General features: G+C 60.8%; 53 protein-coding genes, 4 tRNA genes and 1 other RNA gene (2 of these 58 running past the window's edge). 19 read left to right on the top strand and 39 right to left on the bottom strand.

All coding sequences use genetic code 11. The annotated features are described in order from the left end of the window. The 4 genes from AC0V6X_RS06565 to AC0V6X_RS06580 form a co-directional block, all read right to left on the bottom strand. Window positions 1–242 carry the 5' portion of a PilZ domain-containing protein gene (locus tag AC0V6X_RS06565; protein ID WP_486183783.1) on the bottom strand. The gene continues 109 nt to the left of window position 1, outside the view, so the window shows 242 of its 351 coding nt (coding positions 1–242); its start codon is at window positions 240–242; its stop codon lies beyond the left edge, outside the window. A gap of 63 nt (window positions 243–305) precedes the next feature. After that, a complete protein-coding gene (locus AC0V6X_RS06570) occupies window positions 306–1910 on the bottom strand; it encodes a Y-family DNA polymerase (protein WP_486183784.1) in 1605 nt (534 codons plus the stop codon). Next, on the bottom strand, window positions 1852–2640 hold the full coding sequence (locus AC0V6X_RS06575) for an ImuA family protein (protein WP_486183785.1): 789 nt from the start codon (window positions 2638–2640) through the stop codon (window positions 1852–1854). Before AC0V6X_RS06575 ends, AC0V6X_RS06570 begins: the two co-directional genes overlap by 59 nt. Window positions 2641–2836: 196 nt before the next feature. After that, window positions 2837–4300 carry a sodium-dependent transporter gene (locus tag AC0V6X_RS06580; protein WP_486183786.1) on the bottom strand — a complete coding sequence of 488 codons (1464 nt, stop codon included), beginning with the start codon at window positions 4298–4300 and terminating at the stop codon, window positions 2837–2839. 135 nt (window positions 4301–4435) lie between these two features. Here AC0V6X_RS06580 and panB point away from each other — a divergent pair, with 135 nt between their 5' ends. Further along, on the top strand, window positions 4436–5308 hold the full coding sequence (gene panB, locus AC0V6X_RS06585) for a 3-methyl-2-oxobutanoate hydroxymethyltransferase (RefSeq protein WP_486183787.1): 873 nt from the start codon (window positions 4436–4438) through the stop codon (window positions 5306–5308). Here the strand turns inward: panB and AC0V6X_RS06590 are convergent. From AC0V6X_RS06590 to AC0V6X_RS06615, 6 genes are all read right to left on the bottom strand, one after another. Next, the gene (locus AC0V6X_RS06590) at window positions 5305–6279 is read right to left on the bottom strand and encodes a bile acid:sodium symporter family protein (protein ID WP_486183788.1); all 975 of its coding nucleotides are present in this window, start codon (window positions 6277–6279) and stop codon (window positions 5305–5307) included. The two genes, panB and AC0V6X_RS06590, sit on opposite strands and share 4 nt — an antisense overlap. A 40-nt stretch (window positions 6280–6319) precedes the next feature. Then, window positions 6320–7810 (bottom strand): tetratricopeptide repeat protein, encoded by a 1491-nt coding sequence (locus AC0V6X_RS06595; RefSeq protein WP_486183789.1) that lies wholly within the window; start codon window positions 7808–7810, stop codon window positions 6320–6322. Further along, a complete protein-coding gene (gene prsR, locus AC0V6X_RS06600; RefSeq protein WP_486183790.1) occupies window positions 7803–9167 on the bottom strand; it encodes a PEP-CTERM-box response regulator transcription factor in 1365 nt (454 codons plus the stop codon). Before prsR ends, AC0V6X_RS06595 begins: the two co-directional genes overlap by 8 nt. Continuing rightward, window positions 9167–11305: an XrtA/PEP-CTERM system histidine kinase PrsK gene (gene prsK, locus AC0V6X_RS06605; protein WP_486183791.1), complete on the bottom strand. Its 2139-nt coding sequence runs from the start codon at window positions 11303–11305 to the stop codon at window positions 9167–9169. Before prsK ends, prsR begins: the two co-directional genes overlap by 1 nt. Continuing rightward, window positions 11305–12690 carry a TIGR03013 family XrtA/PEP-CTERM system glycosyltransferase gene (locus AC0V6X_RS06610; protein WP_486183792.1) on the bottom strand — a complete coding sequence of 462 codons (1386 nt, stop codon included), beginning with the start codon at window positions 12688–12690 and terminating at the stop codon, window positions 11305–11307. Before AC0V6X_RS06610 ends, prsK begins: the two co-directional genes overlap by 1 nt. Before the next feature lie 153 nt (window positions 12691–12843). Further along, a complete protein-coding gene (locus AC0V6X_RS06615) occupies window positions 12844–14181 on the bottom strand; it encodes a helix-turn-helix domain-containing protein (RefSeq protein WP_486183793.1) in 1338 nt (445 codons plus the stop codon). Window positions 14182–14335: 154 nt separating this feature from the next. On the opposite strand from AC0V6X_RS06615, the gene AC0V6X_RS06620 reads away from it, so the two are divergent. Then, entirely contained in the window at window positions 14336–15934 is a 1599-nt protein-coding gene (locus tag AC0V6X_RS06620; protein WP_486183794.1) for an isocitrate lyase, read from the top strand. A 165-nt stretch (window positions 15935–16099) separates the two neighbouring features. Continuing rightward, window positions 16100–16285 (top strand): hypothetical protein, encoded by a 186-nt coding sequence (locus AC0V6X_RS06625; protein ID WP_486183795.1) that lies wholly within the window; start codon window positions 16100–16102, stop codon window positions 16283–16285. Between the two features lie 145 nt (window positions 16286–16430). Here AC0V6X_RS06625 and AC0V6X_RS06630 read toward each other — a convergent pair whose 3' ends face one another. The 6 genes from AC0V6X_RS06630 to efp all read right to left on the bottom strand — a co-directional run bounded on the left by AC0V6X_RS06630 (window position 16431) and on the right by efp (window position 21284). Beyond that, a complete protein-coding gene (locus AC0V6X_RS06630) occupies window positions 16431–16727 on the bottom strand; it encodes a hypothetical protein (protein WP_486183796.1) in 297 nt (98 codons plus the stop codon). Window positions 16728–16774: 47 nt separating this feature from the next. Continuing rightward, window positions 16775–18574, bottom strand: coding sequence for an SLC13 family permease (locus AC0V6X_RS06635; protein ID WP_486183797.1), 1800 nt, complete (start codon window positions 18572–18574; stop codon window positions 16775–16777). 66 nt (window positions 18575–18640) lie between these two features. Then, entirely contained in the window at window positions 18641–19429 is a 789-nt protein-coding gene (locus tag AC0V6X_RS06640) for a hypothetical protein (RefSeq protein ID WP_486183798.1), read from the bottom strand. Between the two features lie 206 nt (window positions 19430–19635). Further along, window positions 19636–19720 (bottom strand) — tRNA-Leu (locus tag AC0V6X_RS06645). A gap of 160 nt (window positions 19721–19880) precedes the next feature. Next, window positions 19881–20714 carry an inositol monophosphatase family protein gene (locus AC0V6X_RS06650; RefSeq protein ID WP_486183799.1) on the bottom strand — a complete coding sequence of 278 codons (834 nt, stop codon included), beginning with the start codon at window positions 20712–20714 and terminating at the stop codon, window positions 19881–19883. A 6-nt stretch (window positions 20715–20720) separates the two neighbouring features. Next, window positions 20721–21284, bottom strand: a complete 564-nt coding sequence (gene efp, locus AC0V6X_RS06655) for an elongation factor P (protein ID WP_486183800.1) — start codon at window positions 21282–21284, stop codon at window positions 20721–20723. 261 nt (window positions 21285–21545) lie between these two features. On the opposite strand from efp, the gene AC0V6X_RS06660 reads away from it, so the two are divergent. Beyond that, window positions 21546–21947, top strand: coding sequence for an elongation factor P (locus AC0V6X_RS06660; protein WP_486183801.1), 402 nt, complete (start codon window positions 21546–21548; stop codon window positions 21945–21947). Window positions 21948–21966: 19 nt separating this feature from the next. Here the strand turns inward: AC0V6X_RS06660 and AC0V6X_RS06665 are convergent, their stop codons facing one another. From AC0V6X_RS06665 to tkt, 9 genes are all read right to left on the bottom strand, one after another. After that, entirely contained in the window at window positions 21967–22584 is a 618-nt protein-coding gene (locus tag AC0V6X_RS06665; RefSeq protein ID WP_486183802.1) for a YdcF family protein, read from the bottom strand. Continuing rightward, window positions 22559–23203, bottom strand: a complete 645-nt coding sequence (gene thiE / locus AC0V6X_RS06670; protein WP_486183803.1) for a thiamine phosphate synthase — start codon at window positions 23201–23203, stop codon at window positions 22559–22561. Before thiE ends, AC0V6X_RS06665 begins: the two co-directional genes overlap by 26 nt. A gap of 4 nt (window positions 23204–23207) precedes the next feature. Continuing rightward, complete coding sequence (locus tag AC0V6X_RS06675) at window positions 23208–24098, bottom strand: fructose bisphosphate aldolase (RefSeq protein ID WP_486183804.1); 891 nt, start codon at window positions 24096–24098, stop codon at window positions 23208–23210. Window positions 24099–24204: 106 nt separating this feature from the next. Next, window positions 24205–24669 carry a PaaI family thioesterase gene (locus AC0V6X_RS06680; protein ID WP_486183805.1) on the bottom strand — a complete coding sequence of 155 codons (465 nt, stop codon included), beginning with the start codon at window positions 24667–24669 and terminating at the stop codon, window positions 24205–24207. Further along, window positions 24666–25319: a 2OG-Fe(II) oxygenase family protein gene (locus AC0V6X_RS06685; protein ID WP_486183806.1), complete on the bottom strand. Its 654-nt coding sequence runs from the start codon at window positions 25317–25319 to the stop codon at window positions 24666–24668. The genes AC0V6X_RS06680 and AC0V6X_RS06685 overlap by 4 nt, the downstream gene beginning before the upstream one ends. A 25-nt stretch (window positions 25320–25344) precedes the next feature. Next, complete coding sequence (locus AC0V6X_RS06690) at window positions 25345–25770, bottom strand: DUF4440 domain-containing protein (RefSeq protein WP_486183807.1); 426 nt, start codon at window positions 25768–25770, stop codon at window positions 25345–25347. After that, window positions 25771–26970: a phosphoglycerate kinase gene (locus AC0V6X_RS06695; protein WP_486183808.1), complete on the bottom strand. Its 1200-nt coding sequence runs from the start codon at window positions 26968–26970 to the stop codon at window positions 25771–25773. It lies immediately after the preceding gene. Window positions 26971–26981: 11 nt separating this feature from the next. After that, entirely contained in the window at window positions 26982–27989 is a 1008-nt protein-coding gene (gene gap / locus AC0V6X_RS06700; RefSeq protein WP_486183809.1) for a type I glyceraldehyde-3-phosphate dehydrogenase, read from the bottom strand. 15 nt (window positions 27990–28004) lie between these two features. Then, entirely contained in the window at window positions 28005–30002 is a 1998-nt protein-coding gene (gene tkt / locus AC0V6X_RS06705; protein ID WP_486183810.1) for a transketolase, read from the bottom strand. 271 nt (window positions 30003–30273) lie between these two features. Between tkt and AC0V6X_RS06710 the strand changes: the two genes are divergently transcribed. From AC0V6X_RS06710 to AC0V6X_RS06730, 5 genes are all read left to right on the top strand, one after another. Further along, a complete protein-coding gene (locus AC0V6X_RS06710) occupies window positions 30274–30519 on the top strand; it encodes a hypothetical protein (RefSeq protein ID WP_486183811.1) in 246 nt (81 codons plus the stop codon). Window positions 30520–30529: 10 nt separating this feature from the next. Continuing rightward, complete coding sequence (locus tag AC0V6X_RS06715) at window positions 30530–31105, top strand: cell division protein ZapA (RefSeq protein ID WP_486183812.1); 576 nt, start codon at window positions 30530–30532, stop codon at window positions 31103–31105. Between the two features lie 11 nt (window positions 31106–31116). Further along, window positions 31117–31283, top strand: a non-coding RNA gene (ssrS, locus tag AC0V6X_RS06720) — 6S RNA. 199 nt (window positions 31284–31482) lie between these two features. Continuing rightward, window positions 31483–32064 carry a 5-formyltetrahydrofolate cyclo-ligase gene (locus tag AC0V6X_RS06725; protein WP_486183813.1) on the top strand — a complete coding sequence of 194 codons (582 nt, stop codon included), beginning with the start codon at window positions 31483–31485 and terminating at the stop codon, window positions 32062–32064. Further along, on the top strand, window positions 32065–32301 hold the full coding sequence (locus AC0V6X_RS06730; protein ID WP_486183814.1) for a DUF2842 domain-containing protein: 237 nt from the start codon (window positions 32065–32067) through the stop codon (window positions 32299–32301). A 71-nt stretch (window positions 32302–32372) separates the two neighbouring features. On the opposite strand, the gene AC0V6X_RS06735 is transcribed toward AC0V6X_RS06730, so the two are convergent. The 5 genes from AC0V6X_RS06735 to thyA form a co-directional block, all read right to left on the bottom strand. Further along, window positions 32373–32449, bottom strand: a tRNA-Asp gene (locus AC0V6X_RS06735). A gap of 110 nt (window positions 32450–32559) precedes the next feature. Further along, window positions 32560–33870: a dihydrolipoamide acetyltransferase family protein gene (locus AC0V6X_RS06740; protein WP_486183815.1), complete on the bottom strand. Its 1311-nt coding sequence runs from the start codon at window positions 33868–33870 to the stop codon at window positions 32560–32562. 5 nt (window positions 33871–33875) lie between these two features. Then, on the bottom strand, window positions 33876–34937 hold the full coding sequence (locus tag AC0V6X_RS06745) for an alpha-ketoacid dehydrogenase subunit beta (protein WP_486183816.1): 1062 nt from the start codon (window positions 34935–34937) through the stop codon (window positions 33876–33878). Continuing rightward, window positions 34934–36241, bottom strand: a complete 1308-nt coding sequence (locus tag AC0V6X_RS06750; RefSeq protein ID WP_486183817.1) for a thiamine pyrophosphate-dependent enzyme — start codon at window positions 36239–36241, stop codon at window positions 34934–34936. Before AC0V6X_RS06750 ends, AC0V6X_RS06745 begins: the two co-directional genes overlap by 4 nt. A 72-nt stretch (window positions 36242–36313) precedes the next feature. Further along, on the bottom strand, window positions 36314–37249 hold the full coding sequence (gene thyA, locus AC0V6X_RS06755) for a thymidylate synthase (protein WP_486183818.1): 936 nt from the start codon (window positions 37247–37249) through the stop codon (window positions 36314–36316). Window positions 37250–37351: 102 nt separating this feature from the next. On the opposite strand from thyA, the gene AC0V6X_RS06760 reads away from it, so the two are divergent. Beyond that, window positions 37352–37428, top strand: a tRNA-Pro gene (locus tag AC0V6X_RS06760). Between the two features lie 5 nt (window positions 37429–37433). Here the strand turns inward: AC0V6X_RS06760 and AC0V6X_RS06765 are convergent. Next, window positions 37434–37901: a DUF3429 domain-containing protein gene (locus tag AC0V6X_RS06765; RefSeq protein WP_486183819.1), complete on the bottom strand. Its 468-nt coding sequence runs from the start codon at window positions 37899–37901 to the stop codon at window positions 37434–37436. A 100-nt stretch (window positions 37902–38001) separates the two neighbouring features. On the opposite strand from AC0V6X_RS06765, the gene AC0V6X_RS06770 reads away from it, so the two are divergent. Then, complete coding sequence (locus AC0V6X_RS06770) at window positions 38002–39423, top strand: ABC1 kinase family protein (RefSeq protein WP_486183820.1); 1422 nt, start codon at window positions 38002–38004, stop codon at window positions 39421–39423. A 48-nt stretch (window positions 39424–39471) separates the two neighbouring features. After that, window positions 39472–39957: a low molecular weight protein-tyrosine-phosphatase gene (locus AC0V6X_RS06775; RefSeq protein ID WP_486183821.1), complete on the top strand. Its 486-nt coding sequence runs from the start codon at window positions 39472–39474 to the stop codon at window positions 39955–39957. Between the two features lie 7 nt (window positions 39958–39964). Here the strand turns inward: AC0V6X_RS06775 and recG are convergent, their stop codons facing one another. Next, entirely contained in the window at window positions 39965–42040 is a 2076-nt protein-coding gene (gene recG / locus AC0V6X_RS06780; protein ID WP_486183822.1) for an ATP-dependent DNA helicase RecG, read from the bottom strand. Between the two features lie 57 nt (window positions 42041–42097). Between recG and AC0V6X_RS06785 the strand changes: the two genes are divergently transcribed. Next, complete coding sequence (locus AC0V6X_RS06785) at window positions 42098–42406, top strand: FAD assembly factor SdhE (protein ID WP_486183823.1); 309 nt, start codon at window positions 42098–42100, stop codon at window positions 42404–42406. A gap of 58 nt (window positions 42407–42464) precedes the next feature. Next, complete coding sequence (gene mfd / locus AC0V6X_RS06790; protein ID WP_486183824.1) at window positions 42465–45965, top strand: transcription-repair coupling factor; 3501 nt, start codon at window positions 42465–42467, stop codon at window positions 45963–45965. A 10-nt stretch (window positions 45966–45975) separates the two neighbouring features. Here mfd and AC0V6X_RS06795 read toward each other — a convergent pair whose 3' ends face one another. Then, the gene (locus tag AC0V6X_RS06795) at window positions 45976–46161 is read right to left on the bottom strand and encodes a Flp family type IVb pilin (protein ID WP_486183825.1); all 186 of its coding nucleotides are present in this window, start codon (window positions 46159–46161) and stop codon (window positions 45976–45978) included. Between the two features lie 93 nt (window positions 46162–46254). Further along, window positions 46255–47121: an EAL domain-containing protein gene (locus AC0V6X_RS06800; RefSeq protein ID WP_486183826.1), complete on the bottom strand. Its 867-nt coding sequence runs from the start codon at window positions 47119–47121 to the stop codon at window positions 46255–46257. A gap of 216 nt (window positions 47122–47337) precedes the next feature. On the opposite strand from AC0V6X_RS06800, the gene AC0V6X_RS06805 reads away from it, so the two are divergent. From AC0V6X_RS06805 to AC0V6X_RS06825, 5 genes are all read left to right on the top strand, one after another. Next, window positions 47338–48162 carry an NAD kinase gene (locus AC0V6X_RS06805; RefSeq protein ID WP_486185527.1) on the top strand — a complete coding sequence of 275 codons (825 nt, stop codon included), beginning with the start codon at window positions 47338–47340 and terminating at the stop codon, window positions 48160–48162. A 279-nt stretch (window positions 48163–48441) separates the two neighbouring features. After that, a tRNA-Asn gene (locus AC0V6X_RS06810) sits at window positions 48442–48516 on the top strand. A gap of 209 nt (window positions 48517–48725) precedes the next feature. Then, window positions 48726–48929: a hypothetical protein gene (locus AC0V6X_RS06815; RefSeq protein WP_486183827.1), complete on the top strand. Its 204-nt coding sequence runs from the start codon at window positions 48726–48728 to the stop codon at window positions 48927–48929. Window positions 48930–48938: 9 nt separating this feature from the next. Then, entirely contained in the window at window positions 48939–49406 is a 468-nt protein-coding gene (locus AC0V6X_RS06820; protein WP_486183828.1) for an SET domain-containing protein-lysine N-methyltransferase, read from the top strand. A gap of 119 nt (window positions 49407–49525) precedes the next feature. Further along, window positions 49526–49765, top strand: a complete 240-nt coding sequence (locus AC0V6X_RS06825) for a hypothetical protein (RefSeq protein WP_486183829.1) — start codon at window positions 49526–49528, stop codon at window positions 49763–49765. Window positions 49766–49866: 101 nt separating this feature from the next. Here the strand turns inward: AC0V6X_RS06825 and AC0V6X_RS06830 are convergent, their stop codons facing one another. From AC0V6X_RS06830 to AC0V6X_RS06850, 5 genes are all read right to left on the bottom strand, one after another. Then, window positions 49867–50919: a BLUF domain-containing protein gene (locus tag AC0V6X_RS06830; RefSeq protein WP_486183830.1), complete on the bottom strand. Its 1053-nt coding sequence runs from the start codon at window positions 50917–50919 to the stop codon at window positions 49867–49869. A 242-nt stretch (window positions 50920–51161) separates the two neighbouring features. After that, on the bottom strand, window positions 51162–51911 hold the full coding sequence (locus AC0V6X_RS06835; RefSeq protein ID WP_486185528.1) for a sulfite exporter TauE/SafE family protein: 750 nt from the start codon (window positions 51909–51911) through the stop codon (window positions 51162–51164). A gap of 37 nt (window positions 51912–51948) precedes the next feature. Then, window positions 51949–54762, bottom strand: coding sequence for a preprotein translocase subunit SecA (gene secA / locus AC0V6X_RS06840; RefSeq protein WP_486183831.1), 2814 nt, complete (start codon window positions 54760–54762; stop codon window positions 51949–51951). A 149-nt stretch (window positions 54763–54911) separates the two neighbouring features. Next, window positions 54912–55190 (bottom strand): hypothetical protein, encoded by a 279-nt coding sequence (locus AC0V6X_RS06845; protein ID WP_486183832.1) that lies wholly within the window; start codon window positions 55188–55190, stop codon window positions 54912–54914. 72 nt (window positions 55191–55262) lie between these two features. Then, window positions 55263–55859 carry the 3' portion of an energy transducer TonB gene (locus AC0V6X_RS06850; RefSeq protein ID WP_486183833.1) on the bottom strand. The gene runs 174 nt beyond the window's last position, so 597 of the gene's 771 nt are visible here — the last part of the coding sequence; its start codon lies off the right edge, out of view — the gene reads right to left on this strand; its stop codon occupies window positions 55263–55265.

Below are 55859 nucleotides of genomic sequence, written 5' to 3' on the forward strand. Positions count from 1 at the left end.
CCGGCATAGCGGCCTTCAACCCAGGCGACACGGCCAACCGGTGCGTGCACATTGGCGACCTTCATGGTCACGCGGTCGCCCACACTAGCAAAACCTTGCGATCCCCTGATTTTGCAGCCGCCTTCGGAAATGTCGATCATGTCGACGTAAACGGCGCGCGATTCCACGCGGCTCTTCACCATCAGGCGAAGAGGCCGGCGAGGTGCGTCACGCGACGTTGAGAAAGTTTGATGCAGTCCCATGCGGACTTCATCGCATATAATGGTAAACAAGAGTTAAGCGTGTTGCCGACTTTTTTCAGGCTTTTACGCCAGCAGGCCTTGCAAATACCAGTCGGGGACGCCGCCTCTGCCATCGTCCATGTGGCCGTGACGATAGATCCAATATCGCGCCCCGGCAGCATCCTCGATCCGATAATAATCGCGCAATCGCACCGTTGATCGCGCCCGCCACCATTCAGGAGCAATCCGCTCTGGCCCTTCAACCCGCACAACCTCATGAACACGGCCACGCCAGCGAAAGCGCTGCGGATAGCCATCAGGAGAGGCATAGAGCACAGAAATTCGCTCTGCTTTATCGAGAATTTTCAGTGGCCTTTGCGCAGGTCTTGCCAAATCCGTTGCGCCGCAATCGTTCGCCAAGGGGGGGCGCCACATCTGCGCGCGCTCTGGCAGGTGACTGGGATAAGGGACAGGGCGGCGCACCGCCCCAGGGCCAAGCCGGACACTCAAACGGTCGATGCAAGCGGCGAGCGAGGTTCCACTGCGCTCTGCAATGGCTTCAACATCGCCTTGGCTTGCTGCAAGCGGCTCCGCCCAGCTGGCGCGCAGACGGAGGGTCTCAATCCCAAAGCCTGCATCAATGCCTTCGAGTTTTTCAGCAAACAGCCGGGTGATATGCGCAGGATCACGCGTGGCGCTCGCCAGTTCGAGGGTCCGTACGAGAACCTCGCCATCGACCCGCCACAAGCCCAGCTCCAAGCGCCGCGCTCCCTCCCCGCTGCCTTCAAGCGAGCGGGCCATGTCCTCGGCGAGGTCTTCCAGCACCTGGTCGAGCAGCGAGCGGTGGCGTAAGGGCTCCATCAGGCGGCGCTGCACCAACGGCATTTTGGGCGGGACAATCGGGAGGAGCGGCTCCGGCACCCGCCCCAGCAACTGATCGAGACGGATGAGCGGGCTGGCGCTTGGTGATTTGCGGCCCCTGAAGCGGCGCTGGAGGGCATCGCGCCCAATATGCTCAGACTGGCCGGCATGTTCGGCGCGGGTCACGCTGCCGCTGGCGATATCGGCCAAGTCTCCCAGACGCTTGAGCCCAAGCCGCCGCAGCACGGTCAGCACATCATCGTCGAGCCGTAGGGCCGCCACAGGGAGTTCTGCCAAAGCACAGGCCGGGTTGTCGCGGGCGCCCAGAATCGACCCCGCTGCGCCATAGTGAGCAAGCGCCCACGCCGCTCCTGCCGTCGGGGCGATCCCGGCACGCACAGTGATCCCTCGCTTCGCAAAGGCTGCCTCCACATCGGAGAGCAGACGCCCCTCCCCGCCAAACAGATGCGCCGCAGCAGTGATGTCGACCAGCACGCCATCGGGCGGGTCGAGTGCACTCCACGGCCCCCAGCGCTGCGCCCAGACGGCCAGTTTCTCAAGGAAGGCGAGATCGCCCGCCGGATCAGCCGGAGCAGTTTGGATCTGCGGGCACAGGGTTCGCGCATCGGCCAACATCATGCCCGTGCGCGCGCCCGCTTCATGCCCTGCGCGGTTGACGGCGTGAATGCGCGGGCCGTGGGCGGTTTCGGTGATCAGGACCGTGGGCTCTGCGTCCGCGCCCTCCCCCTCGGCTACACGCTTGCCAGCATCACCCTCTAGCGACAGCCGCCAGCGATCGACCGACAGTCGGGCGCACCAGATCGCCAATATCCTGCGTGTTGGCCGGTTTTGGAGTGCGTTCCGAGAGCTTGCGGGCGAGCTTTCCTTTGTCATTCTCCAGAGTCCATTTTCCGGGGGCATAGCGCGCGGCGCGGAACAGCTCGGCCTGCCATGCAGGAGTGCCTGGAGCTTGGGCATTCCAGCGTGGCGGCGAGGATGGCGCAGGCTCCACCTCCCACCGCATCCTGGCCGAGGAGAGGTCGCGCTGCGCCTCTATCCGCACCAGCCACAAGGCGATGCCATGCTTCTCCGCCGCAAGGCTGAGCCGGCGCGACGCAGTGAAATCGAGCGCGCGCGGATTACCCGCAATCTCCCCGATCACGCAGGAGAAATCGCGACATTTGAGTCCTTCCTCAAGCGCGAATAGAGCATCTTCAGGCCGCTGCGCCTCGACATGGATGATCCGGTCTTGAAGGTCAGGCGGCAGGCCGTGAAGATAGGGACGCCCGGTGAGCTGCACCGCGCGGGCATCCTGCACCCACAGAACCTGTCGGCGATCCTCCACCTGCGCCAATGGGTCATCTTTGCCCGACGCTCTCACCCCCAACGCATCCTGGGCAAGCGCATCCTGAGCAAGTGCAAGCGCAAACCCTGCCCCGCTAGCGTCCTGCGCGCTCGCAAAAATCTCACTATGGAGGGGCTGATCAGCAAGGCCCGGCTGCCAGCGCCCTTCGCGCGCCTTGCACAAAGCGGCAATATCCTTGCCAGACAGGCGCATGGCAGCGCTCCCCCTCTTAGAAGGAGAGGGAGGACTACAGTCGCGCAAGTTCTGCGCGTTGGAGGGCGAGTTTGATCGGGTCATAGGAATACCAAAACGGCCGACGCGACTCACGTCGACCACTTGTTCCTATTATGTTCCATACATGAAGAGCGATTGCAATACGGCAATCGCCCCCAACCCAATCAGCGGGAAATCACCCCGCGCCCAGCGCCTTGAACACGCCAGCCGCTGTCTCAGGGAACAGCCCGCCCAGCACGATCACGGCAAGGAAGGTCGGGCACACAAAGCGGATCAGGACCAGCCACAGCATCGCAACGCCGCTCGACAGCCCATGCTCGCTATCCACAAGCTGCCGCTTCGCAAACCAGCCGAGGAACACACAGGTCAGGATCGCGCTGATGGGCGCGAGCAATTTACTGTAAGTCGTGTCGAGCACGTCAAACAAATCCAGCCCAACCACTTGTCCCGCATCATCCACCTTGGTGTAGAACGGGATCTCGCTAAGCAGTGGCACCGGCTGACCCAGGAACCACGCCGCCAGAGCGCCCAGCACAAAGGCACAGCCCGCCACCAGAGCCGCCGCACCCACACGCGGCATATTGAGCGCGTCCTTGATCCACGCGGTTGGCACTTCGAGCAGCGCAATCGAACTGGTCAGCGCGGCAAAGAACACCATGATGAAGAAGAACAGGCCAATAAAAGTCCCGCCCGGAATGTTCTGGAAGGCGAGCGGCAGGCTCTGGAACATCAGGCCCGGCCCTGCGCCTGCGCCCAGTCCGGCGCTGAAGACAATCGGGAAGATGCACAGGCCCGCAATCAGCGCGACCGCGGTATCCGCCCCGCCAATGATCCCGCTGGTGCTGCCCAGCTTCACATCGCGCCCGACATAGGCGCCGTAAGTGATCATTCCAGCCACACCCAGCGAGAGTGAGAAGAACGCCTGCCCCAGCGCTGCAATCATCACCTGCGGCGTCAGCTTGCTCGCATCAAATGTGAAGAGGTAAGCAACCGCCTCCCCAAACCCATCAGTGAACGCGCCATAGATCGTGATCGCCAGAAACAACGCGAAGAAGGCCGGCATCAGCCATGTCGCCACCCACTCAATCCCGCGCGACACACCGCGTGCAACAAAGAAGAAGGTGATCGCAAAGAAGCCCGCATGCAGCGCAACCATGAGCCCATTGTTGCCCAGCAGCTCGCCAAAGCGCCCCTGCACCACCTCAGCCTCTTGCCCTGCAAAGGAGGTTCCGCCGAAAATGTCTCCGACGAACATGCCGATGTAATACAGAACCCAGCCGCCCACGATGCAGTAGAAGCTGACGACCATGAACGCGCCGAGCACGCCAAACTTTGCAAAGATGTCCCAATGGGGGGAGAGATTGCTCTCCTTCGCCATCTTGCGCACGCTTTCGGGCGCATTGGCTTGGCCGTGGCGTCCGATAATGATCTCAGACAGCAGCACCGGCAGGCCCATCACCACGACGCACAGAATGTAGAACAGCACGAAGGCGCCGCCGCCATTGGCCCCAGCCTCTGCCGGGAACCGCCACATATTGCCAAGGCCCACGGCTGAGCCGATCGCTGCGAGAATAAATGCACTGCGCGAAGACCACCCATCTCTTAGGCCATCCCGTTGGCCCGAAGCTGCTGCTACCATTTTCTGAAAGTACCCTTATCTCGCGCCAGCACCGGCGCACCTGCGTGTTCTTGCTTAGTCTTCCTGCAATGTTTTGACGCCCTCGCCAAGGGGAGAAGCTTGGCCTTTACCCACACTGGCGCTAGATCGGCGATTATGTCGACCACATTCGAGCTCAATACGAGCACCAGCCGAGCCAATCCCACCCCTGCCCCGATGAAGCGGCTGACCGTGCCGCGCGTGCGGGCGCGCAAGAAAGATGGTGTGACCGAGAAGCCCTTGGTTATGCTGACGGCCTACACCGCGCGGCAGGCGCAATTGCTGGATGCCCATTGCGATCTTTTGCTGGTCGGAGATTCGCTGGGACAGGTGATTTATGGCCTCTCCAGCACGGTGCCGGTCAGCCTCGAGATGATGGCCAATCACGGCGCGGCGGTGGTGCGCGGCAGCTATCATTCGGTGGTGGTCGTGGACATGCCCTTTGGCTCTTACGAGAGTTCCAAGGAGCAGGCGTTTGAAAGCGCTGCCTACCTCCTCAAACAGACCGGCGCGGCGGCGGTGAAGCTGGAAGGCGGAGAGGCGATGGCGGAAACGGTCGAGTTTCTGAATTCGCGCGGCATTCCGGTAATGGGCCATGTTGGCCTGACCCCGCAGGCGGTCAATGTGCTGGGCGGCTATATGGCGCGCGGGCGCTCTGATGCGGAGTCCGACAAGATCCTCAGCGACGCGGTGGCCCTGGATAAGGCCGGGGCCTTCGCGATTGTGATCGAGGGCGTGGTTGAACCCATCGCCATCGAAGCGACCAAAGCCGTTTCCTGCCCCACTATCGGTATCGGGGCCTCAGCCCAGTGCGACGGGCAGGTTTTGGTGACCGAAGACATGCTCGGCATGTTTGAACGGGTGCCGCGTTTTGTGAAACGTTATGAGGACATCGCCAGCATCATTGAGAAGACCGTCTCGACCTATGCCGAGGAAGTTCGGACAAGGACCTTCCCAACCGAAGAGCAGACCTACCAGCCCAAGAGCTAGGCGCTTGCCTCACCCCTCTGCGCGAACATCGTCGCCATGGGCGCGGCGACAACCAACTGCAGCAAGTGATAGATCAGCAGCGGCGCGATGACGAAGCCGGCGACCTCTGCCGGAAACAGGATCGCGGCGAGTGGCGCTCCGATAGCGACGCTCTTCTGCACCCCTGCAAACAGAAACGCGATGCGGTCGCCGCGCGGGAGTTTCAGTGTTCCTCCCGTCAGCCAGCACCCAGCGATGGCGATGGCTAGGAAGATGCAGGAGATACCGATCACCGCGGCCCAGTCGCTCGCTCCGAACATGGCCGCGAGGCCCTGCTCGACGGCTCCAGAGAAGGCGACATAGACCGCCGTGCCGATCACCAAGCGGTCGATCCAGGCGACTTGTGATTTTCGCTCTTTCAGAAAGTCGATGGTCCAGCCCTGCACCGCCTGACCGATGATAAAGGGCAGGATCAGGATGAGGCCGATGCGCATAATCGTCTCGGTCCCAATGTCCGGAGCCTCCCCTCCCGCAAGCAACGCGAAGATGGGCGCGGTGATGAAAACCCCGGCGATATTGATCAGCGCGGCTCCCACCACGGACAGCGCGACATTGCCGTCTGCGAGGGACGTGTAGGATGTCGCCGATTGTACGGTTGAGGGGAGCGTGCCGAGATACAGGAAGCCGAGCGCGACCAAAGGCGGCAAAAGCGTGCCCGCAAGGCTCGCCATGCCCATGCCCAGCAGCGGCATCACTCCAAACACGAACAGCATGAGCGGGCCAAAGAAGCGCCAATTGGCAAGACCGCGCGCAATCTCGCCGCGCGCTATCCGCATTCCGTTGACGAGGAAAAGGACGAAGATCGCCGCGTTGGAGATCCACTGCGCTGTCCCCCGCGCCTCGCCAACCGCAGGCACGACAAAGGCGAGCGCGGTCGCGATTAGCAGCACCGCGATCATCGGATCGGCTAGGAGGGAAAGACGCTTGGCCATCTGCCCCGCGCCCCTGCCCGTTTGCGTGAAACTTGTCGAGTTAGCGGTTGACGAAAGGTCCGGGTTCCAGATCGCGGATCAGCGCATCAAACCGCGCCGCTTCATCCTCACGCCCAAGTCCCCGCGCAGCATCCGCGCGCAGCTTCAGGACTTCCAGATCATTGCCCGAACCAAGCGCAATCGCGGTGTCAAGCACCACCACCACGCGCAGCCAATCCTCGCGAACCGCGCTCCTCTGGGCGAGCAGCAAGAGCGCCTCGGTGTTCTGCGGGTCGCCAGCGATGGCGCGGGATAGCAAAACATCAGCGGTGATCGGGTCTCCGCTGACGTCAAAGGCATGGATCAGCTTGCGGGTTAGTGGCCAGGAGCGGCGCACTCTGGCGGCGACTTCATACAGCTCCAGCGCGGCCTCAGTCCGATCACTCGCCAGCGCGGTGTCTGCGGCCAGAGCGTGCAGGTCGCCAGAATGCGGCGCACGCTGGATCAACGTTGCCGCAAAGCTGCGCGCCGGGCTCAGATTGCCGGAGCCTACAAAATCGCGCAGCTCTGCCGTGGCGGCGGGCATGGTGCCAGACCCTTGCGTGGAGCCCTCCAGCACAAACAGCCCCTCAGGCCGATCGGCGAGCGCCCTTTCGATATAGGGTATCGCACGCTCGCGTTCTCCCATCCGTTCAAGACTGCGACCGACCAGCATGATGAGATAGGGCGAGGCCCCTTGCGCATTGGCGCGCGCGGAATAGCGCTCGACCAGGATCTGATCGCGGCCGCCCAGCCACAAAGCGCGCGCGAGCAATTCGTGGACGCGGACATTGCCCGGCTGGCGCTCAGCCAGGGTTTCCAGCATCTCAGCCGCACTATCGGGATTGCCTTGTTGCAGGTCGACAATTGCGTTGAGCATCATGGCCGCCGGCACGCCGCGCTCCACCAGCCCGCTGCGGTCAAGCAGCGATCCGGCCAGCACCGGGTCTTCCCCGCGCGCGGCGAGCACGGCTTGGAGATAGTGCACCTGCGGATAGTTCGGCGCGATCTCAGCTAGTTCGCGGACCACGACAAGCATGTCCTGATAGCGCCCCAAATCGCCCAGCGTCGCGGCGTAGTCGGACAGCACTTCGGGGTTTTCCGGGTCGGCCGCAGCCGCCGCTTCAAACCACACGAGCGATTCCGCCAGCCCGTTCGCATCGCGCACCAATTGCGCGCGCAGCAGCAAAGCGGGTCCATATTGTGGGTCGAGTTCCAGCGCGTAATCCGCCGCTTCAATCGCGATCAGATGCTCTCCGCCGCGAAAGCGCAGGCGCGCAATATCGACCCACAGGCCGGGATTTTCCGGCTCCAGCTCGCGCGCTTCATCGTAGAAACGCCCGGCCTCCGCCAGCCGGCCATCTTGCACAGCCACCCGTGCATCCTCGATCAGTTCAAGGAAGGTCTCCCCCCCGGTGATCTGCGACGACGAGGAGCCGCCCTGTCCCGAAGAGCACGATGCCAGCCCAGTGGAAGCCAAAGCGGCGGCAAGGAGGACGGTGAACTTACGCATGCAGATCATATTGTTTGAGCAGATCATACAGCGTCGGACGGCTGATGCCGAGCAGCTTTGCGGTGCTCGAAATATTGCCTTCACTACGCGCCAGAGCATGGCGGATGACGCGGCGGTCTGATTGTTCGCGCGCGGCTTTGAGGTTGAGGACATCGCTGTCCTCTTCTTCTGTCTCGCCAAAGTCCAGATCACCAGCGGCGACCAGCTTGCCATCGGCCATAATGACCGCGCGCTTCACGCGGTTTTCCAGCTCGCGGACATTGCCCGGCCAGTCATGCGCGTCGATCGCGGCAAGCGCATCGGGCGCAAAGCCGGTGACAGCAGGGTTCATCTCTTTGGCGAAGCGCTTCAGGAACGCCTTGGCCAGCAACACCGCGTCGCCATGCCGCTCCGCCAAGCCCGGAATGCGGACCACGATTTCAGCGAGGCGATAGAACAGGTCTTCGCGGAAGGTGCCTTCCGAAATCATCGATTCCAGGTTCTGGTGCGTTGCGCAGACGATCCGAGTATCCACCGCAATGGTCTTGCGCCCACCGATCCGCTCAATCGTGCGTTCCTGCAGAAAGCGCAGCAGCTTGACCTGCAATGGCAGCGGAATGTCGCCCACCTCGTCGAGGAAGAGCGTGCCGCCATTGGCGCTTTCGATCTTGCCCTCGGTCGTCTTGACCGCCCCGGTAAACGCGCCTTTCTCGTGACCGAAAAGCTCACTTTCGAGCAGGTTTTCCGGGATCGCAGCGCAGTTGATCGCAACGAAGGGCTTGTCGGCACGGTTGGACGCATCGTGCAGGCCCTGAGCAAGCAGCTCCTTGCCCGTTCCGCTCGCGCCCAGCAGCATGACAGAGACGCTGGTCGACGCCACACGCTCAATCGTGCGCGCCACTTTGACCATTTCCGGAGCGCCCGTGATCAGGCGGCCCAGCACCGTCTTGTCCTCGCTCGCATTGGCGACGAGGCGGCGATTTTCATCCTCAATCTCATGCAGGTTGAATGCGCGGCGCACGATCAGACCCAAAGCCTCAATGTCGACCGGCTTCTGGTAGAAATCGTAGGCCCCGTGCTCGATGGCCTTAAGAGCGCTTTCGCGTGCCCCGTGGCCGCTGGCGACGATTACCTTGGTGTCAGGTTTCAGCTCCATGATCGCGTCGAGCACCGCAAACCCTTCGGTTGTGCCATCGGGATCAGGCGGCAGGCCCAGGTCAAGCGTCACCACCGCTGGCGCTTCGCTGCGCAGGGCCGCGATTGCGCTGTCACGATCGCCAGCGATCACGACTTCGAAATCGTCATAGGCCCATTTGAGCTGGGCTTGCAGACCTTCGTCATCTTCGATCACGAGCAGAGTGGGTTTCTTGTCCGCCATTATGCGACCTCTTGGTTTTCTTGATTTAGTTTCTCTTGCGCGGCGTCTTGTTGGGCAATCAGGATTGCGGCCTCCGCCACGGGCAGGCGCGCGCAAAAGCGGGTGCCGATATTCTGACGCGATTCCACCGTCAGGCGTCCGCCCATCGCCTTTATCATCTCACGCGCTTCGAACGCGCCGATGCCAAAGCCGCCAGACTTGGAGGAAACGAAGGGCTTGAACAGGCCACTGCGCACGAATTCGGGGCTCATCCCCTCGCCGCTGTCGACGATTTCAATCACGCCATTGAGACCATCTGAGGCGACACTGAGGAACACCGGCTCCTTCTCATCGCTTGCATCAATCGCATTCTGGACAAGGTGGATCAGCGCCTGCTCCAAGGCCTCTGGATCAGCGCTGACCTTAACTGCGTCGGCGCGGGTCAGGACGATTTCGTGCACCGCTTTAAATCGCGCAAGGATGCTGCGCGCAATCTCTGCCAGATCAACTTCGCGCACGTCGCTGGTCTGCCCCGCCCCGTAGCGGCTGAGGCGTGAGAGCAGCGCGTTCAGCTTGTCCGAGGAATTGCGCAAAGTGACCAGCATGTCCTTGCGAAACTCCGGATTGTCCGCGTGCTTTTGCGCATTGCCGGACAGCAGCGAGAGCTGACTCGCCAAGTTCTTGATGTCGTGCATCACAAAGGCCATGCGCCGGTTGAACTCGTCAAAGCGGCTTGCATCCATCAAGGCTTGCTGGCCGTTCTGCTCAGCAAGATAGCTCGCCAGCTGCTGGCCAACCACACGCAGGAGGTCGAAATCCTCCCAATCAAGCCGGCGCTCAATCCGGGGCCGCGCGAGCACAATCGCGCCGACAAGCCGGTCAAAGTGGATCAGCGGCACCATCGCCCAGGCGTCTTCGGCTTCGAGCAGCCAAGCGGGCACATGTTTGAGCTCACCATGATGGTCGATTCCGGCGCGCGCTTCATCAAGGTCAAGGATATGTGTCTGCTGTTCAAGCAAGCCGGACAGCGCATATTTCGCCGCCTCCGCTGGAACTTCCAATGTCGCCCAGTTCCAGCGCGCGGTCAGTTCCAGCTGTGCCTCTTCATTGGGGACCAGCAGCATGCCCGCCGGGCTGTCGGTGATATCCGCCACTGCCTTCACAGCGCGTTCGTGGAAACTGGCATTAGCGGACGAACCCTGGCTCACTGTCCGAGTGAAACGCAGCCATTCCTCACGGTAGTCATAGCGGTGCTGGAACAGGTGCTTGGTTGCTGTCACACGCAGCCAGCGACGTGCGCGTTCGGATGGGAGCCACACGAATGCAGCGACCACGGCAGCGGCAAGGAAGGCCGCCTGGCTCGCCCGCGCAATGTCCCCACCCAGCAGAGCGAGACCGCGCGTCACCAGCACCATCACGACCAGATAGCTGCCGATGACCATCAGCGAGAGGGTCTGGAACGTCACCATGCGCGACGGGCGGAATTGCAATCCAGCGCTAGTGGAGTTTGCGCCGATAGCGAGCAAGCCGATCATACCGCCGCTGACAATGCCCCGCAGCGCCAGTAGGACGCTGGGATATTCGCCGCCAAGATAGGCGATAGTGAAAAGGTTCAGGTCATAGGCGAACACGCCCGCCAGCCCCACACCGCTCCACCGGATGATCTGGCGTGAGACTGATGCAGCGCCCGCATACAGGTTGTGAAGCAAGACCAGCGCCGCGATAGAGACCAGCATGCTGAGGCCTGCGGTCACCTCGAAGACCAACTGATCAATGCCTACGACATCGCGCGCTTGCACTTCTACAAACAGCACGACCGGCTGAAACAGTTGGATCAGCGCGAGCGCGATCAGTACCGGGCGAATAGGTTTGAGGCTTTCGTCCCGGCCGTCCGCTGCGAACAGCCGGAAAATCACCGCGATCAGCGCCAGATTGCGGGCAGTCTCTGCGAGCTCCACCGCGACATGGCCGGGCGCGAGCACGGCGGAAGCAATGCACCACACCGACATGAAGCCCGCCGCCGCCAGAACCGCGATACGATCAGGCCGCTCCCGGTCGCCATAGCGCGCCACCCACAGCCCAGCGCCCATGCTGAGCACCGCTCCGGTGAGGTAGCTAAGCAGCGCAAGCTGGCTCAAAAGAGTGCCAAATTCGATCATCACCGCGCCCCCTCAGGCCACAGGATAACGCGCACTGTCTGCAACAGGATCACCAGATCGAGAAACGGCGTGTAGTTCTTGGCGTAATAGAGATCGTATTCCAGCTTGCGCCGGCTGTCCTCGTTCGAAGCGCCATAGGGATAGTTGATCTGCGCCCAACCGGTGATGCCCGGTTTGACCATGTGGCGTTCGCCGTAAAAGGGGATTTCCTCTTGCAGACCATCGACGAATTGCGGGACTTCGGGGCGCGGTCCTACAAAGCTCATCTCGCCTTTCAACACGCTCCATGTCTGGGGCAGCTCGTCGATCCGGACCTTGCGGATGAAGCGCCCGACGCGGGTGATGCGCGGATCGTTTTCCTCCGCCCACTTCGCCCCGTCCTTCTCGGCATCAGTGCGCATCGAACGCAGTTTGATGAGGTGGAATGTCTCGCCATACAGCCCCACTCGCTTCTGCTTGAAGAAGGCAGGGCCCTGGCTGTCGAGCTTCACGATCAAAGCAAACAGCAAAATCACTGGCGCGGTCAGGACCAACAGGATCAGGCTGGCGATAATGTCGAACACACGCTTTGCCGCGCTCGACAAAATGCGCCCGCTGGAAAAGCCGTCAGAGAAGATCAGCCAGCTAGGATTGACAGTGTCGAGGTCCACGCGCCCCGTCTCACGTTCCAGAAAGCTGGAGAAGTCGTTGACGTGCACGCCCTTGGTCTTGATCCGCAGGAGGTCATTGAGCGGCAGCGCATTGCGGCGCTCTTGCAGCGCGAGCACCACTTCGCTGACGCCCAGATTCTCGACAAAACGGCCAAGGTCGTGGATCGCATCGCGCGCAATCGCTTCTTCGACGACCCGCTCTGGCTCACCCATGGCGATGTAGGAAACGATGGCAAAACCGCTCTCGGGCCGGTCGCCTAGCTCGCGCAGACGCTGTGCCCGGTCGCCTGCGCCAAGCACCATGACCCGGCGGCGAAACGCACTTGAGCCTAGGAAAGAGTTGAGCAGCAGCCGGTCTGCCACCAGCACAAGCGAGGCAAAACCCATCGAATAAAGCAATGTGGAGCGCCAGAAATGGTCGCCCGGCAAAATCCAGTCGATGGTCGCAAGCGCAATAATGCCAAGGCTGATCGCCACCAACAGCCGCGCGCCAGCAAAGCGCAAGCTGCGCAAAGCGTGCGGCCCGTATACCCCCACAGCAATCATCGCCAGCCACACCACTGCGGCAGAGCCGACCAGCGGGATCCAGCGTTCATCAAACGGCCCCGGATCCATCCCGATCTGCGAGGCACGCACGCGCCATGCCGCCTCGCTCGCCACCACCAGCAAGGCAAAGTCCAATATGCCGAGGAGCATCACGGCATGTGGAATATAATGCTTGAACAAACGGATCATTGCGGGCGCGCGCCTTGGAATAGAGGTGAAGGTTGCATGCTCCACCCTCTTTAGGTCCGAGTGCTTAAGTGTCGGTAAACTTTACACAGGCTTTGTAAGGCCCGGTTTTTTGGGGGTTTGGGGAGTTAACGCCGCGCTAAGGAGCGTCCTGTCCTAACGGGGCTGCGAAGCGGCCACACGGGGCGTCGCAGGTGTCAGGCAATCGGCCCGGCCACAGCGCGGGCACCCCACGCCCAAAGGCACCGCATCCAGCGGGTCGAGCGAGATGCCCTGCGCCTGCGTCAACTCGCCTGCAAATTTCGCCTCAAGCCCCAGAACGACCGCGCGCCGGGCAGAGCAAGCCGCTCCGTCGACTTCGATGGTGCGCGCAACGGTGAACCAATGGCGCGGTACGGCTTCGCCTTCGCCAAAGGTCACGGTCTGGGTCAGCATCGACCCGCGCCGCTCAAACGCGGCATAAGGCGCCCATGCGGGCCAGCGTGCGCCTTGCAAAGGATAGGCCGCTCCGCTTGCGCCTGCGGTGAAGTGCACCATCCGGCCCGTGCGACCAAAGCGCGCAGAGAAAAACGGCAGCCCCCGCTCTCCGACGCGCTGAAGAGTGGTGAGCCGCTCTGCCAGCTGGTCAAAACTGACCGCAAATCGGCGCCCCATAATGGCAAGGTCGTATCCCGTCTGCTCGCAGGCTCTCAGGAAACGGCGATAGGGCATCAGCAGCGCGTAGGCGACGTAATCAGTGACATGCTCGCGGAAGAGGTCACGCGCTTCGGGAGTGGTCAGCTTCGCGCCTTCGACCAGAGTATCGATCGCATCGCGCTGTTCCAGACTCGCAATCTGGCGCGCGATCTGGAAGCGCCTCTGCGCACCGCCCAACATCTCGGAGAGTTGCAATTGGCGCGCATGCAGGTCGAGCCGATGGACCAGCCCCGGCACCACCTCGGCGGGCAGAACGCGCACGGTCAGCCGGTGTTTCTCCCGCAGCCGCTCGGACAAGGCGACGCTGATATCTCCGCGAGAGACGCGCAACTGGTCCGCCAGTTCCTCCGCCGCATGGTCGAGGTCGGAGAAATGATTCTGCCAGCGCTCAACCGCTCGGCGCGCTTCGTCGGCGGGGTCTGCGCCTGAGTCTTCGGACGGATGCGATTTGTCATAGAGGCGTGCGAAAGCGGCAGCGGCTTGCGGGGCGGCGGAGAGGAACTCCTGTATCTCCTCCCGGTCGATCCCAAGGTCAGCAAAGCGTTCATCCGCCATCCGCCGCGCCAGACCATCGACGCCGCCAATCGCCTCATCCTCGCGCAAGCTCCGTGGGTCGAAGTCAAACCGTTCGATCACCTGCACCAGCACACGGGCTGAGAGCGGGCGTTGGTTGCGCTCAATCAGGTTGAGATAGCTAGGCGAAATGCCGAGCGAGGCCGCCATGGCCGCTTGGGTCAGCCCCTCCCGCTTGCGCAATCGGCGCAAGGAAGGGCCAGCGAGGAGAGTGTTGTCTGGCATAGACTCGCTTGTAAATTACTTTACATGCTTACACAAGAGAGGCGCGAAACCAGCCCATATAGACACGAAAGTCTGTAAGTTTTCCTGTCGCGCTGCACTGCACCATGACAGAAGGGGGCCTCACTTCCTCCCTCTCGAACAGGAGCCCTCTCTCATGACCTATCAAAATACCATCGCCCAGATGCAAGGCATCATCGAAGCCAACGGGCCGAGCTGGGGCGCGATCGACGCTGAAGCGACCGCTCGCATGGCGATCCAGAACCGGTTCCCGACCGGGCTCGATATCGCGAAATACACCGCCAAGATCATGCGCGCCGATATGGACGCCTATGACGCGGACCCTGCCCAATACACCCAGTCGCTGGGCTGCTGGCACGGTTTCATCGCGCAGCAGAAGATGATCTCCATCAAGAAGCACTTCGGCACCACGAAGCAGCGTTACCTCTACCTCTCCGGCTGGATGGTTGCCGCCCTGCGCAGCGAGTTTGGCCCCCTGCCCGACCAGTCGATGCACGAAAAGACCAGCGTTCCCGCGCTGATCGAGGAGCTCTACACCTTCTTGAAGCAAGCCGATGCGCGTGAGCTTGGCGGCCTTTTCCGCGAACTCGATGCCGCTCGCGAAGAAGGCGACGAGGTGAAGGCAAAGCAGATCCAGAACGCGATCGACAATTACGAAACGCACGTCGTGCCGATCATCGCTGACATCGACGCTGGCTTCGGCAATGCAGAGGCAACCTATCTGCTCGCCAAGAAGATGATCGAAGCGGGTGCCTGCGCGCTCCAGATCGAGAACCAAGTCTCTGACGAGAAGCAGTGCGGTCACCAGGACGGCAAGGTCACGGTCCCGCACGAAGACTTCCTGCAAAAAATCCGCGCCTGCCGCCACGCCTTCCTTGAGATGGGCGTTGAAGACGGCGTCATCGTTGCCCGCACCGACTCGCTCGGCGCTGGCCTGACGAAGCAGATCGCATACTCGAAGGAGCCGGGCGATCTGGGCGACCAGTACAACGCCTTCCTCGATTGTGACGAAGTGGACCCTTCCAACATCACTAACGGTCAGGTCTTCATCAGCCGCGATGGCAAGCTGATGGCACCCAAGCGTTTGCCGTCGAACCTTTACAGCTTCCGTCCTGGCACCGGCGAAGATCGCTGCGTGCTCGACTGCATCACTTCGCTTCAGAACGGCGCAGACCTGCTGTGGATCGAGACAGAGAAGCCCCATGTTGAACAGATCGCTGGCATGGTCGACCGGGTGCGCGAAGTCGTCCCGAATGCGAAGCTGGTTTACAACAACTCGCCTTCTTTCAACTGGACGCTGAACTTCCGCCAGCAAGTCTTTGATGCTTGGGAAGAAGCGGGCAAGGACGTCTCCGCCTATGACCGCGCCAAGCTGATGAGCGTCGACTATGACGCGACCGAGCTTGCGGCTGAGGCTGACGAGAAGATCCGCACCTTCCAAGCTGACGCTGCGAAGCGCGCTGGCATCTTCCACCACCTCATCACTCTGCCGACCTACCACACCGCGGCTCTCAGCACCGACAACCTCGCCAAGGAGTATTTCGGAGAGCAGGCGATGCTCGGCTACGTCAAGAACGTTCAGCGTGAAGAGATCCGCCAGGGTATCGCATGCGTGAAGCACCAGAACATGGCCGGCAGCGACATTGGCGATGACCACAAGGAATACTTCGCCGGTGAAGCCGCTCTGAAAGCAGGCGGTAAGGACAACACTATGAACCAGTTCGCCGCCGCGTAAACGCGCCGGTAGGAACCAGTTCGCTGCCGCTTAACCGCAGCGTGAACAGTTGGAGAGGGGTTCTCGCAGGATCAGCGTAAGACTGGTCTTGCGGGAACCGACCCAAGGCTTCATTAGCTTAACTCATCACCTATGTCCGCAATTCGGACCCTCGGAGAGACTAAGATGAGCGATACCGATACCCCTAGCAAAGAACCTTCACGCGCCCGTGCGCTGCTGTCGACAGCTGACATGAAGCTGCTGCGCCGCGCTCTGGAAAGCCACGCCCGTGGCACCGAAGACCGTGAGGAACTCGCCAAGATCAACGCCCTGCACCACCGCCTCGGCACTTATGTGCCAGACCCGCAGTAACTTCGCAGAGTTTTAACCCAACACCCAATTCTCCTGGGGAGGAGAACACGGCCGCTAGGCGGGGCGAAAGCCTCGTTTGGCGGCCGTAACTTTTGTGCGGGAACATTCAGCGCTTCATCAGAGATGGTAGCTTTGTTTGTGCCATTCAAATCAAAATCAATGAGGGCGGCAAGCTCTCACCATCAAATGCATCCTCGTGGAAATGGAATTCGACAATGTGCGCTTTTTGCGGGGCGCGATCTGTCCACAAGGGATCATCGTCACAATCGTCTTCGAGCTCGTTCGCAAAGATTCGAATTTGGGCGAAGACTTCGCTCTTGCCAGATGCGTATGTACCGAAAAAATCGTTCTCGCTGAGTTGCAAACGTACGCCAAGTTCTGCCTCGACCAGCTTCTTGGCTTCGAGGAGCGAACCTTCGAAATATGCGTCCAGTTGTTTCACTAATTCCTCTGAAGATCACCCTTAGGGATGCATTTCCAAACGCCACCCTACAACCCGTAGAACAGCACCAGCAGCACTGAGAGCGTCGCCACCATCAGCACCACCAGCGGGACGCCGGTGCGGATGTAGTCGCCGAATTCGTATTGCCCCTCGGCCATGATCAGCATGTTGGTCTGATAGGCAATCGGCGTCGCGTAACACAGGTTGCAGCCGAACAGCACGGCGAGCACCAGCGGCTCTGCCGGGATGCCCAGCACCTCTGCGATGCTGAAAGCGATGGGTGTGCCCACGGTCGCAGCGGTCGCGTTGGAGGCGAAGTTAGTGATAAAGGTCACAAAGATCATGATCGCCCCGATGACCAAAGCAGGCGGCAAATAGGCCAGCCCTAAACTGAGCGACTGACCCAGCCACTCTGCCGCCCCGCTTTCGTCGATGACGCGGCCTATCGCGATACTCGCCGCGACCAGCACAATGACCTGGCCCGATAGCGCCCTCCCCACGCGGTCAAACTTCACGCAGCCGGTGACAAACATCAGGATCGCGCCTGCCAGAGCTGAGATCGCAATCGGGAAGACGCCGATGGCCGCGGTAAAGACCGAAAACGCCATGATCGCCGCAGCCAGCACCGCCTTGGACCGGCGCGGCAGTTCGCGCGCGCCTTCGAGCATCAAAAGGCTGTCCGCGCGGGCAAAGTTTTTGAGGTCGTCGTAAAGCCCCATCACCAGCAGCACGTCACCTTCCGAGATCCGCAAATCGCCGCCCTCGGAATATTTGTCCCGCTCACCCATCAGCAGCTCTGGCCGGTGGATGCCCAGCACGGCAACGCTGTAGAGGTCCGCGATGCCCGACGAAGGCAGAGTGCGCGTGATGAGGCGCGAATCCGCTGTCACCGTCATCTCGACCACCATCACATCCTGCCCGGTGGCCGACGACTGTCGCTTGATCCGATCAAGCACCCAGCTGGGCGCAAGCTCACCCTTCAGTTCACGTGTGGCGTCTTCCAACGCCTCGTGACTGCCGGAGATATGCAGGCGTTGCTGTGGTTGGAGCGGTCCCGCGGGCGTATCATGGAAGGTGATCCCTTCGGGCAGCTTGTCGCTGATGGAGGAGAGCTCTGCCCCTGCCAGCATCGACTGGCTCCCCACCCGCAGCCGCGTGTGGAACATGCGCTGCTGCGCCATCGTCTGGGTCCGATTGTCCTTCAACAAACGCGGCATGACGAGCCACATATAAGGCATCGCAACAAGCACTGCGATCAGCACAATCGGAGTAAAGTCGAACACACCAATTTCGCGCATTCCCAAATCCACTGCGATCGAAACCACGAGAATATTGGTCGACGTGCCAATCGTTGTCGCGAGACCTCCCAAAAGCGACGCTGCGTTCAAAGGCATCAGTGTCTTCGACGTTGGCAGTGCCCCGCGACTGGCCAAGGCGGCGAAGATCGGGATCATCAGCACCAGCACCGGTGTGTTGTTGACGAACATCGACAGCACCAACGCGATGATAAGAGAGACCAGCAAACCCAGTTGAAGGTTGAATTTGAACACCCTCTCAAGCACGCGCGCAGCAGGCTCCAGCGCACCTGTGACGACCAGGCCCCGCCCCATAATCATCAGCGCACAGATCGTGATGAGCGCGTAGTGGCCGAACCCTCCAAAGGCGAGTTCAAGCGAATAGAATTTGCCGGTTTCGGGAAGCGGAAAGAAGTACAGCCCCACCGCGATCACCGCGATGGTGAGCAGCGAGACGATCTCAATCGACAAACGCCCGCGCACAAACTCGACAAACATCAAGATCGTGAGCGCCATTGCCGCCATGGCGTGATAGGATGGAAGCTCAATCATTATGTTCGGTCAAGCCAGCGGTGTCCCAATTCGCGCCCCGCTTGGCAAGTGTTTTCGCGTGTCACGCTAGCTCGCCTTTGCATCCGCGCGGTCGGTGGGGTCTTTCAAGCGGTCAAACACGCGCCCATGCACCATCCACGACACGCCATAGGTGAGCAGACAGATCGTCTCACCCATATAGATCAGGCGATATTGCCGCACGATCGCTTCATCCAGCAGGAAGGCAAGGCCCGTCCCGCACAGCGAGACAAGAATTATGGTGCCGGAAATGCGATAGAGGCGGTTGCGGGATTTCTTGGTGTCGATCAGCTCTCTGTTCTCGTCCAACTGGTCGGGCTTTACGCGGGTGAAGACGAAGAAGCAGAACCACGCCAGGATCAGAAACACAATGACCGAGGCCCACAGGTGAACCTGGTCGCTGACTGTTTCAAAGACGGTGAAGCCGGTGAAAGTGGCGTCCGGTTCCTCCTCCAGCACGATCCAACCATCGGCAGGAAAAAGCGCGACGAGGAACATGCAGACGCCGCAAAAGCTGGCGAGCGTGGCGATCTTTGAGTGCCACCCCTGATAGGCGAACATCGCAATGCCGAGAAAGATGATGCAGCCGACGAAAATGTCGCCGAGCAGCACTTCCTCATAGTAAAACGCGCTAAGGCTTTCAGTGAAGTCGCCCAAGTCAAACAGGCTGAGGAGAAGCCCTCCGACCGCGAGCACAATCGGCATCCCCAGCGCAACCCACCCAATCAAAGCCGCAAGCCGCTTTTGCGTGTCGCGCTTCTTGGGGTCCTGCGCATGGATGTTACCCGCCTCGGGCTGATAGCGGTCCTCTCCAACTTCAAGCAGTTGCAATTGCATGGGGATTCCTCGTCCGAGCTTTGGAGAGAATACAGGACAAGATGAATTTGGGAAGCCAAACGAACTCGAAGAGTTCGCAAGGGCGCCAAAGACCATGGGCGCCCGCCCGCAGCGACGCGGCCTTTAGGTCGTGTGAGCGAGGAAAGCCAAATGAGCGGATGCGCCGGGGTCTTTTTGGTGCCGGCGCTTGAGGCCGAAGCGAAGAATGGTGCCCCTGGCCGGACTCGAACCGGCACTCCCGTAGGAAAGCGATTTTGAATCGCTCGCGTCTACCAATTCCACCACAGGGGCACTGTGCGTGAAGCAAGAGCGCGGCTGTTAGCGAGGTCGAACCCCTCTGGCAAGCGCTGGAAACGGTGCGAAGCACCGCAAGGGCGACCGCCCGCCCGCAGCGACGTGCCCGAAGGGCGCGTGAGCGAGGATTTCGCACCCCGGATGGGGTGCGGACAAATTAACGCAGACTCCCGGCGAGGATCTTGTGCAGTTTGGAATGAAGCGCGTCGTTGGCCGCAAGGATTTGCTTGGAGTGGATCGGGTTGGAACGACCACGGAAGTCGCTCACAAATCCGCCCGCTTCGCGCACCAACAAGCAACCCGCCGCCGTGTCCCAATCGTTGAGGCCGCTTTCCCAAAAGCCGTCGAAGCGCCCTTGCGCAACGTAAGCCAAGTCAAGAGAGGCAGCGCCAAAGCGGCGGATGCCCGCAACTTCAGGGCCGATGGCACCGAAAATGCGGCTCCATTCGGCAAAGTCGCCGTGCCCCTGAAACGGGATGCCGGTCGCGATCAGGGCGTCGGACAGATTGCGGCGGGCAGAGACGCGCAGCCGCGCATCCTGCAGCCAAGCGCCGCGTGTTTTCTCAGCCCAATAGGTTGCGTCTTGAATGGGATCATAGATCACCGCAGCGGTGACATCGCCCCATGCGTTTCCTTGCGAATCTGGACCGCCCAGACGCGGCTCCTGAACCGCGATGCTGATCGCGAAGTGCGGGATGCCGTGGAGGAAATTGCTCGTCCCATCCAGCGGATCGACGATCCAGCGGGGCATATCTGGAGCGCCCTCGATCACGCCGGCCTCTTCCAGCACAAAGCCCCAATCAGGGCGCGCGTGGAGCAGTTCATCATAGACAGCGCGTTCGGCGCGCATATCGGCTTTGGATACAAAATCAGCGGGGCCCTTGCGGCTCACCTGAAGGTGCTCAACCTCGCCAAAGTCGCGGCGCAAACGCCCGCCCGCTTTGCGCGCCGCGCGTTCCATGACGCGGATGAGACCTGAAAACATGCTCATGTGAGATTAGCCTGCTTTGCCGACGTAAGTCTGTTCGTAAACATCCACGATGATCCGCGTGCCGCTTTCAATATGCGGCGGGACCATGATGCGCACGCCATTGTCGAGCACGGCGGGCTTGTAGCTGGAGGAAGCGGTCTGCCCCTTCACCACGGCGTCGGCTTCGACAATTTCTGCCTCGATCTGCGAAGGAAGCTGGACGCTGATGGGCTTCTCTTCCCACAGCTCCAATTGCACCTGCATCCCGTCCTGAAGGAAAGCGCGCGCATCGCCAAGCAGGTCGCCGGGCAGGTTGATCTGCTCGTACGTGTTCTGGTCCATGAAGACGAGCATGTCGCCATCTTCATAGAGGAACTGATAGTCCGCCGTGTCGAGGCGCACTTTCTCAACCGTGTCAGCGCTGCGGAAGCGGACATTGGTTTTGCGCCCGTCCTGCAGGTTCTTCATCTCAACCTGCATATAGGCCCCGCCCTTACCCGGCTGAGTGTGCTGAATCTTGGCTACTTTCCAGATGCCGCCCTCATATTCGAGGATGTTGCCGGGGCGAATGTCGACGCCGCTGATCTTCATGGGAAATCTCTTTTGATGGTGAGAGGCACTGGTGCTGAGAGCCCAGGCGCTGCTGCAAAAACAGCTGCGCCAATAGCCGCTTGGAACCCCCACCGCAAGCACACCCTGATATGCGGCGACTGAGTGCGTTGGTGTGCGGGATTCTGGGTGGGGCGCATTCTCATGGTTAATGACGTGGTCACCACACTTCTGCGATGGTACAACGCGGATTGAACAGGTGCCCTACCCCCACTCAGTACAGGTCCTAAAAAAGCCCGCCCGATGAAAACCACGCATGTCGTCATCCTTACTCTGACCGCCGCGATTATCGCGGGGACGGTGCCTGCCTCAGGCCAGGTGGAGACGGAGCGTGCGCCTCTGCCGCCCGATGGTCCTTTGGGGACCATGCCGCAGGGTCAGTATCAATGCGCGCTGCCGGGCGATGCGGGGGCGGAGACCTTTGTCGAGATGGCGGAGGAGAACTTCCGCATCTCCATCGCCTCCCGCTATTCCAATGAAGCGGGCAATGGCACCTACATCCTGCGCGGGCGCGAACTGGTCTTCACCGCTGGCCCGAAGAAGGGTGAGCGGTTCCGCCGGATCGGCGACAACCAACTGCGCAAGCTGGACGATGCTGGCGAGGCAAGCGACTTGCTCTGCACCCGGCTGCTGGGACGACGCTAAGTAAAGCGAGCGGGGATACTTACTCCCCAAACAACCAATAGTGATGCACAAAGTAAACCTCGCGCGCGAGGAATGGAGCCTTTGTTGACGCTGATTGGTAGCGGGTGGTCGGCGTTGAGCTCATCGCAGCGGCCATCTCAAGATCCTCCGCCATCATGTTCGCCCGCCACAGATGCAGAGGGTCCGAAACCACCAAAGCGCTCAGCTGCCCGTTGTTGCGCATCAGCTTTTTCGCTTCGACGAGGTTTTCCAGCGTTGTGCGAGAGCGCTCCTCAATCGTGATGTCAGAAGCGGAAACCCCGGCCGCGATCGCATAATCGCGCGCGGCGGCCGCTTCTGAAAGCGTGTCTTCGGGTGAGCGAGCGCCGGTAAAAATGATCGCTGGCACGCGGCCTCTTTTGTAAAGGTCAATCGCGTGATCGATCCGGGCGGCGAAGACGGGGGAAGGCTTGTCGCCATCAACCGCCGCGCCCAAAACAATCGCGACTTTCGCTGTATCAGTGGGGTCTTCGCGCGGCCCCAAAGCGATGAGAGTGGCAACGCTGCCAAAGTAAATCGCTGCCACCAGCAGCGCAGCAAAGACCCATTTGCCCTTTATCTTCATCGTGTCTTCATCGCATTTTCGCAGCGAAAGCATCAATCGCTGCGACCTCGTCTCCATTCCAGACCCCTCCGCACACGGCGAGGAAGTCCGCACCTGCCTTAACCAGAGGCGCGCAATTGTCAGACGTAATCCCGCCAATCGCGACGACCGGAATTTCGAACAGTTTGACCCAGCGCTCGATCATATCGGTAGTCGGGCGCTCAGCGTCTCCCTTGTCCTTGGTAGAGCTGTCGAAGAAGGCGCCGAACGCGACATAGTCTGCGCCCGCTTCGCCCGCTTCCATCGCCATGTGCATGGAGGCGTGGCAGGTGACACCGATCTGCGCATCGCGGCCCAACTCTTCACGCGCTTCTTTGGGGTCGCCATCGCCCTGTCCCAGATGCACGCCATCGGCTTTGAGCCGCTTCGCAAGCGGCACGCTGTCATTGACGATGAAGGCCACGTCATGCGCCGCGCAAATCGCCTGAAGCGGCTCGGCCAAGCGTGCGAGTTCGTGCTGGTCGTCGATCCCTTTGACGCGAAACTGGAACGCGGTGACGAGACCTTTGCCCGCCCCGAGCGCACGCTCCAACCGCTGAGGAAAGTCCCCGCCAACGTCCTGCGGAGAGATCAGATAGAGTTGGGTCGCCGTCTCAGTCACGGGGTCGGCCACGCTATCAGCCCGCCACGCTCGCCGCCTGGATCTGGTCGATCGCTTTGGACAGCGTACCGTCAAACTCCTCCGGCGATTGGCCTTGGCGCAGGTCTTGCAGCAGGCCGCGGCTGAAACTGGCGATCATGCCGGGGTTCTGCGCGAGGTGTTCGCAGGCGTCATCGGTCGAATAGCCGCCAGACAGCGCCACCACGCGCAGGACATTGGGGTGCTTGATAGCAGGTGTGTAGTGGCCCGGCTTCACCGGGATCGAGAGCTTGAGCATGACCTTGCGGCCCTCTGGCAGAGCGTCCAGACCCTTTATGATCTCGGCGAGCAGGATTTCCTCACCCTCCCCCCGGTCAGCGGCGTGGATGTCGTATTCCGGCTCCAGCATGGGGACGAGGCCAGCGTCAGCGATCTGGTTGCCGACTTCAAATTGCTGCGCGACGATGGCGGCGATGCCAGCAGGGTTCGCCGACTTGATGACCGAGCGCATCTTGGTGCCGAACATGCCGTTGGCGACTGACTTTTCCAGCAGGGCGGGCAGCTTGTCCAAGGGCTTCATCAGCTGCACGCCGTCCGCTTCGTCCGCGAGGCCTTGATCGACCTTGATGAAGGGCACAATGCCGCGCGCTTTCAGAGCGTCAGCGGTCGATTGGCCTTCGACTTCGCCATCCATCGTTTTTTCAAACAGGATTGCGCCGATGACCTTGCCCGAGCCAAAGCACGGCGAAGTGATAACCCGTGACCGCATCGCATGGATCGCGGCAAACATCTCGTCATCGCCAGACCACTCGCCGTCTTCCACGCCATATCCGCGCAGAGCCTTGGGAGTGGAGCCGCCCGACTGGTCGAGGGCTGCAATAAAGCCCTGTCCGCCGGCGATTTTGGCGATCATCTGGTCGTGGTTCATGGAACTGTGAGCCTCTTGGTGAAGGGGTGGATTTGTGACTCTTGTGAGCGCGCTTTAGCCAGCGGCGCAGCGCGCGGCAACCACCCGCGCACAAGTGGTCACAGCTCTAGGCTTTCGGTTTGAAGCGCCGAATGATTCCGGTGAAACTGAGTGCCGGTTCACCATCGCCCGTAATCAGCCCGCGCACGAAGATAGTCTTGCCGCCGCCGCGTGTGACTTCGCCGCGCGCTTCCATCAGCGCGCCCGGCCCAGCCCCGCCCAAAAAGTCGCCCGCGAGATTCATCGTTACCGCCGGATCGCCGCCCAGCTCGTCCGTCGCAATCGCGAACAGGGCGAAGTCGGCAAAGGTCAACAGGCAGCCGCCATGCATGAAGCCTGCGCCGTTCATATGGCGGTCCTGAGCGCGGAAGGCGGAGAGGTAGGAGCCATCCTCCTGCTGCTTCATGAAGAACGGGCCGGATTGAGTCTCAAACGCATCATGGTTCCAGTGATACCAGCCGTCGAATTCGCCTCCGCTGGCTTTCACCGCGCCGTTGATGCCGTATTCGGTCTTGGGCGTATCGTGGCTCACTGTCCCACCTCCGCCGGAGGCTTGAGCGCCGGCACCAGATTGATCGCGACCGAAATGCGCGTGCCCTTGCCGTGGAAGGGCCGGACCGCGTGTTGCAGCCAGCTGGGGAACATCACGATCAGACCGGTCTGAGGGCGAACCAGCGGCTCATTCTTCTGCTCGCGTCCGTCCATGTCTTTCATGCGCAGATCGGTGCACGCCATGCGCACCATCGGCATACGCGGGTCGAGCAGTTGCAGCTCCCCACCCTGCCCCGGCTCACTCACACCTTCGTAACCATCGTCGATATAGGCGACCGCCGACCAATAGCTGCCGGGGTGAGTGTGATACTGGTTGGAGTGACCGGGGCCAGAGACATTGGCCCACATATCGGGCTTCCAGTCATAATTGCGCCCCTCCGGCTCCCCCAGATTGACCAGCGCCTCATCCGCCATCGTCATCGCTTTGAAGGCGAGCGCGCGCGCCGCTTCGCCGCCCCATTCAATCATATCGGTCTTGGAGTGCCATCCGCCGACATTGGAAATCTCGACGCCATCCGGATCGCGTGCCTTTTCAGCGAGTATCGCCTCTTTCAGAACGGCGATCCCTTCGGCGCTTTGCAGCCGGTCGATGATGAAGGGCGTGGAGAACAGGAATCGGGTTTCAGCCATGGACGCTCCTTAGCGAAAAACGCGCCTAGCGCCACATTTGCAGCGAAGTGATTGCGCGCGGCAGGCGTTCGTTGGCCGCGAGAGGGGAGAGGCTGCGCTCGTCCACCTTCCACCCGCCGAACCGCGTCTTGCGCCACAGATCGGTGAGCAGGAAGTCGCCTTTCCACTCCTCACGCTCGACCCGCATTTCCATCTCAACATGGCCGGTGAACCAGACGAGCTTGCCGTGCCTGCGCGCTGTGACTTCATGGAAGGCGAAACCGATCAGAGGGAAGCGGTCGGTGAGCTGCCCCACAAAACTCGCCCGATCAAGCAGCACCGGCGGGGTCGATCCCAGCAGCATGATGCATTCGCTCGTCAGCAGGGATTTCACCTTACCCGCATCGCGCTGCATCCAGGCGAGCTGCAATTGCGTCTCGCGCGCTTTGAATTCAGGGACGAGATCAGCCATTTAGGCGCTGAGCGCTGCAACGCCCGGAAGCTCTTTGCCTTCCATCCATTCGAGGAAAGCGCCGCCTGCTGTCGAGATGTAGGTAACGTCATCGGTCACACCGGCTTGCGCCAGCGCTGCAACGGTGTCTCCGCCCCCTGCCACGCTGATGAGCGATTCCTCCAGCGTCAAAGCCGCAACATGGTTGGCCAGCGCCATGGTGGCGGTGTCGAACGGCTCGGTCTCGAACGCGCCGAGAGGACCGTTCCAAACCAGCGTGCGGCAGGTCTTGAGCACATCCGCCAGCGCCTCGGTTGCTTGCGGGCCGATGTCGAGGATCATCTCATCGGCAGCGACTTCGTGGACATTGCAGGTGCGCAAAGACGCGGGGTTTGCGGCGAATTCCTTCGCCACCACCACATCGTAAGGCAGGTGGACGGTGCAGCCTGCGTGGTCCGCTTCGTCCATGATCTTGGACGCGGTGTCGGTAAGGTCATGCTCGCACAGGCTCTTGCCGACATCGACGCCTCGGGCCGCAAGGAACGTGTTCGCCATCCCGCCGCCGATGATGAGATGTTGGACACGGCCCACGAGGTTTTCGAGCACGGCAAGCTTGGTCGAAACCTTCGCACCGCCGACAACCGCTGCAACAGGCGCCTCCGGATTGCCGAGCGCTGCGTCGAGCGCCTTCAGCTCCTTCTCCATAGCGCGACCTGCATAGGATGGGAGGTGATGCGTGATGCCTTCCGTCGTCGCATGGGCGCGGTGCGCGGCAGAGAACGCGTCGTTGACGAAGAAGTCGCCATGGGCGGCTATGGCCTTGGCGAAGTCAGCGTCATTCGCCTCCTCCCCCGGCCAGAAGCGGGTGTTGTCGAGCAGGCCAATATCGCCATTGGCCAAGATGCCGACCGACTGCTCAACCACCGGCCCCTGAACCTCGGGGATGAACATGATCTCTTTGTCCAGGACGCTCTCGACATCGCCCACAACCATGCTGGTCGAAAGGATCGAGGAACGCTTGCCCCCCGGACGCCCGAAATGCGCAAGCAGCAGAACCTTCGCTCCGCGCTGCGACAATTCGAGAATGGTCGGCTTAACCGCCTCAGCCCGCGTCAGATCGGTGGCTGAGCCATCCTTCATCGGCAGGTTCAGGTCGACCCGGACAAGCGCAACCTTGCCGGTGATGTCTCCGAGATCATCAAGTGTCTTGAACGCAGCCATAAAGGGGCCCCTTACAGGAACTTCGCCATCACGCCGGCGGTGTCGATCATGCGGTTGGAGAAGCCCCATTCATTGTCGTACCAGCTGACAACGCGGGCAAGCTTGCCTTCCATCACGCCGGTTTCCAGCGAGTCGATGGTGGAGCTGGCGGGGTGGTGGTTGAAGTCGCTCGAGACGAGCGGCTGATCTGTGTAGTCCAGCACGCCCTTCATCGGACCTTCCGCGGCGGCTTTGAGAGCGGCGTTCAGCTCTTCCGCCGTCGTGTCGCGACCCGGTTGGAAAGTCAGGTCAACAAGGCTGACATTGGGCGTCGGCACGCGGATTGACGATCCGTCAAGCTTACCCGCCAGTTCAGGAAGCACCAGACCCACTGCGCGCGCGGCACCGGTGGTGGTCGGGATCATGTTCTGCGCTCCGCCACGTGCGCGGCGCATGTCAGAGTGCATCTGGTCGAGCATGCGCTGGTCGTTGGTGTAGGAGTGGATCGTGGTCATGAAACCGCGCTCAATCCCCACCGTGTCGTTCAGCACTTTCGCGACCGGCGACAGGCAGTTGGTGGTGCAGCTGGCGTTGGAGACGATTACGTCGTTCGCGGTCAGCGTATCGTGGTTCACACCATAGACGATGGTCGCGCTAACATTCTTCGCCGGAGCGGAAATCAGCACGCGTTTCGCGCCGGCTTTCAAATGCGGCTCGGCAGCTTCGTGGCTTTGGAAGAAGCCGGTGCATTCCAGAACAATGTCCACGCCCTGCTCGCCATGCGGCAGGTTGCCAGGATCACGCTCAGAGGTGACTGCGATGCTCTTGCCGTTCACGACGATGGCGCCGTCTGCGACGTCAACAGAGCCGGGAAAGCGGCCATGGGTGGAATCGTACTGGAACAGCAGCGCGTTCGACTTCGTGTCCGCCAGATCGTTGATCGAGACTAGCTCAAGATCGTGGTCGGACCGCTCAAGGATTGCACGGGCGACGAGACGGCCGATGCGGCCAAAACCGTTGATGGCGACTTTGGTAGCCATTTCAAAAACTCCTGCTTAAGCGTTCAATTTGCTTTGGATTTGGGGGACAATCGCCTCTGCGGTGAGGCCATAATAGGCGAAGAGATCGCTGGCGGGAGCAGACGCTCCGAACCGGTCAATCCCGATATTGAGGCCATCTGTACCGGTGTAGCGCTCCCACCCCAGCGTCGCGCCCGCTTCAATCGAAACGATCAGCGCGTCTTTGGGAAGGACATCGGCTTTGTAAGCATCGTCCTGGGCGTCAAACAGTTCGGTGCACGGCATGGAGACCACATCGGTGCCCACGCCCGCCTCTTCAAGAGCATCGGCGCATTCCATCGCAAGCGCGACTTCGCTGCCCGATGCGACCAGCACGACCTTGCGTTCCGCTGCTGCACCGCGCAGGCGATAGCCGCCCTTGGCACACGCGTTCATTGCGCCGGTCCATTCGGTGTCGCACTCACCGCGCAGCTGCGGCAGGCCTTGGCGCGACAGTGCGAGAACCGAAGGCGTTTCCGGCGTCTTTAGCGCCAGCGCCCAGCATTCTGCCGTCTCGATAGTGTCGCAGGGGCGGAACGTGTTGAGGTTCGGGATCAGACGCAGGCTCATGACCTGCTCGATAGGCTGGTGGGTCGGGCCGTCTTCGCCAAGGCCGATAGAGTCATGCGTCATCACATAAATGGCCTGCGTCTTCTGCAGCGCCGACAGGCGGATCGCATTGCGGCAATAGTCGGAGAAGATCAGGAACGTGCCGCCATAGGGCACCACCCCGCCATGCAGCGCCATGCCGTTCATCGCAGCGGCCATGCCGAACTCGCGGATACCGTAATAGACATAGCGGCCCGAATAATCGTCCGCCGTCATCGGCAGAGTGCTCGGCGTCTTGGTGTTGTTCGAGCCCGTCAGGTCAGCAGAGCCACCGACCAACTGCGGCAGAGCCTCCGTCAGCGGAGTCAGCGCCATTTCACTCGCCTTGCGGGTTGCGACCTTCTGAGGCTCGGCTGCGAGCGCGCGGATATGACCTTCAATCGCGGCATCGACCTGTTCGGCAATGCCCGCCATCTGCGCTTCAAATGCCGCCCGCTTGGGAGAAGCGGCGAGCCGCGCTTCCCACTCGCCATGCGCATCGCGGCCCCGATCACCGGTGGAACGCCAGTCAGTGAGGATGTCTCCGGGCACTTCAAACGGAGCGCTGGTCCAACCCAATACGCTGCGGGCCGCTTCAATCTCGTCCGCGCCCAAAGGAGCGCCGTGTGTCGCGCTGGTGCCCTGTTTGTTCGGAGCGCCCTTACCGATCACGGTCTTGCAGGCGACGAGTGAGGGGCGCGGGTCGGCCTTCGCCTCTGCCAGAGCGCGGTCAACGTCGTCGAAATCGTGGCCGTCGCAGGAAACAACATGCCATCCGGTCGCTTCGTAACGCGCCTTGATGTTCTCGCTGGTCGACAGGTCGGTGCCGCCGTCGATGGTGATCTCATTATCGTCCCACAGCACGATCATTTGGCCAAGGCCAAGGTGCCCGGCGAGGCCGATAGCCTCGTGATTGATGCCCTCCATCAGGCAGCCATCGCCCGCGATCACCCAAGTGCGGTGATCGACCAGATCACTGCCGAACGTCGCGTTTAAATGCCGCTCTGCAATCGCCATCCCGACCGCCATCGCAAGACCCTGACCCAGCGGTCCGGTGGTGCACTCAACGCCTTCGAGCAGGAAGTTTTCGGGGTGGCCGGCACAAGGGCTGCCCAGCTGGCGGAAGTTTGCGATCTCCTCCATCGTCGGGCGCGCATAGCCGGACAAATGGAGCAGCGAGTAGATCAGCATCGAGCCGTGGCCTGCCGAAAGCACGAAGCGGTCACGGTCGGCCCAGTCAGGGCGCGCGGGGTTGAACTTCAGGTGCCGGTCGAACAACACAGAGGCCGCATCCGCCATTCCCATCGGCATTCCGGGGTGACCCGAATTGGCTGCCTGCACAGCGTCCATCGAAAGGGCTCGAATGGCGTTGGCCATATTCTGCAAGCGGGCGGCATCAAGGGTCATGGCGGTGACTGGCTCCTGCTGAAGCGCTGACCTGCCAGCGCCTTTTCTCGCGTGGTTTTCGTGTCTGGGTTTTGCACGTCTTGAATGCGCGAGCTTTTTGGGAGCGATTCGACCCCTCCAGCCCGTCGCAAAAAGCCATTGCTGAGCGACAGGGGCAGGTCAACACTCACCAACCCCAAGACCCCCGACATAATATCGGACGAAGCGGTGCAGAACACTTATCAACAGGAGCAGCCAACACTTTGCGTTACCGTGTGAATTTGGTATTTTCATGAGTGTTATGAGTGCAACTCGCATCGATCAGGCTATGGCCCGCATCACCGCCGCGATGGAGCGGATCGACAATGCGCGCGCAGAATTGGGAAACAGCTCTGGCGACAGCCAAGCGGATGACGCAGCTGACAGCGCAGGCTCAGCCCGCGTCATGGCGCTTGTGAATGCGCATGAGAAACTGCGCGAAGAAGTCGCTGATACGATTGGACAAATCGACACTCTAATCGAAGAGCTTGAGGGGTAAGGCGCGCGCTATGACTCAGGTGAAGATTAAGGTCGGCCCACGCAGCTATGCCATCGCATGCGGTCCCGGAGACGAAGAGAAAGTCGCCAAGTTCGGCGCTCTCATCGACGCAAATTATGCAAAACTCGGTGGGCGCTCGGCGCAAGAAGCAGATAACATCGTCTATGCGGCCCTGTTCCTCGCCGATGAGCTGGATGAGGCCAAAGAAACACTCGCCGCCTCCAAGCTGGAAATCAGCGAGCTCAAGCAGGAATTGCAGCGCGCCCAGGATGACGCAGCAAACGCAATCAAAAAAGCCGCTTCCGACAGCGAGACCGACAAAGCCAAGTCCGGCTCCAAGAAGGCGGAGCTGCGCGCAGAGATCGAAACCCTGCGCAAGGCAGAAAAGCGCGCGCGCAACGACAATGCGACCCTGAAAGCTCAGATCGCAGAGCTGGAGGAGCATGCTCGTCACCAGCACGACCTGTTCGGCGGTCCGGCGGAGGATGCGGCCTTGTCAGACGCTCTGGCTGAAAAGCTCGAAGCGCTCGCGATCCGCGCGGAAAGAACTGCTGACGCGCTTGAAGGTCAGGCCGCCGCGCACTAAGTCGTCAGATGGCGGGGCTGCCCGGCACGAGCCGACGAATATCCCTGAGGCTATAAGCAATCCAAGGGAGCTGTCCCTGCCTTGGTCCACCAGTTCGGCTGTGGGACCGGGGTATACGGCGCCCACCTGACGTTTTCGCGTCAGAGGATTTCATGGTCCGGCCCATGGTGGTTCCGTCATTTCTTCTTTGCGCAACCCATCCGGGTTGCGATTTCCTCGCTCACACGGCCTGAAGGCCGCGTCGCTGCGGGCGCCCGGTCGGGCTTGCGGCGCTGCGCGCCGTTTGGTGACGACAAACAGGGTGTGTTTTCGTCATTGCGAGCCCTTCGACTGACTGCTTGCAGCAGTCGCTCAGGACAGGCTAAGCGAAGCAATCCATGGACCGAACACTGAGTAAATCCGAACTCCGCGAGACTTTGCGCAAAATCCGCCGCGAACATGTCGAACAGCAGCCGGACGCGTTCCGCGCGCTGCTGTTCAACCATCCGCCTGCGCCTTTGCTGCGCACGATCAAGGATAGCGCCACCATCGGTCTCTACCACGCGACGCAGTTTGAAGCTCCGGCCGCGAGCTATGCGCGCCACTTTGCCGAAAGCGGACACATCATCGCCCTCCCTCGCTTCGAGGCCGAGGGCACGCCCATGGCCTTCGCCGAACACACGGACCCCTTCTCGGAAAGCGACCTCGAACCCGCCCCCTACGGCCTCGTCCAACCATCCGCAGACGCATCCAAAGTGGTGCCCGATATCGTATTTGTCCCGTTGCTTGGCTTCACCGAGCATCTCGAACGACTGGGCCAAGGTGGCGGACACTATGACCGCTGGCTGGCCGCGCATCCCAAGACAGTCGCCATAGGTCTTGCCTGGGACGTGCAATTGCTCGATGCGCTGCCGGTGGAACCACATGATGTCCGCATGGATGCCATCGTCACGCCGACGAGACTGTTTGGAGAACTCTAAATGCGCGAAACACCGACCTGGCGCATTCCGTTTGGGATCATTGGGCTGTTCATTGCCCTTACCGTCTATGCAGTCGTCATAGCCCGCTATGCACCCGACGTGATCGGCAGTTGGCCGACCTGGGCGCAGACCGTGATCTACCTGATCCTGGGCGTGATTTGGCTGTTACCCTTGAGGAACTTCCTGATCTGGATGGAGACCGGCAAATGGGGACGACCCTCGCCACCCGCTGAGTAAGACCGCGAAACGAAAAAGCCGCCCAGAACGGAGCGGCTTTTCCGATCTCATATGAGAAGAAAGGTCCCAAGTGGCGCGAGTGACGGGACTCGAACCCGCGACCCTCGGCGTGACAGGCCGATACTCTAACCAACTGAGCTACACCCGCGCATTACGCATGCAGCGCCTCTTGGGAGACGCGCCACTAAGCCAGTGAGTGTGGGCTGTCAACGCCCTCAATCACCCTAATGGCGCTTTTTTGTATCCTTTTTTGTATCCCTAGTCCGACAGCAGCAAAACAGGGGTCTCGATCAGCCTCTTGACCTCCTGAATGAAGCTCGCCGCATCATAGCCATCGACGACCCGGTGGTCGCAGGAGATGGAGATATTCATCAGCTTGCGCTTCTCGATCCGCTCCACACCATCGCTGCCCGTCACGAACATAGGCCGCTCGACAATGCGGTTCGGGCCGATGATAGCCACCTCAGGCCGATTGATGACTGGAGTGGTAGCAACACCGCCCAGCGGCCCAAGCGACGTGACTGTCAAAGTGGAGCCGGACAGCTCCTCCGACTTCGCCGAGCCATCACGCGCCGCATTCGCCAAGCGGCCAATCTCGCTTGCGAGCTGCCACAGATTGCGGCTTTCAGCGTTGCGGATGACGGGGACCATCAGGCCGTTGTCGGTCTGCGTCGCCATGCCCAGATGCACTGCCCCATGCCGTGTCACAACGCCCGCTTCGTCGTCGTAGCGCGCATTGATCATCGGATACTTCGGCAGCAGCTTGCAGAAGGCGGTGATGAGCATCGGGAGCATGGTGAGCTTGGGCTTGCTCCCCCGCGCGGAGTTCAGGTCCGCGCGCATGACTTCGAGAGCCGTAACATCGCATTCCTCGACATAGGTGAAGTGCGGGATGTTGCGCTTCGCCGCGCTCATATTCTGAGCGATACGCTTGCGCAGGCCGATGACCTTGATCGGCTCGTCTTCGCGCGTCGCAGCCGCGGGAGAGAACCCTCCGCCCGCATTATAGGCGAGGAACTGGTCAAGGTCGCCATGACGCACGCGGCCATCATCGGCGGGTTTCACCTCACCAAGGTCAATGCCGAGGTCGCGGGCGCGCTGGCGCACGGCGGGGGATGCGAGAACCTTCGCAGCTGCTGTTGTCGCATGGCCTTCGACAAGCTCAGGCTGAGCGGGCTTTGGTTCAACGGGTGCCTCTACAGCTTCAATTGGCGTCGATTCAGGCGCGATGTCCGCTCGTCCTGAGCCAGTCGAAGGACGCTCGCTGACCTCTGCCTCAGGCGCAGCTTCTTCCGCACCAGGGGCAGGATCATCCTGCTCAACACTTCCCTCAACCTCGATCACCAGCAGCATCGCGCCGACCGCGATCACATCGCCAACTTCGCCTGCCACTTCGAGGACTTTGCCATCGACCGGGCTTTCGATGTCGATCGTCGCCTTGTCGGTCATCACATCGACCAGATGCTGGTCTTCGGAGACCGTATCGCCGACCTTGACCTGCCAATCGACGATCTCCGCCTCGGCCACGCCTTCGCCCACATCGGGCATGTTGAAAGTGAACTTCGCCATGTGCGTTACTCTGCCAAAATCTTGTCAATCGCCTCGCCGATGCGGACGGGGCCGGGGAAATAGGCCCATTCGAGGCTGTGCGGATAGGGTGTGTCGAAGCCGGTGACGCGTTCGACCGGGGCTTCGAGGTGGTAGAAGCAGCGCTCTGTCACCAGCGCCGAAAGCTCCGAGCCGAAGCCCGATGTGCGCGTCGCTTCGTGGACGATCAGGCAGCGGCCGGTCTTTTTGACTGAAGCCTCAATCGCTTCGATGTCGAGCGGGACGAGCGTGCGCAGGTCGAGGATGTCGGCATCAACGCCCTTATTTTGGCACACGGCCTCTGCGACGTGGACCATCGTGCCATAAGCGAGCACGGTCAGCGCCTCGCCCTCTTGCACCATGCGTGCTTTGCCGAGCGGGATCTTGTAGTAACCCTCGGGCACGACGCTGGCATCGTGTTTTTTCCAAGGCTCGACCGGCTTATCGTAGAAGCCAGTGAAAGGCCCGTTATAGATCCGCTTGGGCTCAAAGAAGATCACCGGGTCATTGTCTTCGATGCAGGAGATCAGCAGGCCCTTTGCGTCATATGGCGTGGACGGGATCACCGTCTTAAGACCCGCAACGTGGGTGAAGATGCTCTCGGGCGATTGTGAGTGCGTCTGTCCGCCGAAAATGCCTCCACCAAAGGGCGAGCGCACTGTCATCGGCGCGATATATTCGGTGGCCGAGCGATAACGCAGACGCGCCGCTTCGGAGATCAGCTGATCAAGACCGGGATAGATGTAGTCGGCAAACTGGATTTCCGGGACCGGGCGCAGGCCATATGCGCCCATGCCGACCGCAACGCCGATAATCCCGCATTCGCTGATCGGCGTGTCGAATACGCGGGTCTTGCCGTGCTTTTCCTGAAGGCCCGCCGTGCAGCGAAAGACGCCTCCGAAATAGCCGACATCCTCGCCCATCACGATCACATCGTCATCGCGCTCCAGCATGATGTCGAGCGCTTCGTTGATCGCCTCGATCATGTTCACACGGCGTTCTGTGGTTTCGCCTTCGACCGGTGTTGGCGTGTTTGTTTGAGCGTTCATTTGCCCGCTCCATCCATGGGGTGTTCGTCCGGCCATTTGATCTTGCGTTCACGGGTCGCCTGAGCGGCCTGCTCCTCCAAGTGCCAAGGCAGTTCTTCGAATACATCTTCGAACATCGTGTGGAATGGATGGTGGAGACCGTGGCCAAGGATGCCGTTCTTCTCGGCCTCTTTGGTGGTCGCCTTCACCTCTTCGGCGCAAGCCTTGTCCATTTCGGCCTGGCGTTCCTCGTCCCACTCACCGATTGCGATGAGGTGGTTTTTGAGGCGCATGACCGGATCGCCGAGCGGCCATTCCTCACGTTCTTGCGCTGAGCGGTAGCCGCTGGGGTCATCCGAGGTGGAGTGGCCTTCCGCGCGGTAGGTAAAATATTCGATCAGCGTCGGGCCTTGGTTGGCGCGGGCGCGGTTCGCAGCCCATTGTTGAGCGGCAAAGCATGCAAGCGCATCGTTGCCATCCACCCGCAGACCCGCAATGCCATAGCCCAAGGCGCGCGCGGCGAAGGTTGTTCGCTCTGCGCCTGCAAATCCCGAGAAGCTCGAAATCGCCCATTGGTTGTTGATCACGTTGAGGATCACCGGCGCGTTGTAAACGCTCGCAAAGGTGCAGGCGGAGTGGAAGTCACCCTCTGCGGTAGAGCCCTCGCCCACCCACGTGGCGGCGATGCGGCTGTCGCCCTTGATCGCAGAGGCCATGGCCCAGCCGACAGCTTGGGGCGTTTGCGTGGCGAGGTTGCCGGAGATGCTGAAGAAGCTGTGCTCGCGGCTCGAATACATGATCGGCAGCTGGCGACCTTTCAGCTTGTCGCCCTTGTTCGAATAGATTTGGTTGATCATCTCGATCAGCGGATAGCCGCGCGCGATCAGGATGCCCTGCTGGCGGTAGCTTGGGAACACCATGTCGTCGCTCGCCAGAGCCATGGAGGCAGCCACGCTGGTCGCCTCTTCGCCGGTGCACTTCATGTAAAACGAAGTCTTGCCCTGACGCTGCCCGCGGAACATCCGCTCATCGAACGCCCGCACCATCGCCATATGGCCGAGCATTGTGCGCAAAGTGTCGGGATCAAGCTTAGGGTCCCACGCCCCATGCGCCTTGTTATCCTCTCCCAGCACGCGGACGAGGCCATAGGCAAAGTCCTTCATATCGCCGGGAGCGGTGCTTTCATCCGGGCGCGGCTGAGAGCCGGCTTCGGGAATGTTGAGCTCGCTAAAGTCGACCGGCTCACCGGGGCGCGACTTTGGCTCAGGCACATGCAGGGCAAGTGCGGGACGGTTAGTGGGATTGGGGTCAGCCTTGTCGGCCATGAAAATGCTCTCCCAGCAAGTCGGATTGCTGGTCGGGTATGGCACGTGCCTTAGGGGGTCAAGCGGAAGCGATCACACCGCAACAGGGGCCTTGATCGGGGGGTGCGGCGCGTAATCATGCACCACAAAATCCTCTACCCGGTAGTCGAAAATTGTTTCGGGCTTTCGCGTGATTTCGAGAGTGGGGTGCCCTTGGGGGCTGCGAGTCAGTTGCTCCTCGATCAAATGCGCGTGGTTGAGATAGAGGTGCACGTCCCCGCCCATCCACACGAGCTCGCCCGGCTCAAGCCCCGTTTGATCCGCCATCATCCGCGTCAAAAGAGCCGCCGACCACAGGTTGAACGGCAGGCCGAGAGCCACATCGCAGGACCGCTGATAGAGCATGCAGTTCAAGCGATCACCGGCCACATGGAACTGATAGGTCTTGTGACACGGAGGCAGCGCCATCCGGTCCAGCTCAGCGACATTCCAGCCCTCAATGATGTGGCGACGGCTGCCGGGAGAGGTCTTTAGGCTTTCGACCACTTCAGCCACCTGATTGATGCTGGGGCCGCGTTCATACAGGCCATCTTTGCGATAGCGATATGTGGGCCAATCGACCCATTGCTTGCCATAGACCGGGCCCAGGTCGCCCCAACGATTGGCAAACTCTTCGTCATCGGCGATGCGCTGAACGAAATCGTCCAGGCTGATGTCTTCGCCCGTTTCCTTGACGTAGCGAGCATGGGGCCACTCATTCCAGATCTTCACGCCTTGCAGGACCAGCGGGCGGATATTGGTCTCACCAGTCAGAAACCACAGCATCTCACGCGTCGCAGTCTTCCAATAGACCCGCTTGGTGGTGAGCAGCGGCATTGCGCCCTCACCCAAATCGTAGCGCAGCATCGCCCCTGCAATTGAGCGCGTGCCCACGCCGGTGCGGTCCACCCGCTCGCTTCCGCCGGTCCAAATCTGGCGCATCAGGTCGAGATATTGCTGTTCGGAGTGAGGAATCGCAGTGCTGGTCATGAACACAAGCTATAAGCGCCAATTGGACGCTTGCCACCTTCGCTATCCACACTTATAGGCGCGCCCCTACCGCACGCGCTATCACTGCCGTGCAGATTGAGTCGGGAAGTAGCTCAGCCTGGTAGAGCACCGTCTTCGGGAGGCGGGGGCCGGAGGTTCGAATCCTCTCTTCCCGACCATTTCCTCAAACAATCGCCTCGGCAATAACGCCCAGCACGATCGTCAGCACACCCAACCCCACTGACAGATGCACCCGCAGGCGCATGAAGTCCGGCGCGGCGTATCCCAGCGCGCGGTCAACCAGTGGCGAGGCGAGGATCAGGGCTCCCAGATATAGCAGAGCAGGCCCCGGCCAGTCCCAGCCGAAACTCCACGGCAGGAACAACGCGACCGCCAGAAGGCTCGGCATGACAGCGACAAGATAGGTTCCGGGCCCCGCACGGCCCGACGCTATCGCCTGCCCCCACCAAACGCCGCCCAGGAAGCTGTAGATCGCAGCAGCATAGGCGTATCCTCCGGCGAGCGCGGTGTAGCCATATTCATGCCCCGTGCCCGCCAGTGCGACGCAGATGATCTGCGGCAGCAATCCGGCATAGCCCAGCCATTTAGAGGCGGGTGTCAGGGTCGGATTGTTGGGCGGTGTCTCGGTCATGCAAACTCCTACGCGGTGGGCCTCTCTAGAGATGCGTGTGGGCCAAGGTCCAGACGGTCTTTGCATTCAGCTGGCAAGCGACCACATAGGCGGCAACCCAATGGGAACGCCGCTCTCCCCCGACCGTTCCTCTCATACAACCCATTTGGATGAGCACAGACCTTTGGCTGAAGACACACCCGACAAGTCCCGCGAAAAGGCGGTCCCCTCCGGACGCCTCGCCCGGATCAGCACTTTTGGTCGCCTTGTCGGCGGCGTGGCTGGTGGCATGGCGGCAGAGGGCGCGCGCAGGCTGACCAGCGGAGAATCGCTCAGCGCGCGCGACCTCATCCTCACGCCGGGCAATGTGAAGCGCATGACCGACCGCCTGTCGCATTTGCGCGGCGCGGCGATGAAGATGGGGCAGATGATCAGCCTGGATGCGGGCGACTTCCTGCCACCTGAGCTGTCAGAGATCCTCGCCCGCCTGCGCGATCAGGCGAACTTCATGCCGACCAAGCAGCTCGACACTGTCCTGCGCTCTGAGTGGGGGAATGATTGGCGGCGGCAGTTCAAATGGTTCAATCCGCGCCCGATTGCGGCCGCCAGCATCGGCCAAGTGCACAAGGCCATGACCCGCGACGGTCAGGAACTGGCGATCAAGGTCCAATATCCCGGCGTTGCGCAAAGCATCGACAGCGACGTCGACAATGTCATGACGCTGCTCAAAATCGCGGGCTTCGCTCCGCCAGAACTGGAGATCGACAAGCTGCTCGCCGTCGCCAAACAGCAGCTCCACGAAGAGGCCGACTACCAGCGCGAGGGCGAGCAGATGGAGCTCTACCGCCGGATGCTGGAAGGCGAGGAAGGTTTCGTCGTCCCCACCTTGCACAAAGAGCTGACACGCGGTTCAATTCTGGCGATGAGTTTTGAGGATGGCGTCTCCATCGAACGGCTCGATGAAGAGAGCGAGGAACGCAAGAACGAAGTCATGGGCCGCCTGATGCGGCTGGTTGCGCGCGAGTTGTTTGAATTCGGCCTGATGCAAACCGATCCCAACTTCGCCAATTACCGCTTCCGCCCCTCTACTGGAGAGATCATCTGCCTCGACTTTGGCGCGTGCCGCCCGGTCGATCCCGATGTTGCCAATGGCTATCGCAAAATGCTCCATGCAGGCCTTGCGGGAGATCGCCAGAAGGTGATCGACGCGACGATTGAATTGGGCTTCATGATGCCCATCGTCTATGAGAAACACCCGGATCGAGTGGGCCGCATGGTCGATATCGTCATCGGCGAAATGCGCGAGGACAAGCCCTTCGACTTTGGCGACCGCGCCTTTGTCCCGCTGCTGCGTGAGGAAGGGTGGGAGATTGCTCAAGACAAAGACACTTGGGCCTTCCCTCCGATTGAGACGCTGTTCGTGCAGCGAAAGGTCTCAGGCACCGCATTGCTGGGCGCCAACCTGAAAGCGCAGATCAATATACGCCAAATGGTCGAAGAGGTTCTGGGCAATACGCAGCCCTTCCCTGCAAAAGCCGCTTAAAAACTGCGAAGCCTTGCAAGTGGTTAGCCAAAGTGGCTAACGGAACCCATGGAGCAGAGCTCAAGCCACAAAACGCGCATACTTTTCGTATGTCTTGGCAATATTTGCCGGTCCCCCATGGCAGAAGGTGCTTTACGCGAAGCAGCGGCGCAGGCGGGGTTGGAGATAGATGTCGATTCTGCTGGGACCGCCGCCTATCACATCGGCGAGCACCCCGACCCGCGCGCAATCGCCACTGCCGCGCGCCACGGCGTCGACATATCGGATTTGCAAGGACGCCAATTGGCGAGTGAGGACTTTGAACAATTCACCCACATCTTCGCGATGGACACAAGCAATCTCGCCGGGATCAAGTCGCGCGACCTGCGCAATGGCACAGCCGAGGTGAGCTTGCTGCTCGACTTGCTCGACGACCGAGCCGGAGAGCCAGTCCCCGACCCCTATTACGGCGATGAGGATGGGTTTGAGCGCTGCTGGCAGACCATCAGCGAGGCAGTGGATGCGTTGGTGGAGCGATTGAAGCAGGGCGCTTGAACCCCGCTCAGCCCCCTCGAAGCAATTGCACACCCCAATCGCGCTCGAACAAATAGAGCAGCACGCGCGCTGCCTCCCCCCTCTGCGATGTCAGGCCACCATCCCGGTCAATCAGCAGCCGCGCATCGGCGTGGGCGGCAGGGAGCAGTTGCTGCACTTGCTCAAGGTCAGCGATGCGGAAAGCCGCCTCCCCCGATTGCCGCGTACCGAGCAATTCTCCGCCGCCGCGCAGTTCGAGGTCTTTCTCCGCCAGGAAGAAGCCGTCTTGCGATTCCTTGATGTAAGTTAGGCGTTTCTTGCCGGTTTCGGAGAGCTCGTCTCCGCGCAACAGCACGCAGCGGCTCTTCTCCGATCCCCGCCCCACACGGCCCCGGAGCTGGTGAAGTTGCGCCAAACCAAAGCGCTCTGCCTGCTCGATCACCATCAGCGTCGCGCCTGGCACGTCGACGCCGACTTCGATGACGGTGGTCGCAATCAGCAGCTTGGCCTCGCCGCTCGCGAAACGCTCCATATTGGCGTCTTTGATTTCGGGCTTGAGCTGGCCGTGAACCATGACGACCGCATTTCCAAACCGCTCCGCCAGCGCCGCATAGCGGGCTTCGGCTGCGGCGATGTCTGCTGTCTGATATCCGCCGTTTGCCTCCCGCACCATCGGGCAGACCCAATAGGCTTGGGAACCGCTGGCAAGGTGGCGTTCGACGCCCGCGACCATCTCCTCCATCCGGCTTTGCGGGAAGACCAGCGTGTCAATCGCTTGGCGGCCGGGTGGCAGCTCATCCAAACGGCTCACATCCATCTCACCATATTGCGCGAGGGTCAGGCTGCGCGGGATCGGCGTCGCGGTCATGGCGAGCGTGTGCGGAGCCGCCCTGCCCTTTGCTGCAAGCGCGAGGCGCTGCTGCACGCCAAAACGATGCTGCTCGTCAATCACGACGAGGGCCAAGTCTTTGTAGGCAACGCTGTCCTGAAAGATCGCGTGGGTGCCGACGAGGATGTCGATCTCGCCATTCAGCAGCCCCATAAGAGTGCCCTCACGCTCGCGGCCCTTGGCACGGCCCGTCAGCAGAGCCACTTCAGCACCAGTCGGAGCGGCCATCTTGCGCAGAGTTTCAAAGTGTTGACGAGCGAGGATTTCGGTCGGCGCGAGCAGCGCGGCCTGCTTCCCCGCCTCCACCGCGACCAGCATTGCTTCGAGCGCGACTACGGTCTTGCCGGCCCCCACATCCCCTTGCAGAAGCCGCAGCATCGGGGCTTCCTGCTGCATGTCAGCCTCAATCTCAGCCACGGAGCGCTTCTGCGCACCGGTCATCTCAAATGGCAGGTCGAGTTTGGTGCGCAAACTTCCGTCTCCGAGCAAAGCCTGCCCGCGTCGCCGCCGTCCGTCTGCCCGCACCAGCAGCAGGGCGAGCGAGTTCGCCAGCAGCTCGTCATAGGCCAGCCGGTCGCGCGCTTTTTCATGGGAGTCCTTGTGGGCCAGTTGCAAAGCATCGCGCCACGATGGCCATCCCTCGCGGTCAGACTGGCCTGGCTCGATCCATTCGGGCAGTTCCGGCAGCTTCTCCAGCGATTGCTCAACCAATCCAGCTACCTTTGGCTGGGTCAACCCTTCCGAAAGCGCATAGATCGGCTCATTCAACCGCGCCAGATGCGCCGCAGAGCTTTCCTCGACATGGTCAGGATGCACGATCTGGAGCATGTCTCCATAACGGTCGAGCCGCCCCGCCACCCAGCGTTTCTCTCCCACCGGAAGCTGCTTCTTCGCAGTGTATGATGCGCGGCCAAAATAGGTCAGCGCGCAGATATTGCCCGCCTCATCCTGCGCCAGCACCCGATACGGACCCCGACCCGGATTGTAAGGTGCACGATGCTCAGTCGCGGTTAGCGCAACGATCACCTGCTCGCCCTCCGCCCCCTGATCCAGATCCGTGATCACCCGCCGCGTAACGAAGCGTTCTGGCAGGTGGTAGGCGACATCCTTGATCCGTGTGAGGCCCAGCTTCTCCAGCGGTTTCGCAAGCTTGGGCCCGACGCCGTCAAGCGTCTGGCTCTCCGCAAACAAAGGATTGAGAATATCGGGCCGCATGGTCGAGCGCCTTATAGCGTCTTGAACCCGCCTTGCGAGTGCCTTAGGTCGCTGGTCATGTCAGATATGCCCGCTTCCGAAGTTCCATCCCCCGATATGCCGTCGATGGAAACCCGTCTCGCCCGCGCCAAGTTTCGCGCCTGGCACCGTGGCACGCGGGAGGCCGATTACATGATCGGCGGCTTCTTCGACCGCTACCACGCCGAATGGGGTGAGGCGGAGATGGACTGGTTCGAGGATCTGCTCGCCGAAGACGACGTCGATGTCATGGCTTGGGGCCTCAAAACCGCGCCCGTGCCAGGGCGTTTTCAAGGCCCGATGATCGAGACAATGCAGAAGCTCGACTACGTCGATATCCCCAGCTAGGGCGCTGCGACGCGCCTTCTTGCGGGAACCGGCCCGCGCCCAAGACCTTTGAATTGATATGCCCGATCTGAACCGCATTCTAGCAGCGGACGCTCCGCTGACGCTGTCCTCAATGCCGCGCGGCGCGCAGCCGTTGGTGATGAGCGATCTGGCGCGCGCTGTCGGGCAGCAAAGCAAGGGCACGCGTGCGGTCTTCATCGCGCCGGACGATGCAGCCATGCATTCGGTGGCAGAGGCCGCGCGCTTCTTTGCGCCCGAGGTCGAGGTGCTGGAGTTTCCCGCTTGGGACTGCCTGCCCTATGACCGCGCCTCGCCCGCATTATCGGTCAGCGCCGCGCGGCTTTCCACCCTGTTCCGGATGCAGCATCCGTCCAGCGGGTCGCAGCTTGTGGTGACGACCGCCAACGCGGTGCTGCAACGCGTCCTGACGCCCTTCCGCATCCGTGAGAGCGTGCGCGGGTTCAAACCGGGCACGGTAATCGGGCATGAGAGCTTGGCAGCGCTCCTCACCCGCCAAGGTTATTCGCGCACTGACACAGTCGTCGATCACGGCGAGTTCGCGGTGCGCGGGTCGATTGTCGACATCTTCCCCTCTTCGCTCGATGAAGGGCTTCGGCTCGATTTCTTCGGCGATGAGCTGGAGAGCCTGCGCCTGTTTGACCCCAGCACGCAGCGCTCAACCGGACGGTTGCTGGATCACCTGCTTCTCCCCGCCTCCGAGGCGCTGATCGACGAGGATTCGATCAAGCGCTTCCGCAGCCGCTATCGCGAGCTCTTCGGCGCCGCTGCAACGCAGGACCCGCTCTACGAAGCGGTTAGCGATGGGCGTCGCCTTGCAGGGATGGAGCATTGGCTCCCGCTGTTCGAGGAGAAGCTGGCGACGCTCTTCGATCACTTTTCACCGCAAGATGTGGTCGTGGTCGATCAGGCCGCCATTGGAGCTTCGGAAGAGCGCCTCTCCGACATTGCCGACTATCACGAACAGCGTGGACGCGTTGCGTCGGACAAGACCGGTTCCTACCGCCCGCTCGCCAAAGATGCGCTCTACTTGTCGAACGAGGAGTTATCCGAAGCCCTCGCCTCAGCCACCGCGCACAAGACCAGCGTCTTTGCCGCCCCCGATGGAGGCGCGGTGCTGGATTTCGGGTTCAAAGCCTCACGCGACTTTTCCCCTGAACGTGCACGCGGCGACAATTTGTACGAGACAGCGGCCAAGCACTTTGCCGAGGTTGCCAAATCGGGCCGCAAGCCGATGTTCGCCGCCTACTCGCAAGGCTCGGCCAAACGCGTCGCCTCGATCCTTGAGGAAGCCGGAGCCAAAACCGCCCTCGCCGACAGCTGGCAGGAAGCGCAAGGGGTGGCAGCCAAGGGCACGGCCATCGCCATGGTCCTGCCGCTCGATACAGGCTTCTCCAACGACCAGATTGAGCTGCTGACAGAACAAGATCTTCTCGGCGACCGGCTGGTGCGGCGCAAGAAAAAGCGCAAGGATTCCGATGCTTTCCTCGCCGAATTGCAAGCGCTCTCTCGCGGAGACCTGGTGGTCCATGTCGAGCATGGGATCGGCAAATATCTCGGCCTCGAAGCGGTGCCGGTGGGCAAGAGCAAGCACGATTGCGTGCAGCTGGAATATAAGGGCGGCGACAAGCTGTTCATCCCGGTCGAGAACCTTGAAGTCCTCTCGCGCTATGGCTCCTCCGAAGACGCCGTCATGCTCGACCGGCTGGGTGGCGAAGCGTGGCAGAAGCGCCGCGCCAAGCTGAAGGAACGCATCACCGCCATCGCTGGCGAGCTGATGAAAGTCGCGGCCGAGCGTGCTCTGAAAAAAGCACCGGTCTTCGCTGCCGAAGAGGCCAGCTTCAACCAATTCGTCGACCGCTTCCCGTGGGAGGAGACCGACGATCAGGACGCGGCAATCGCCGATGTGCTGCGCGATCTGGAAAGCGGCAAGCCAATGGACCGACTGGTCTGCGGCGACGTCGGCTTCGGCAAGACCGAGGTGGCCCTGCGCGCCGCCTTCGTCGCGGCTATGAACGGCCAGCAAGTCGCGGTGGTCGCACCGACAACTCTGCTCGCCCGTCAGCACTACCAGAACTTCGCCGAACGCTTTGCCGGCTTCCCGCTGAAGATCGGTCGCCTGTCGCGTCTCGTCTCCTCCAAAGAGACGACCGAGACGCGCGAGGGACTGGCATCGGGTGATATCGACATTGTCGTCGGCACCCACGCGATCCTCTCCAAATCGACCGAGTTTAAGGAGCTCGGCCTTGTTATCGTCGATGAGGAGCAGCGCTTTGGCGTCACCCACAAGGAGAAGCTGAAGCAGCTGCGGTCCGACGTGCACATGTTGACGCTGACCGCAACTCCCATCCCGCGGACACTCCAGATGGCGATGACGGGTCTGCGTGAGCTTTCGACCATCCAGACGCCGCCCGTGGACCGCCTTGCGGTGCGCACATACGTGATGGAGTGGGACGATATGGTCATGCGCGAGGCTCTGCTGCGCGAACACCATCGCGGCGGGCAGAGCTTCATTGTGGTCCCCCGCATCTCCGACATGGCGGCGGTCGAAGAATGGCTTGCTGAACACGTGCCAGAGGTGAAGAGCATCTCCGCCCATGGCCAGATGGGTGCGGGCGAAATCGAAGAGCGGATGAGCGCCTTTTACGAAGGCAAATACGAAGTCCTGCTCTCCACCACGATTGTCGAGAGCGGCCTCGACCTACCGAGCGCCAACACCATTATCATCCACCGCGCCGACCGCTTTGGCTTGGCACAGCTATACCAGCTAAGGGGCCGTGTGGGCCGCGCCAAACTGCGCGCCTATGCCTACCTTTCCTATGAGAAGGACGTGCAGCTTTCGGAGATTGCAGAGAAGCGTCTGAAGGTTCTGAGTGACCTCGACTCGCTGGGTGCAGGGTTCCAGCTTGCCTCCCACGACCTCGACATTCGCGGGGCTGGCAACCTGCTGGGCGACGAGCAATCGGGCCACATCCGCGAGGTTGGGTTTGAGCTCTACCAGTCGATGCTCGAAGACGCGATCATGGCGGCCAAGGCGGGGCAAATGGGGCTTGAGAAAGCTGCGGATGCGTTCTCGCCCCAGATCACCGTCGATGCGCCGATCATGATCCCGGAGGAATACGTCCCCGATCTCGCCGTCCGCATGGCGCTTTATCGACGCCTCAACCAGGCGCAAGACAAGGCAGAGATCGAATCGATGGCCGCAGAGATGATCGACCGGTTCGGCGACCTGCCAGAGCCGACCAAGAACCTGATCCGTCTGATCGAAATCAAACATCAGGCGATCGAGGCCAACATTGCCAAGATCGACGTAGGTGCGCGCGGGACGCTAGTGACCTTCCATCAGGACAATTTCCCTGATGGGCCAGGTCTCATCGCCTATGTCGACAAGCTATCAGGCACTGCCAAACTGCGCCCCGATATGAAGCTGGTGATCAACCGCGCATGGGGCGACCCGCAAAGCCGCCTCAACGGGCTGTTCCAACTGACAAAGGGCCTAAGCAGCATCGTGCGCAAAGCGAAGCGCAAACAGGCTGCATAGACCGGATAGCTTAGCGGTTCATCGCCTCGACAGAAGCCGATTCAACTTGGCTCCACGTTTCGGTACTTTCGTTCGCAACACCCTGAAGCGCGGCCACCATAGCGAGGAAGATCATCGCGATGATCAGGCCGTATTCCACGGCGGTCGCGCCCAGTTCTTCCTTGAGAAACTTCTTCCAAAAATCGACTTTAAGCATGGTCTCAATTGCCCCTGTTACCCGTATTGACCCGGGGGTTAGTCGAAATTCATTAGAAATTAGTTATAGCGCGAAACCAGCCAGAAACTCCGTTCAGCCGTGCCCCCGCCCACGGGCGGTTCGGGACAGGGTGAGAACCTCTTCGCTTTTCATCGGCTCGGCCCGCAGAAAACCCTGCCAGTAATCGCACCCTTCCGCCTTGATCGTCGCGCGTTGCACGTCGTCTTCGATCCCCTCGGCATAGATGGCGAGGTCGAGTGCCTTGGCGAGTTGGAGTATAGCGCGCAGCACAGCCAATGCCTTGGCATCTCCCGGAATGCCATCGACCATGATTTTGTCGAGCTTGATCGCATCCAGCGGCAATTCGCGCAGGTAGCGGAAGTTGCAAAAGCCTGCCCCGAAATCATCGAGCGCAGTGCGGAAGCCGAGCTTTCTGAGCGCTCCAAGCGCCGCAGAGGCCTGCTCAATATTGCGTACCAGCAGATCCTCGGTGATCTCCAGCATCAAACGCTCAGGCGCGATATCGCTCTTACCGATGCTCTCTGCAAAGTCAGCGGCGAAGCGCGGATCGCCCAGCTCCTCGGGCGTGATGTTGAGCGATACTGTGAGGTCAGCGGGCCAGTGGCCTGCATCCTCCAATGCCCTCGCGACCACATGGCGCGATAGGGGTGCAACCAGTGCAGCCCGCTCAGCAATGGCAAACAGGTCGCGCGCGCCAATCTCGCCCAGCGTCGGGTGCTGCCATCGCGCCAGCGCTTCCGCCCCCACGACAGCACCTGTCTGGCAAGAGAATTGCGGCTGAAACAGAACCTCAATCTCGCGCCGGTCGAGTGCGCGGAGCAAGTCCTGCTCCAGCGCTGCCGGCTTCACGCCGGGAAAGGGCTCACCAGCAGGCTCACGCAAGGATGCGCCGAGCGTCTTGCCCAGAGAACTGGTGTGCGATTTCTGCCCCTTATCCATGCCTCTTCCCGTAGCCGCACTCTGTCCGCATTGCGCTGTCCATTTGCAATCCGCCCGAATTTGGAACATCAGGAAAAGTCACTAGGACTTGTCCTTGATCGGGCGCAGATCGCCATGGGTTTCTCGCAAGAGAGTTTAGCACCATTTGGTAAACGGCCATAACAACGATCCAGGACGAGTATTTGGGGGTGGAGAAGGCAAGTGAGTTCCAAGACGATCTGTGAGGATTCAGAGCTCGACGCCGATAACGGCGCGCCGCCCCGCCCGTTCTCGCGCATTGCGCTGCTGGCATCTGACACTCCGCGCGCGCAGGAGGCCTTTTCGATGCTGTGGGCGCAGCGAGACTGGTCTGCGCTGGAGGAGGCCGATGCGGCTGTCGTGCTGGGCGGAGACGGCTTTATGCTCCAAACCCTCCACGCGATGCTCGATTCCGGCAATGTTGTGCCCGCATTCGGGATGAACCGCGGCACGGTCGGCTTCCTGATGAACCGCTATGAAACAGCCACTCCCATCGTGGATCGCGTGCGCAAAGCGCGCGGCAAGACCATCACGCCCTTGCGCATCATCGCCACCACGCAGGCGGGTGAGACCCACACAATGTGCGCGATTAACGAGGTCTCTCTGCTGCGTGAGACGCGCCAGACCGCGAAGATCGAAGTCACAGTTGGAAGCCGCGTTCGGATCAAGGAACTGGTCGGCGACGGTGTGTTGGTGGCAACGCCGGCAGGCTCGACCGCCTACAACCTGTCCGCCAATGGCCCGATCCTGCCGCTCGACAGCGGGATGCTCGCCCTCACTCCGATCAGCCCGTTCCGTCCGCGTCGCTGGCGCGGTGCGATCCTGCCCGACGAAATGCGGATCGGCCTGCGAGTGCTCGACCCCGTCAAGCGCCCGGTTGCCGCGGTGGCCGACCAGAAGGAACTGCGCGACATCGCCGAAGTCACGGTCGAGATCGCGCATGATAAGGAACTGGAGCTGCTCTTCGATCCCGGCCAGTCGCTGGCTGAGCGTATCGTGGCCGAGCAGTTTGCGGTCGATTGAGACACCAAAGGCCCTATTGAGAAAACAGTGCAATTGCCCTCAAGCATCTGATAAATAGCATGAAAGCTTCTGAGAGGCGTGTGGAGGTGTGACTTTTCAGTTTCTGGTAGCAAAGGCGGCTGGCTAAAGCCTGCGATACGGCGCACGTGGTGCTGTAGGAAAATGAAATGTATTTTCCTCAAGCCAAGCGCTTAATGGACAATAAACCCCCTTGCCAAGGGCGGCATGCACTCATATACGCGCGCTTCGCTTTCCTAAGAATACCGCTTGGAAAGCTGCTCCCCGATAGCTCAGCGGTAGAGTAGGTGACTGTTAATCACTTGGTCGTTGGTTCGAATCCAACTCGGGGAGCCATTTTCCTAGAAACTGCGCAATCTTCGCATGGGGTTAGAGGCTCTGCGCCTCATTCTTCCTGCGCCTGTCCCGACGGCTTTCCCGGCATCGGCGCACCAGCATCTTGTAATGCAGGACAACCATCACCATTTATATGTGATCGAGAGCACACAACAATGCGCCTCTTCGACTGAGAGACAATCGCGCTCCCGCATGAGGGAGAAAGCGAAATGAACTTCAACAGACTTCTCTACAACCACCAAATTGCATTGATGGATGCTGCCTTGGCAGGTGCCGCGGCGGCGCAAACTGATTGTGTCGGTCGTAGTGAGCAATTGCTGCGAAAAGCCCGGCGGCAACTTGGTGTCACGCAGTACCCCATCGCATTTCCAATGACCGATAGCGCGCAATCTCACCAAGCCCTTGCTGACTAAGTGGCAACTGTGACAGCGATAATCGAAGAGCGAAGTACCAAAGGGCGCGGTCAGGGCGTTTTTGCCTTGGGATCCTTCAGCAAAGGCGACGTGCTTTATGTGGGGGTGTTAGATGACCGATCGATCAGCAATCACTCACATGCCTCGCAGATCAGCAAGACCGAGTTCGGATTCCACACAGGCTTGAGTTCCAAATTCAACCATTCGTGCAATCCAAACTGCGGCATCATCATCAATGATTCCGGCGGCCATAACATCGTCGCAATGCGCGACATCGCAGCGGGAGCCGAAGCCACATATGACTATGCCATGCGGAATTTCCGGATCGAGCACTTCGCCGCTTCATGTGCATGCGGATGCGAGAATTGTCGCGGGTCGATCACCGGCTGGAGGGATCTGCCTGAACAGCGCAAGGTCGATTACGCGGGCTTCGTAGCACCCTATCTGATCGAAATGGACATCGAGAACACGGCATGAGCCACGGCATTCGCGCAGAACGCGATTGCATCCCGGTTCAGCCCTAAAGCGCCAGCACATGTCTTCCAGACAGCAGACAGCAGACAGCAGACTCATTGTATCAAGCGAGGTAACAAAACATGACCCCGGACAAATTTCTCCCGCAATGCCATCCCCATATGCTGGGTGAAAACGGCAAAGTGGACATTTCGCAATGCGAGGCTTTGACACAAGACATGACCGATCTTCGTGAGATGGGCATTATTCTGACTCTGGTGGGAAGTTACGCGGTTGGCGCCTATCGATACACCAATCTCAGCGATGCGCTGGCGCAGGCACGCTCCGATCAAGCACGACAGCCAGAAACCCGCGCCATCTAGCGACGGGCCCAACGACTTGCCTCAAAACCCATCGGGGCGCGTCTTTTCAGGTCTTTCGCACAACTGGTCAGCTTATGGCGCGCTTGGCATTGTGCTCGCCGCTATTTCTGAAGGCGCTTTTGCTTGATCAGCTGGGCAATTTGCACGCTTGAGCCTGCCGCGGTTTTGCGCGCAATATCCGCGCCGACTGCCTCGGCCGTGGCATGGGCGTCTGCGAACAGGCGTCCTCCTACTGACACCACGGTGAGGTTATCGGGCGCGGCAAAGCGACTCTTGTCGACGGTTTCCCTCAGCCGGGCCAGTCGATGCTCGCGTGTAAGGGCATCGGACAGCCCGATATCCACCGCATCGGGCTGCTGCGAGGCAAGCTGGTTGACCAGGGCCTGATCGCTGTCGGGGAAAGTCATATCGACATCCCAGCCCGCATCCGTGAACAGGTCAGCCAGCAAGGATGTGCCCAAAGTGTGCGGCTCTCCCGGCTCAGTGGCGAGCAGGATGCTGTATCGCCCACCGATCAGCGAAGGATTATTGGGGGCGTGACGCAAAGCGTGGCTGGCAATCTGCAACATGCTGAGGCCGATGGTGAGATCAAGCTCCGTGCAATCGTCTGACATCCACGCATCGCCAAGCGCGCGCGCCGTGGGTTCGATCAGATGGGTGATGACCGCATCCCCATCCCAGCCCTGCTCCACCATCGATGAAATGAGCTGGTTGATGCCCAGATCATTGCCGTTCAGCACAAGCTCTAACAAGGTGGGCACTTGCGACGTGATCGCATGGGCTGCCTTGGCATTGCGGAGCGCTGCTTGCGCATCGGCGTCGCCATGAAAACTGAGCAGATCCCATGCGCCAAACAGGCGTGCAGGAATGATATGCTCGCTCAAAATCTCAATATCGGTGTGGCGTTCATCGCGGCTGATCGACTCCCATACGGTCTTTAGACCGGCGGGCGGACCTTCGATCGTTTGGAAGAAGCGTCCACGGTCGTAGAGCAGCATTCCAGTGACGCCCAATTTGCGATTGCGCTGACTCGCCTTCCAAGACAATTCGCGCAAATCCGCGACAGTCGGACGCGAAACCGCGCGGCTCTGATAGCTCAGGCTGCTGGTCCAATCGACAGGTTTGCCCTCTCGGGTATGCAATTCTTGTGACACAAAAACCCCCTTTCCACGCTGGGGGAATGCATTGGAGTGTCAAGCGCCGCGAACATCTAGTGACTGTCTAGCGAACTATGCGCAAGTGTCTGAGAGATAACCGTTCTCTCGGAAAAAGCGCGGCGAAGAAGTCGCAAAACGCTAACACTATTACTCATCCCACGCGCAAAATGCCCATAAACCCGCCAGAGTGTCAACAAGTGTTGACGGCCTACGCCGCGACCGTGGCCATTTGCAGGGCGCTAACCGGAAACAAGTAACCGCACGCCCACAAAAGCCACCAACAACGCAGTCAGCCAGCGGATCCAGCGCACAGGCAAGACCCGCACCGCCATCAGGCTGCCGATTTGCCCGCCGATCACAACCGCGATCAGCAGCGGGAGCGCCTCGGCGATGGCTCCGCCGAACATGGCTGGTCCATGCTTCAACATCTGCCCGGCGAGCCCGAATAGAGAGTTTACTAGGATAAACAGGCTTGCCGTCGCGGCGATGGCACGTGCGTTTCTCCAGCGGGTCAAGTGGAGCAAGGGCGCGAGGAAGATGCCTCCGCCGATACCGACCAGCCCTGCAAGAAAGCCGATGGGCGCGGCGATGAAAGGCATGGCTTTGGCGAAACGCGTGGGCGCTTCCTCACCCTCCCCAGCTTCGCGCACCGGTATCAGCATGGTGACGGCGGTCAGCACCAGGCTCGCGCCCAGCAGCAGCAGGAACGCCTCTCGTGCGATCGGGATTGTGCCTCCGATAAAGGCTGCCGGAGCGGCTAACGCGGTCAGCAGCAAAGCGCCTTTCCACGGCGTCACACCCGTGCGAGCGAAGCGCCAGGTGCCCCCCGCGACCACCACGATATTGCAGGCCAGCGCCACCATCGGCAGGACGCGGTAATCGAGCCCCGATAACGCCAGCAGCGCCGCATAGGTCGATCCGCCGCCAAACCCGACGCTCGCATAGAGTAGCGCGGTGAGGAAGAACCCTGCGGCCAGAAGGACGATCAGCTGCACGCGTCAATTGCCCTTCGTGGTGGGCCTTGGATTAGGCCGATTCCGACTTCGCCGCCGGAATGCCCGCTGCACCGTGGCAATGCTTGTACTTGTTGCCCGACCCACAAGGGCACGGCGCATTGCGGCTGATGTTGAGGTGGGCATAGGGGTTCTCAGTGATCGCCCCACCCGGCCCTGCAGCCGCGCGCGGGCTGCCTGCCAGCGAGCCGAACAGCTCAGGCCGCTCTGCCGATCCATCTCCGTCATTCGAGTTGTCGAGCCCGGTGAGCGGATCGATATGGCCGGTGAGGAAATCTGGCAGGTCCGGCAGCGCCTCTGACTGTGGCTGTGCCATGCGCACCTCGGCCTTGAACAGGATCGAAGACACGTCCTCGCGCAGAGTGTCGAGCAGAGTTTCAAACAGGGCAAAAGCCTCCTGCTTGTACTCATTGATCGGCTGTTTTTGCGCGATGCCGCGCATCCAGATCACCTGGCGCAGAGCATCGAGCGTCGCGAGGTGCTCTTTCCAGTGATAGTCGAGCCGTTCGAGCAGGATTTGCTTTTCCACTCCGCGCCACATCGGCGTCTCGTAACGCTCCAACTTGGCGGCCATCATCTCGTCGGTCTGAGTGCGGATGCGCTCTTCGAGCATTTCCTGCTCGACCGCATCTTCCTCCAGCCAATCCTCAATCGGAGGCTGAATGCCAAAGACGTCTTGCAGCTTTTCTTTGAGGCCATCCACGTCCCATTGCTCGGGGTAAGAGCCCATCGGGCAATGCGCGTAGATGATCGAGTTGACCGTGTCGTGGCGCATATCGACCACGACTTCGTCGACTGTCTCTGAATCCATGATTTCAGCGCGCTGTTCGTAGATGACCTTGCGCTGGTCGTTCATCACGTCATCGTATTGGACGACCTGCTTACGCGTGTCGTAATTGCGCGCCTCAACCTTTTTCTGAGCGGTTTCAATGGCTTTGGAGAGCCACTTGGAACCAATCGCCTCGCCATCTTCGAGGTTTGAGTTCATCATCTTGGCGAACAGAGTATCCGGGCCAAAGATGCGCAGCAGGTCATCCTCAAGACACAGGTAGAAACGCGAGAGGCCAGGGTCACCCTGACGGCCCGAGCGGCCGCGCAGCTGGTTGTCGATGCGGCGGCTTTCATGGCGCTCGGTGCCGAGCACGAACAGGCCGCCTGCTTCGAGCACCTTGGCTTTTTCAGCGGCCACCTCGTCCTTGATCCGCTGGATTTCGGCGTCTTTCTTTAGGCCTTCCTCCATATCGCCCAGCTCCGCTTCGATCCGGAAATCGACATTACCGCCTAGCTGAATATCGGTGCCGCGGCCCGCCATGTTGGTCGCGATGGTGACGGCGCCCAGTCGCCCAGCCTGCGCAACGATGTGAGCCTCACGCTCGTGCTGGCGGGCGTTGAGGACTTCGTGCTTGACGCCTTCCTTGTTGAGGAACTCGCTCAAAAGCTCTGATTTCTCGATCGAAACCGTGCCGACAAGGATCGGCTGTCCGATCTCGTTCTTCTCCGCAATCGCTTTGGCGATGGCTTTGAACTTGTCGACCGTGTTCTTGTAGAACTCGTCCTCTTCATCGATCCGCTGGACGGGGACGTTGGTCGGAATCTCGACGACATTGACCTTGTAGATATCCCAGAATTCCGCCGCTTCGGTGGCCGCTGTGCCGGTCATCCCGGCAAGTTTGGGATACATGCGGAAATAGTTCTGGAAGGTGATCGAGGCCATCGTCTGGTTCTCAGGCTCGATCTTCGCGCCTTCCTTGGCCTCAACCGCTTGGTGCAGACCATTGGACCAGCGCCGTCCGTCCATCATGCGCCCGGTGAATTCGTCGATGATGATGACCTTGCCAACATCAACCATCTCGCCTTCTTCATTGCGCTGCTTTTCCCACTTCACAATGTAGTGGTCGTCGCGGCGGAACATGTGGACCGCCTTCATCGCCTGATCGAGGTGGTGGACGACCTGCGTGTTCTCAACGTCGTAGAGGTTGTCGGTTTCGAGCAGACCCTTCTCTTTGAGAAGCTCCTCAACCCCGTCGAGGCCCTCTTCATTGAACTGGATATTCTTGGTCTTCTCGTCCTTCTCGTACCACTCCTCCGGGATCTCCTTGGCGACCGCGTCGAGTTGGACATAGAGGTCGGACTTGTCCTCCGTGGGGCCAGAGATGATGAGCGGTGTTCGGGCTTCATCGATCAGGATTGAGTCGACTTCATCCACGATGGCGTAGTTGAACGGACGCTGCACCATCATGCGACGCTCGTGCTTCATATTGTCGCGCAGATAGTCGAAGCCAAATTCGTTGTTGGTGCCGTAGGTGATGTCGGCATTGTAAGCGTCGCGCTTGGCGCTTTCGGGCATGTTCGGAACGATGACCCCAACGCTGAGGCCAAGCCAGGTGTAGAGCTGCCCCATCCACTCCGCATCGCGGCGGGCGAGGTAGTCGTTGACCGTCACGACGTGGACGCCCTTGCCCTCAATCGCGTTGAGGTAGACGCCCAATGTCGCCATCAGCGTCTTACCTTCACCTGTCCGCATCTCCGCGATCTCACCGCGCTGGAGCACAATGCCGCCGATGATCTGCACATCAAAGTGGCGCATGCCGAGGACACGCTTCGACGCCTCACGCACAGTGGCGAACGCTTCGGGAAGGATGTCGTCGAGGGTTGATCCCTCGTCCAACTGCTCACGGAACTTGGCGGTCTGCGCTTGCAGAGCTTCGTCCGAGAGGCCTTGGATCATCGGTTCAAGCGCGTTGACCTTGTCGACGATCTTGCCGAGCGATTTGACGTAGCGGTCGTTGGACGAACCGAAGACAGATTTGACGAGTTTTTCGAACATTTGCGTAAGAGGCCTTTGAAAAGAGGGCGTTTCTGTTCGCTATTGTCTCCCGCGTCGCTCGCGGGCCGTAGAACTGCGGACAGATAAAATGGAAAACCCGCATCGGAATAATCATCCGTGCAGGCGCAATCAGATCAGAAGCTTAAGTGCTATTCCAGCGCGCGGTCTGGACCGATCGCGACCGGTGGTCGGTATGCGGCGGGCAGCCATTGAAACGGCTCCTGCTGCGCGCGGTCGATGCATTGCTGGTCCTTGGCGCGGGCCTCAGCCTCGCAACTGCACTTCTCCGCCTGAGCACCCTCAAACGAGCTTGCAAAGGCACTCGCCCCCGCAACCATAGACTGGTGTGAGGATGCCTGCGCGGTGCCTTGCAGCGCGGCGAGCCCGGTAAACAGGGCAAACAGAGTAAGAAGATGACGGCGCATCATGATACTGCGTAAATAGGGCCTTCCAAGCCATTCGTCCACAAGGGAGCGTCAATTACCCCCGCGTGGGTAAATTTAGGGTTCAAGAGCATCCGTTTCGACATCGCTCGTCCCGATGGTGATTTTCAGCTCCACCCGCTTGTCGATAGGCACACCATTCTCGTCCCGGTAAGGCGCGCGGGCTGGCCGGTTTAAGCCAGGGCATGGCTCCGTTTCGAGTGTGCGCTGCATGTCGGAACTGATATTTCCGCTGACCTCGATCGTTTCGCAATCCGCCACCAACCCCTCGGCGGTGATGGTGTAGGCGACATGGATCGTCATCGGCCCGCCCATCTCGGGTTCGGACCGCCGCCATGTCATCGCGCCATTAAAGGCACCTGCAATCGCCTCGCCATTATCGTCGAGGGCTGGTTCGAACGCCGCTCGCTCGGTCAGAATTTCGCAGGTCTTGGCATCGAGCGCGGGAAAGCCACTGCTGGATGTGATCGCACAGGCAGAGACATTCCCTTCAGCATCGACGTAGAGCTCATAGCCGACCTCGCCCTCTTCCTCCGCGACCCAAGACGCAGGCGGGTAATCTGCGCCGCGCGGAGTGAGCACGGAGTAGTCTAGCGGGTAAGGCATTGGCGCATATTCGGGGTAGCCCACATAGGTCTCCTCCTCAGCAACGCC

It is taken from the genome of Erythrobacter sp. S267, from assembly GCF_057365045.1.

Excerpts from the sequence above, each read along its gene's own strand:
- AC0V6X_RS06825 (WP_486183829.1), top strand. The coding sequence starts at position 49,526 with ATGACCCCGGACAAATTTCTCCCGCAATGCCATCCCCATATGCTGGGT.
- AC0V6X_RS06750 (WP_486183817.1), bottom strand. The coding sequence starts at position 36,241 with ATGGCCGACAAGGCTGACCCCAATCCCACTAACCGTCCCGCACTTGCC.
- AC0V6X_RS06575 (WP_486183785.1), bottom strand. The coding sequence starts at position 2,640 with ATGCGCCTGTCTGGCAAGGATATTGCCGCTTTGTGCAAGGCGCGCGAA.
- tkt (WP_486183810.1), bottom strand. The coding sequence starts at position 30,002 with ATGACCCTTGATGCCGCCCGCTTGCAGAATATGGCCAACGCCATTCGA.
- efp (WP_486183800.1), bottom strand. The coding sequence starts at position 21,284 with ATGAAGATCAGCGGCGTCGACATTCGCCCCGGCAACATCCTCGAATAT.
- AC0V6X_RS06675 (WP_486183804.1), bottom strand. The coding sequence starts at position 24,098 with ATGAACCACGACCAGATGATCGCCAAAATCGCCGGCGGACAGGGCTTT.
- AC0V6X_RS06800 (WP_486183826.1), bottom strand. The coding sequence starts at position 47,121 with ATGGATAAGGGGCAGAAATCGCACACCAGTTCTCTGGGCAAGACGCTC.
- AC0V6X_RS06745 (WP_486183816.1), bottom strand. The coding sequence starts at position 34,937 with ATGAACGCTCAAACAAACACGCCAACACCGGTCGAAGGCGAAACCACA.
- AC0V6X_RS06795 (WP_486183825.1), bottom strand. The coding sequence starts at position 46,161 with ATGCTTAAAGTCGATTTTTGGAAGAAGTTTCTCAAGGAAGAACTGGGC.
- AC0V6X_RS06580 (WP_486183786.1), bottom strand. The coding sequence starts at position 4,300 with ATGGTAGCAGCAGCTTCGGGCCAACGGGATGGCCTAAGAGATGGGTGG.
- thyA (WP_486183818.1), bottom strand. The coding sequence starts at position 37,249 with ATGACCAGCACTGCGATTCCTCACTCCGAACAGCAATATCTCGACCTG.
- AC0V6X_RS06845 (WP_486183832.1), bottom strand. The coding sequence starts at position 55,190 with ATGATGCGCCGTCATCTTCTTACTCTGTTTGCCCTGTTTACCGGGCTC.
- AC0V6X_RS06615 (WP_486183793.1), bottom strand. The coding sequence starts at position 14,181 with ATGCCAGACAACACTCTCCTCGCTGGCCCTTCCTTGCGCCGATTGCGC.
- AC0V6X_RS06775 (WP_486183821.1), top strand. The coding sequence starts at position 39,472 with ATGGAGCAGAGCTCAAGCCACAAAACGCGCATACTTTTCGTATGTCTT.
- recG (WP_486183822.1), bottom strand. The coding sequence starts at position 42,040 with ATGCGGCCCGATATTCTCAATCCTTTGTTTGCGGAGAGCCAGACGCTT.
- AC0V6X_RS06770 (WP_486183820.1), top strand. The coding sequence starts at position 38,002 with ATGGGAACGCCGCTCTCCCCCGACCGTTCCTCTCATACAACCCATTTG.
- gap (WP_486183809.1), bottom strand. The coding sequence starts at position 27,989 with ATGGCTACCAAAGTCGCCATCAACGGTTTTGGCCGCATCGGCCGTCTC.
- panB (WP_486183787.1), top strand. The coding sequence starts at position 4,436 with ATGTCGACCACATTCGAGCTCAATACGAGCACCAGCCGAGCCAATCCC.
- secA (WP_486183831.1), bottom strand. The coding sequence starts at position 54,762 with ATGTTCGAAAAACTCGTCAAATCTGTCTTCGGTTCGTCCAACGACCGC.
- AC0V6X_RS06595 (WP_486183789.1), bottom strand. The coding sequence starts at position 7,810 with ATGCGTAAGTTCACCGTCCTCCTTGCCGCCGCTTTGGCTTCCACTGGG.
- AC0V6X_RS06695 (WP_486183808.1), bottom strand. The coding sequence starts at position 26,970 with ATGGCTGCGTTCAAGACACTTGATGATCTCGGAGACATCACCGGCAAG.
- AC0V6X_RS06640 (WP_486183798.1), bottom strand. The coding sequence starts at position 19,429 with ATGCAATTGCAACTGCTTGAAGTTGGAGAGGACCGCTATCAGCCCGAG.
- AC0V6X_RS06650 (WP_486183799.1), bottom strand. The coding sequence starts at position 20,714 with ATGAGCATGTTTTCAGGTCTCATCCGCGTCATGGAACGCGCGGCGCGC.
- AC0V6X_RS06590 (WP_486183788.1), bottom strand. The coding sequence starts at position 6,279 with ATGGCCAAGCGTCTTTCCCTCCTAGCCGATCCGATGATCGCGGTGCTG.
- prsR (WP_486183790.1), bottom strand. The coding sequence starts at position 9,167 with ATGGCGGACAAGAAACCCACTCTGCTCGTGATCGAAGATGACGAAGGT.
- AC0V6X_RS06635 (WP_486183797.1), bottom strand. The coding sequence starts at position 18,574 with ATGATTGAGCTTCCATCCTATCACGCCATGGCGGCAATGGCGCTCACG.
- AC0V6X_RS06710 (WP_486183811.1), top strand. The coding sequence starts at position 30,274 with ATGAGTGTTATGAGTGCAACTCGCATCGATCAGGCTATGGCCCGCATC.
- AC0V6X_RS06740 (WP_486183815.1), bottom strand. The coding sequence starts at position 33,870 with ATGGCGAAGTTCACTTTCAACATGCCCGATGTGGGCGAAGGCGTGGCC.
- AC0V6X_RS06685 (WP_486183806.1), bottom strand. The coding sequence starts at position 25,319 with ATGGCTGAAACCCGATTCCTGTTCTCCACGCCCTTCATCATCGACCGG.
- mfd (WP_486183824.1), top strand. The coding sequence starts at position 42,465 with ATGCCCGATCTGAACCGCATTCTAGCAGCGGACGCTCCGCTGACGCTG.
- AC0V6X_RS06620 (WP_486183794.1), top strand. The coding sequence starts at position 14,336 with ATGACCTATCAAAATACCATCGCCCAGATGCAAGGCATCATCGAAGCC.
- AC0V6X_RS06765 (WP_486183819.1), bottom strand. The coding sequence starts at position 37,901 with ATGACCGAGACACCGCCCAACAATCCGACCCTGACACCCGCCTCTAAA.
- AC0V6X_RS06610 (WP_486183792.1), bottom strand. The coding sequence starts at position 12,690 with ATGATCCGTTTGTTCAAGCATTATATTCCACATGCCGTGATGCTCCTC.
- AC0V6X_RS06625 (WP_486183795.1), top strand. The coding sequence starts at position 16,100 with ATGAGCGATACCGATACCCCTAGCAAAGAACCTTCACGCGCCCGTGCG.
- AC0V6X_RS06730 (WP_486183814.1), top strand. The coding sequence starts at position 32,065 with ATGCGCGAAACACCGACCTGGCGCATTCCGTTTGGGATCATTGGGCTG.
- AC0V6X_RS06660 (WP_486183801.1), top strand. The coding sequence starts at position 21,546 with ATGAAAACCACGCATGTCGTCATCCTTACTCTGACCGCCGCGATTATC.
- AC0V6X_RS06815 (WP_486183827.1), top strand. The coding sequence starts at position 48,726 with ATGAACTTCAACAGACTTCTCTACAACCACCAAATTGCATTGATGGAT.
- AC0V6X_RS06665 (WP_486183802.1), bottom strand. The coding sequence starts at position 22,584 with ATGCTTTCGCTGCGAAAATGCGATGAAGACACGATGAAGATAAAGGGC.
- AC0V6X_RS06715 (WP_486183812.1), top strand. The coding sequence starts at position 30,530 with ATGACTCAGGTGAAGATTAAGGTCGGCCCACGCAGCTATGCCATCGCA.
- prsK (WP_486183791.1), bottom strand. The coding sequence starts at position 11,305 with ATGATCGAATTTGGCACTCTTTTGAGCCAGCTTGCGCTGCTTAGCTAC.
- AC0V6X_RS06690 (WP_486183807.1), bottom strand. The coding sequence starts at position 25,770 with ATGGCTGATCTCGTCCCTGAATTCAAAGCGCGCGAGACGCAATTGCAG.
- AC0V6X_RS06785 (WP_486183823.1), top strand. The coding sequence starts at position 42,098 with ATGTCAGATATGCCCGCTTCCGAAGTTCCATCCCCCGATATGCCGTCG.
- AC0V6X_RS06725 (WP_486183813.1), top strand. The coding sequence starts at position 31,483 with ATGGACCGAACACTGAGTAAATCCGAACTCCGCGAGACTTTGCGCAAA.